We start from the raw sequence: 57671 nt of genomic DNA on the forward strand, positions 1-57671 counted from the left end.
GGCCATGGAAGCCGCCGGCATCAAGGTCTCCGCCTCGCCCTCGCTGCTGGGCGAGACGCTGGCCGAGGTGCTGAAGGAAAGGGTGTAAACCCAACGCCTTGTGGCAAGAACATCAGAGCCCCTGCGAAAGCGGGGGCTCTTTTTCTTGTGCGTCAGGCCCGCCGCCGTGCCGCAGCCTCAGTGGCATCTGCGCGAAAAGGCAGTTCTTCGTAGGCCGGGGTAAAACCAAGCCGGCGATAGAGTTCGGGACGGAGGTAAGGAAAGGCGTCGCCGGCGTCTTCGTGGACGCGGGCGCATTCCCCCAGGAATGTGTCGATCGTGCGAAAAAGGCCGCGTTTCATGGTTTGCCAATTGTTAGCGGGAATGCGCCGTAGACTTTTGCGGCAGGCCTGCTGAGTCGCGCCAACGCATTCCAATCTCGTCAAGATTCCGCAACGTGGTCGCCATCCGGAGAGCTTTCCAACTCTTTCGGACTCTCGGGCAACTCTACCCCAACTCTCCGGGGCAGAGCCCCAACTCTCCCCGGAGATTGAAGGGCAAAGCCTATTCGCCGACCTTCACAGCAGGGACCTGTGCATCGGGCAGTTTCGCCCCCATGGCATTGGCCAAGGTCGGAGCGATCGCGCGCATATCGATCTCGCCCAGACTGCGCCCCCTGGCCACGCCCTTGCCCATCACGAGGAAGGTCGATCGCATCTCGGGCATTGCCGGAAAATAGCCGTGCATCCCCTTGTAGCGCGAGGGTTTCGAGAGCGGCGCGTCGACCGCAAAGTTCCCTGCCAGTGCGCCCGGCTTCAGATCGACGAAGAAGCTGGCCTGCGGATTGCCACCCAGTCTGGCAATCTCCGCCCTGTCGATGACCTTTGCGATCTTCGCCTGTGGATCGGCGGCAAGCTTTTCCAACAGTGCTCCGACCAGACCGCTGAGCGCGGCGTCATCGGGGCGGGCGAGGACGATGGCGATCGAGCCGCCCGACGGCCACGGCATGGCGTCCCACGATGCAACCTTGCCGTCGGCGCCGAGCTTGATTAGGCCGGCGTCGATGAACGGGCGGAACAGGTTCACTTCGGTGTCGGTGGCGACGAAGCCGTGGTCGCTGACCAGTGCGATTGTCGCGTCGGGGCGCGCGGCGAGTTCGGCGGCGACGAGCTTGCCGACAGCGGCATCCAGACGTTCGAGCACGGCGTTCGCCTCTGCGCTCCCCGGGCCAAAAAGGTGTTCCTCATGGTCGAGCGCCGCGAGGTAGACCGTCAGGAACTCCGGCTTCTTCGTCTCGATCAGGCGCGCGGCGAACTTCGTGCGGTTCTCGTCCGCCTCGACACCTTCGTCGATCCCGTCGGCATAGGCGCCGCAATCGTGTTCGAGCGCTTCGTAGAGGCCGTCCGTCGCCAGCGCGCGGATCAGCTTGCGGTCATCGCCATGGCCCGAACGCCAGATCTGCGGCATGTTCCAGGTGAGCGACTTGACCCCGACGCTGACTGGCCAGTGGACGTTGCCGGTGGTGAGGCCCGCCGCCTTGGCGGCGTCCCACAGCGTGGGCGCGGTGATGTCCTGCGCGTACCAGTACCAGCCGCCGTAGTTGATCTGCCTGGGATCGAAGGTGGTGTTGCTGACGATGCCGTGCATCGCCGGGGCGACGCCGGTGAGCAGCGTAGTGTGACTGGGATAGGTGACAGTGGGAAGATTGCCCATCACACCAGTGGCATAGGCCCCTTCCTTGAGGAACCGGCGCAAGTTGGGAATCCTGAGGCCACGCTTGTCGGCTTCAAGCACGTCGCCGGGGCGCAGACCGTCGATCGAGATCAGCATGACGGACTTGCGTGCCTCCTGGGCCTTAACGACGACGGGCGCCGTGCTGCCAAGCAGCACGACGCCCGCAATCAGGGCCCTTGCGGATGAAAGGCCGCGCATCATCAGAAGCTCGCCTTGAGCGTGACGAAGACCTGACGCGGCGCGCCTGCCAGCAGGGTCTGGCTGTCACCGCTGAAGCCGAAGCCGTTGGAGCCGATTGTGGCGACATAGCGCTTGTCGAACAGGTTCACCGCGTTCACCTGCAGTTCGATCCGCTGGCGCTGGCCGATGTTCAGGCGATAGCCGATGGTGGCATCGACGAGCGCGCGACCGGGCACCGACTGGTCGTTGAGGTAGGTGAAGTAGCGCTTCGACATCCAGTTCACGCCGACCCGGCCGAACACGGTGTCACTGTCATACGACAGTTCGGCGCGCAGCAGGTGCTTGGGAGTATCGACCACGGTCTTGCCCTTGGTGGGACGGATGGTGGTGACGCCTCCTGCAGTGATGACGACATCATCGCGGTACGTGGTATCGTTGTAGCTGTAGGACGCGAAGGCGCCGAAGCCACCCGGCAGCTTCACGTCCATCGCCGCTTCGATGCCGAGCGCGCGGACCGAACCAACGTTCTGCAGGGCGTTGGTGGCCCCGACGATGCCGAGCGAAGTCGGGATGACCAGCAGGCGATCCCGGAAATAGACACAATAGCCTGCGAGCGAGGCATTCACGATACCGGTGTTGTACCTCAAGCCCGCTTCATAGGTGTCCGAGCTTTCCGGCTTGATCGTGTCCTTGATCGCATCGAAGCCAGCCTGCGTTGACGAGAACGGGCCGCTGGTGGTGGAAGCTTGATAGGCGCGCGTCACCTGCGTGAAGCCCGCAAAGGCTTCGAGACCGTTGCCGAACTTGTAGTTCAGGCCGACATGCGGCTGGAACCAGTCCTCGACCTTTAGGTCACCGGTGGCGCGGCTGTTGGTATTGACCAGCGCGAAGGCGTTGGTGTCGACCGAATAGCCCTTCCAGCCCAGATTCACCTTGAGATCGCCAAGGTCGATATCGTCCGAAACGTAGTATTGCAGCGTGTCGGTTTCGAACGCGATGGACCACTGCGTGAAGAACGGGTTGCGCTGGAAATCAAGGTGATCGCGGCCCGGATTGGTTCGGCTTTCGTATCCATAGAAGCGGCGCGACTGGATGAAGTCGTTCTTTTCATACCAACCGCCGACGAGCAGCCTGTTGAAGCCGAATTCGCCCGTCCACGAGGCGAACACACCCTTGCGCTTGATGTCGTATTCGGTCGTGCGGATCGACATCGGCACGCCCGACGGGCTGGCCAGATACGGCGTGCCCCAAGTGCCCTGTCCGTCGTTCTCGTGGTAATAGCCCTTGATGGCGAACTTGCCGGTATCGCCGGTCTGGATGGTCAGACCCAGCGCGGCAAGTGTATCCTTGCGCAGGCCCGAAGCATCATAATAGGCGTCATCGGCAATGACGATCGGCGACGGATAGGTGGTGCCTGCAGCGGGGTTGGTCGGCGTGACGCCGCTGTAGCCGGTATTCGCGGCAACATCGGCAATGTTGATGGCTTCGGCATAGCGCGAGGGACCGAAGTTGTCCCAGTCATAGCCGAGACGATCGATCATCTCGAGGCTGAGATCCTGGTAGTCCTGCTCTGCACGGTCGGAATAGCTGATGTAGCCATCGAGATCGACGGTTTCGCCCAGCGGCAGCACGGCCTTGGCATTGGCCATGAACGTGCGCTGCTTGCCATCGCCCTTCCACTTCTTGCCATCCTGATACTGTACCGAGGCATAGCCGCGCGCGCCGTCAGCCGTGCCGAGCGCGACACGGGCGAAACCACGGTAAGTCTCCGCCGAACCATAGGAGGCTGACACGTCGGCCCCGAGCACGTCCTTGGGATCGATCGAGAAGAACTCGAGCGTACCGCCGAGGTTGTTGGTCGACTGTGCCGCGATCGAGCCCGAACCCTGGCTGACGCGGGTCACGCCGATGTTCTCGGGGCTGATCGCGCGGCTGATGTGGAGGCCGTTGGCATTGCCGTAGGACATGTCGCCCAGCGGAATGCCATCGAGATTGAAGCCAAGCTGGTTCTGGCTGAAACCGCGGATCGTGACGCGGGTGGACCATTCGTAGTTGCCGAAAGCGTCGGCCGACTGGAAATTGACCGAGGGCAGCTTTTCGATGGCCTTCAAGGGGCTGGTGCCCGAGGCGAGGATGGTCAGCTCCTGCGTGGAAAGCTCCTGCACCTGGCGGGTCTGGCCCGAACCCAGGACGACGATTTCGGCGTTGGCGGAATCCGCAGCGGCAGCCGCGTCAGCAGCTGGGGCGACGTCTTCTGCGGCAAAAGCCGGGGCAGCCACTGCAAAGGCAGCAATGGGCGAAGCGCTGGCGAGCAGCACGGCGACGATACGCATGGTGTTATCCCTCATAGACCACATCGGTGTGGCGAGGGCCTGCTAGGCGCGGGCTGTTGCAGGATGATGGAGATTCGGCGTCAGATCAGCGACATCGGCGTGACGATGAGTTGACAGCAATCATCCGGAACAGGACTGTCACGCGACTGTAACGCGAGATGCGCAATGGCCTTTAAGATGTCAGCGGGGGAATGCAGCGTGCAGATTGAAGACTTGCCGCCGGTTCAGGAGCGGTTCTTCAATCGCGAGCTGAGCTGGCTGGCCTTCAACCGGCGCGTCCTGGCCGAGGCAGTCAACCCCGACTATCCCTTGCTGGAGCGGCTGCGCTTTCTTTCGATCAGCGGCAGCAATCTCGACGAATTCATGATGGTGCGCGTGGCAGGGATCGCCGCGCAGGTCCGCCGCCAGATCGACGAGCTTTCTATCGACGGAAAGACCCCGCAGCAGCAGCTGGGTGCGCTGCTCGACGCGGTGAAGGACCTGATCGATTCCCAGCAGGACGTGCTGGCCGATCTGAAGGACGAACTGGCGGAGGCCGGCATTCGCATCATCGACAACGATGCCCTGAACAAGGGCGAGGCCGAGTGGCTGCGCGACTACTTCGAAGAGCACGTCGTCCCGGTGCTGACGCCGCAGGCCATCGACCCGGCACACCCCTTCCCGTTCATCGCCAACCAGGGCACCGGCATCCTGTTTCAGCTGCAGCGCACCGCCGATGGTGCAGCAGTGACGGAAATGATCCTGATCCCCCCTGCCCTGCCGCGCTTCGTGCGTCTGCCCGGGCCCAAGGCTTCGTGGGTGGGGATCGAGGAACTGGTTCGGCGCCATGCGACACTGCTTTTTCCGGGGTTCAAGATCCTGGGTGACGGCACCTTCCGCGTGCTGCGCGACAGTGACATCGAGATCGAGGAAGATGCCGAGGATCTAGTGCGCTACTTCCGCACCGCCATCCAGCGGCGGCGGCGTGGCAAGGTGATCCTCCTGCACCTGCAGGAAAACTTCGACGCCGACGCCGAGAAGCTGCTGCGCCAGCAGCTCAGGCTTGATCATGCGCTGGTCATCAAGAGTCGGGGACTGCTGGCGATCAGCGGGCTGTCTGCCGTGATCGAAGAGGACCGCCAGGATCTGAAATTCGATCCATACAACCCCCGCTATCCCGAACGCATTCTCGAGCATGACGGCGACTGCTTTTCCGCCATCCGCGAGAAGGATCTGGTGATCCATCACCCGTACGAAAGCTTCGAAGTGGTGATCGACTTCCTGCGGCAGGCCGCAGCCGACCCTGACGTGGTGGCGATCAAGCAGACGCTTTATCGCGCCGGCAAGCAGTCAGCCGTGATCGCAGCGCTGATCGCTGCGGCTGAGGCGGGCAAGTCGGTGACGGCCGTGGTCGAACTCAAGGCGCGCTTCGACGAAGAGCAGAACCTGATGTGGGCGGCACAGCTGGAACGCGCGGGCGTTCAGGTGATCTACGGCTTTGTCGACTGGAAGACCCATGCCAAGGTGAGCATGGTGGTGCGGCGTGAAGGTGGCGGATATCGCACATACTGCCACTTCGGCACCGGCAATTATCACCCGGTTACTGCGCGCATCTATACCGACCTGTCGTTCTTCACCGCCGATCCGCGCATGGGGCGCGATGCCGGGCAGCTGTTCAATTTCGTGACTGGCTATGTCGAGCCCAAGCACACCGAACTGCTGGCGATCAGTCCGATCAACCTGCGCGAGAGGCTTTACGAATGCATCGAGCGCGAGGTGATGCTGGCGAAGAAGGGCCGCCCGGCGATGATCTGGGCCAAGCTCAACCAGCTGACCGATCCCGACCTTATCGACCGGCTCTATCTTGCCAGCATGGCAGGCGTGGAGATCCGGCTGGTGGTGCGCGGGATATGCTGCCTGAAGCCCGGCGTGCCGGGGCTTTCGGAGACGATCGAGGTCAAGTCGATCATCGGGCGCTTCCTCGAACACAGCCGCATCTGGGCCTTCGGCAATGGCGCGAACCTGCCGAACAAGCGGGCGCGGGTGTTCATCTCGTCCGCCGACGGGATGAGCCGCAACATGGGTCGGCGGGTGGAAGTGCTGGTGCCGGTCAAGAACCCGACCGTGCATGACCAGATCCTTGACCAGGTGATGTTGGCGAACCTGCTGGATACCGAGCAGAGCTGGGAACTGGGGCCGGATGGCGAATACGAGCGGTTCGAGAAAGGTGACCCCTCGTTCAACCTCCACGGCTATTTCATGACCAACCCGTCGCTTTCAGGGCGCGGTGCGGCGCTTTCCAAGGGAAGAAAGGTTCCAAAGCTTGCGTTGCGGCGCGGGGCGGCTAACCGTGGCTGAGTGAAGGCCAAACCAACCATCTACGACTGGGCGCAATCGCGCGCGATCATCGACATCGGCTCCAACACCGTGCGGCTGGTGGTCTATGGCGGGCCGCCGCGCGCGCCGGTGACGCTGCTGAACGAGAAAGTGACGGCCAAGCTCGGCAAGCACGTGGCCGAAACGGGCAGGCTTTCGGACAAGGCGGTGGACAGCGTGCTGACGGCACTGCGGCGCTACAAGGCTCTGCTTGACCTTGCACGGGTGCCGCGCGTTGACGTGGTGGCGACGGCTGCGGCGCGCGATGCGACAAACGGGCCAGAGTTCCTGGCGCGCATTCGCGAAATCGGCTTTGAGCCGCGACTACTTTCGGGCGTGGAAGAGGCCGAGACGAGCGCGACGGGCGTGCTTGGTGCATTTCCGGGGGCTTCGGGGATCGTTGGAGACCTTGGCGGTGGCAGCCTCGAACTGGTTGACATTGCCGATGGCGGGACGAGCCATGGGGTAAGCCTGCCGCTGGGCTCGCTGCGCCTGCCCGCGTTGCGGGCGCGGGGCGACAGGGTGTTCGTGCGCGAGATCAGCCGGATGCTGGCGGGGGCCGACTGGGTGGCCGAGCCCGAAGCGACGCTCTACCTCGTCGGCGGGTCAATGCGTGCGCTGGGCCGTGCGATGATGGTGCAGCTGGACTGGCCGCTGGATGACACCCACGGCTTCGCGCTCGATGCCGGCAAGGCGCTGGAGCTGGCAAAGCGGTTCGCGCGACGGGGGCAGGCGCTGCAGCAGATCGATGGCGTTTCGGCGAGCCGGGCTGCAAGCATTCCCGACGCCGCGGCGTTGCTGGCGGTGCTGCTGCAGAAGCTGGAGCCGAAGGGTATCGTGTTCTCGTCTTGGGGCCTGCGCGAGGGCGTGCTGTTCGGATCGCTGCCCGACGCGGTACAGCGCGAGGATCCGTTGCTGGCCGGAGTCAGCGCCTTCGTGGAGCCGCTCGGCGTCGACGCAGCACTCGTCGCAGCGACGGTGGCGGCGATGAGGGAGGTTGCGCCGCTGGCGGATTCGGCAGTCGGGCGTGCGGCGGTGATGCTGTGCCTTGCCGCCGGAAGGGTCGAGCCGAACCTGCGGCGCGAGCTGCCGATGGAATGGGGCCTGCAGAAGCGCTGGGTGGGCGTGGACAACGCCGGGCGCGCCGCGCTGGCCAGCGCCTTGCGGGCGAGCCTTGGCAAGGGCGGTGCCGGCCAGGTGCCGTGGAGCGCCCTCGCCCCGGACGACCTGCTGTTCGAGGCGCGGACCCTGGGCCATGCGGCGCGGTTGTGCCGGCGGTTGAGCGCGGGATCGGCGCGGGTGCTGGAGCAGGTGCGGCTGCGGGCCAAGGGCGACACAATCGTGATCGACAGCCCTGACCCTGACCTTGTCGGCGACAGCGCGTTGCGCGACCTGCGCGAGCTGGTGCAGCACTGCAGCTTGCCTGCCGCCTGACTTTTCCGTGACAGCTTGTCGCGTGTGAACAGAACACGCGCCCTTCTTTCCGTAATTGTTACGGCTGTTTGAAACGCATTCTTCGTTCTGCCTTCGAACTGTCGCGTGACCGTCAAACGCAGTGCCTAGGGGGCTCCCCAGCCAAGTCATTCAGGGGGCTTACCATGACATCTGTGTTTTCCGCGGCGAGCAGCCGCACCCTTCTTCGTGCGATGCTGCTGGGTTCAGTTGCCGCACTCGCTTCCACGCCAGCCTTTGGAGAAGACCTTGCAGCCGAGGAAAGTGCCGAGGCGCCGATCGTGGTGACCGGCGAGCGTCCGATTGCCGAATCCGAAGCCGCCGCGCTCGACGTGCAGAAGAAGTCGGATTCGCTGGTCACGGTGCTTTCGTCCGATGGCGTCGGCCGCCTGCCCGACCAGAACATTGCGCAGGCCACCAGCCGCCTGCCGGGCGTCGCCATCGAGCGCGATCAGGGCCAGGCGCGTTACATCTCGCTGCGCGGTGCGCCGAACTACTGGACCACGCTGAGCTTTGACGGGATCAATGTCGTCAGCCCCGAGGGCCGCGATGCACGGTTTGACTCGATTCCCTCGGCCATTGCCAAGCAGGTCATCGTGTCGAAGGCGGTGACGCCGGACATGCCGGGCGAGACGGTTTCTGGCAACGTCAACGTCATCACCCGCTCTGCTTTCGACTTCAATGGCTTGCACGTTCAGGGCAAGGCCGGCGTAGGTTATGCCGAGCTGGGCGACCGCCGCGAATACGAAGGATCGCTGGTCGTATCGGATCGCTTCAAGGCAGGCGACGGTGAAATCGGCGTGCTGCTCTCGGGCAGCTTCTTCGAACGCAACATGATAACCGACAACTTCGAGATCGACTGGGAGCGCGTCAGCCAGGATCAGCGCCCCGGCAACGGAACGCGCTTCTGGGCGCGCGAGACCGAGAACAAGCTCTATCGCCTGCGCCGCCGCAACTGGTCCGTTTCGGGGCGCATGGACTGGAAGCCCGACAGCCAGAACACGATTTCGCTGCGTTCGGTCTACACGATCTTCACCGACGACGAGGCGCGCGACAACTACATCTTCGACATGGATGACAAGCAGAGCGACCTTCCGAACAGCTCGGCCACCTGCCCGACCACGGTCAACACCATGCCGACGACGACTGGCTATGCCGACGTGTGCATCGGCAACACGCCGCTGAAGGGCACAGTCTACGGAATCGACATCAACCAGCGTTCGACCTTGCGCGCGTTCCGGCAGTCGATCTTCACCAACACTTTGGATGGCACGCACGAGTTCGGCGAAGGGTGGAAGATCAACTGGCTCGGCAACTACACCGAGTCCAAGGACGACCGTTCGGTGGTGGGCGAAGCGCGCTGGAACAGCCCTTCCACGCGTTCTGCCCGTCCGACGATAGCTTACGACTTTACCAATCCGGGCCGCAACACGCCGCTGTTGTTCACCACCGTGCAGCTTTCCAGCCCGACGCGCTACACGGCGGGCAATGCGGTTACGGCGATCGACACCTTCGCCAAGCCTCTTGCCGAGTTGCGCCTGCTTGATGCGGTGGACACGACCAAGGCCTATACTGGCCGGCTGATCGTGGCGAAGGACACCAGCTTCCTTGGCAGCGATGCCACATTCAAGCTGGGTTTCCAGTTCGACCAGCGCACCAAGATAGCGGACGAAAGCCAGATCTCGCTGACAGCGGCGGGCGACTTCGCCACGATCGGGATTCCCACCAACTACAACGACTTCTCGCTTGATCAGGCGTTCCTCGGCGCGATCCCGATGGGCTACAACTTCCGGTATTTCGATACCGACAAGATGCGCCAATATGCCGATGCGGCGCGGGCCAATTTCACCTTCACGCCCAACACCGCGAACATCTATGACGTGCGCGAGCAGGTCTTTGCCGGATTTGCCATGGGCACGCTGCGGTACGACTGGGGTTCAATCGTCGGCGGTGTCCGTGTCGAACACGTGAAGAACCGCGGGATTGCCGAGGCCGACATCGCCGGGACCACCGGTCTCGTCACAGCTGAGGCGAGCCAGACCCTCGCCTTCCCCAGCCTCCACGTGAATTACAACCTCGCCGAGGACAAGAAGTTCAGGCTCTCGTTCAACAGCGGCGCGGCGCGTGCGGATTATGACCAGATCCGACCCAACGTGACCGTGAACGATGCAAACCTGACGATCTCGGGCGGCAATCCCGGCGTGAAGCCCGAGCGCGCCTATGGCGTGGACGCCTATTTCGAATGGTACGTGCGTCCGCAGGGCTACCTGATGGCCGGCGTCTTCTACAAGAAGGTCGAAGACGTGCTCTATTCGCAGCGCCGCACCTTCAATTCGGACGTGCTCAACAGCGGTGGCGTGGATCGTTCGCAGTACACCTTCACCGGCATCACCAACGGCGGTGACGGGCGCATCTTCGGCTTCGAGGTGGCGGCGCAGCTGCAGCTGGAACCGTGCACCGAAAGCCTTGGCCTGCCAGACTTCATGGGCGGCTTCGGCGTCAGCGCCAACCTCACGTACAACGACAGCGAGGTGACCAAGCCTGCGGTGGGCGACGTCCCTGCCCGCAAGGTACGGCTGCCCGGCACGTCCGACTGGGTCTACAACCTTGGCGCCTATTACGAGAAGTACGGCCTGTCGCTGCGCCTGCAGTACCAGCGCCGCAGCACCTGGCTTGATGGCTATGCCGACGACCTGACCGATGCTGGCGATACCTATTGGGCCGCCGACGACGAACTCGATTTCTCGGCACGCTATGCGATCACGAAGAACTTCGAGGTCTATTTCGATGCCTCCAACCTGCTGAACAAGCCGGGCCGCCGCTATTCCGAGCCGGGCAACCTGCTCACCGCCACCGGCACGCCAACCCCGCACACTGATATCTACACCATCGAGTACGAACGCTTCGGCCGTCGCTATGCGGCGGGCGTGCGGGTGAACTTCTGATGGCCGCTTTCGCCAAGTTCGTCACGGCAGGATCGGGGGCTTTGCTCCCGGTCCTGTTCCTCTCTTCTTGCGCCAGCGTGGCGGAGTTCCCGCGACCATCCTATCCGGCGGTGGACGTGGCAGCGACGGCTGAGACCGCGCCGGTCGGATCCGCCAATGCCGATGCTGCCGATGACCCGGCGATCTGGCGCAATGCTGCCAATCCCGCGGCCAGCCTGATCGTCGTCACCGACAAGAAGGCGGGGCTTTATGTCTATGGCCTTGACGGCAAGGTGCGCGATTTCGTCGCGACGGGTGCGCTCAACAATGTCGACTTGCGCGAAGTGCGCCCGGGCTTCGTGCTGGTGGCGGCAAGCGACCGCACCGACGTGGCTGAGCCAAAGATCACGCTGTTCCGGCTGGATGGAGTGACGGGCAAGCTGACCAGCCTTGGCGTGAGGAGCTTCCTTGGGGCCGGTCACGCTCCAGCCGAGGCCTATGGCTTCTGCATGGGCAAGGCGCTGGCTGCAGGCGAACTGGCGCGGGCCTATGTCGTGCTCAAGGACGGCACGGTGGCGGAAAGCGCACTGGAAGAGGTTGGCGGCATGATCACCGCGCGGCATCTCCGATCTATCCGCTTCCGCACGCAATCCGAGGGATGCGTGGTGGATGACCGCATTGGCCTGCTCTACGTGGCTGAGGAAGACGTTGGCATCTGGCGGGTCGACTTGCGCGCCGCGGTCCTTCAGGCGGATGCCTTTGCCATGGTCGGCGCGGAAAAGGGGCTGGCAGCCGATGTCGAAGGGCTGGCGCTGGCACCCGAAGGACGGGACGGCGGAATGCTCGTCGCATCAAGCCAGGGTGACAATGCCTATGCGCTGTTCGATCTGACCACAGCGCAACCGCGCGGCCGCTTCCGCATTGCCGCAGGCCAGTTCGGCGCAACCAGCGATACCGACGGGATTGAACTGATGCTTGGGCACTTTGGCCCTGCCTTCCCTACTGGCCTGTTCGTGGCGCAGGATGGCGATAACGCGCCGCGCGCGCAGAACTTCAAGATGGTGCCGTGGCAGGCGGTGCTGGACAACCTCAAGCCATAAGCGGTGCGACGGGGGCGTCTTCGGAAGCCCCCGCGCTCCGCGTCAGTCGTCGATGCTGCGCTTGTAGGTTTCCGGCAGGAAGACCAGGCCGATCACGCAGGTGGCAGCGGCGACGATCACCGGGTACCAGAAGCCGTAATAGATATCCCCGTTGGCCGCGACCATGGCAAAGCCGATCGCGGGCAGCAGGCCGCCGAGCCAGCCGTTGCCGATGTGGTAAGGCAGGCTCATCGAGGTGTAGCGGATACGGCTGGGAAACAGTTCAACCAGCATCGCCGCGATCGGGCCATAGACCATGGTCACCAGCAGCACGAGGTAGAACAGGATCGCCACGACCAGCGGCTTGTTGATCTCGCCGGGATCGGCCTTGGCGGGATAGCCAACCGTCTCCAGGCCAGTCGCAACCTCCTTGGCGAAGGCGGCGATGGCGGCTTTCTTTTCCTCGCCGGCAACCTTGCGCGGATCGGGCGCCGCCAGTGTCGTGGTTCCGATCAGGATCGTGGCCGGCGTTCCCGCAGCAGCGGCGACGTTTTCGTAGTTCACGGCCGCCTTGGCGAGCGCGTTCTTGACGATGTCGCAGCTGGTCGTGTCGAACTTGTTGGCGCCGACCGGGTCGAACTGCGAGGAACATTCCGCCGGATCGGCCATGACCTTGACCGGGGCATTGGCCTGGGCATGGGCGAGCGCCGGGTTCGCCGCTGCGGTCAGTGCCTTGAACGCCGGGAACATGGTGAGCGCAGCCAGCGCACACCCCGTCAAGATGATCTTCTTGCGGCCGATCTTGTCGGACAGCCAGCCGAAGAACAGGAAGAACGGGGTGGCACAGGCCAGCGCGATAATGATCAGGGTATTGGCGGTCAGGCCATCCACCTTGAGCATCTTCTCGAGGAAATACATCGCGTAGAGCTGTCCGGTGTACCAGACCACCGCCTGTCCGGCGATGGCGCCGAAGAACGCGATCAGCACGATCCTGAGGTTCTTCCATTCGCCGAAGGCTTCGGACAGCGGGCGCTTGGAGGAGGTGCCTTCCGCCTTCATCTTCTGGAACACGGGTGATTCATGCAGCTTGAGGCGCAGCCACAGGCCGATGCCCAGGAACAGGCCCGAAAGCAGGTACGGCACGCGCCAGCCCCAGTCCTTGAAGGCCGCTTCGCCAACGCCGGTGACAGGCGAGCGTACGAGGATCACGATCAGCAGCGCCATGGCAAGGCCCGCCGTGGCGGTGATCTGGATCCAGCTGGTATAGAGGCCGCGCTTACCCTCGGGCGCGTGTTCGGCAACGTAAGTCGCCGCGCCGCCATATTCGCCGCCAAGGGCAAGGCCCTGGAACATGCGCAGCACGACCAGCATGATCGGCGCGGCGACGCCGACGCTTTCATAAGTGGGCAGGCAGCCGACGAGGAAGGTCGACAGACCCATGACCAGCAGCGTGACAATGAAGGTGTAGCGACGGCCGACCATGTCGCCGATCCGGCCAAAGACCAGCGCGCCGAACGGGCGGACGATAAAGCCCGCCGCGAAGACCAGCAGCGCCATGATGAACGACGTCGTCTCGTTGAGGCCAGTGAGGAACTTGGCGGCGATGATCGCGGTGAGGAGGCCGTAGAGGTAGAAGTCGTACCACTCGAACACCGTGCCCAGCGATGAGGCCGTGATGATCAGCTTCTCGCTGTGAGTGGCCTGGTGATGCTTCGGCAAGGCCGAGATATCATCGGGAGTTTCCAAGTCGGGCATCCTCGTTCCATGTTCTTGTTGGCTTCTTGATAAGGTCTTTGGCGGCAAATCGGAATTTAATCGACGGCCTGAGCAATGCATTGCACAGTCTTCGAGAGTGCGACGACGCGACAGGCCGCCGATGGTCGTAGGTATGCGACCAAAGTCGAAGGGCAGGACGGGTGCTACAGGGCGGGATGGTGGGGGTTGTCCACGGTGCGGCAGCGGATAAGCTGCATCACGGCACCGCGCTGATGATCCTTTTCGACGCGGCAAGGGCCATGAAGGAGCGACGTGAGCGAAACTGTCCTGGTAGCCGACGACCACCCGCTGTTCCGGCAGGCGCTGGCGCTGGCCGTGGCGAACGTGGCGCCCCGCGCCCGGGTGATCGAGGCGGGAACGCTTACGGCAGCAGCGCGGGCAGCAAGCGAAGCATCCGACCTCGCGCTGGTCACCCTCGACCTGAAGATGCCCGGAGCGATCGGCTACTCCGGCATTGCCCTGCTTCACGCCGAACGCCCCGACGTGCCAATCCTGGTGGTCTCGAGCGCCGAAGGGGCGAAAGTTGCAGACGAAGCGCGCGCATTCGGTGCGGTCGGCTTCCTTCGCAAGGATGCCGACCTGGCGGCGATCGAAGATGCGATCCGCGCAGCCCTGAGCGGACAGGCACCGGCCAGCGCGAACGCCGAGCCGGTTGAAGAGATGCGCCGCGAAGTGGCGGACCTGACACCAACCCAGCTCAAAGTTCTGCTTGCCGTGCTCGACGGCAAGCTCAACAAGCAGATCGCCTATGACTTGGGCATGAGCGAAGCGACAGTGAAGGCGCACATGACCGCGATCATGCGCAAGCTCGACGTGCAGAACCGCACGCAAGCTGCCCTGATTGCCCGCTCACTGGGTCTCGACCTGAAGAGCTGAGGCGCAACGGGCAAGAAAACCTGCGATCTCGTCGGCATCGACAGGCTTGGAAAACAGGGGGATCTTCCGCAGTCTCAGGCGATTGCGCAGCGCCGTGCCGTTCTCGGCTGACACCATGGCCAAGGCCAGCGCGGGATTGCGGAGGCGGGCCTGATCGATCAGGCACAGGCCATCTTCGCCCGCTTCGAGGTGATAGTCCGCCAGGAGCACATCGGCATGCACGACCTGCGCCAGCGCAGCGTCAGCGTTGTTCGCGACCATGACGGTGTGCCCCAAACTCTCGACCAGTGCGACCGAGGCATCAATGATGTCCTGCTCGTTGTCGACGACGAGAACCCGGAGGGGGCGCAACGGCGCCAGCGTCAGCGGCACTGCCGAGGGAGCAGCATCTCTCGGCGGCGCTCCGTCAAAGGCCGGAAGCGTCACACTGAAGCGGCTGCCCCGCCCGACATGCGACACGAGGGCAATGCGCGCACCGACAAGGCGAGCAATGCGTTCGACAATGGCGAGGCCAAGCCCCAGGCCCTCCGCCTCCACTACGCCGAGCCGGGTGAACTCGCTGAAAATCTCGCGCTGGCGTTCGGTGGGGATGCCGACGCCGCTATCGACCACATCGATACGCAGGTCCGCCCCGCGCCGGCGCACGCCCACAAGCACGCCGCCCTTCGGGGTATAGCGAAGGGCATTGGCGAGAAGGTTCTGCAGTATCGAGCGCAGCAGGGCGCGGTCGGTCTCGACGGCACCGGGCAGCGGCCCGAGCCTGATCGCAAGACCTTGTGCCTCGGCCAAAGGACGCAAGGTCTCGGCCAGTTCCTCGACAAGCGGAGCCAGCAGGATCGGCTCGGGATTGGGGTGGATGCCGCCGGCATCGAGCTTCGAGATATCCAGCAGCGTGCGCAGCAAGGCTTCGCCCGAGACAATGGAGCGGTCGATCCTCTCGGCAAGAGCCTTTTGCGAACCCTCGAGGTTGCGCCCCAGCGCGGCCGCGAACAGGCGGGCAGCGTGAAGCGGCTGAATCAGGTCGTGGCTTGCCGCCGCCAGGAAGCGCGTCTTGTCACGGGTGGCAGCGGCGAGACGATCATTCACCTCGCTTAATTCGCGGGTGCGCTCGGCCACGCGCTGTTCAAGTTCGTCAAGCGTGCGTGTGAGCTCTGCACGGACCTGCGCTTCTTCGGTGATGTCGGTGAACGACGTGAGATAGCCTCCGCCCGGCATCGGGCCGCCGACCGACTTGATGATCCGCCCATCCCCATGCTTGCGTTCCGATTGATAGGCACGGCGGGCGCGCAAATGATTGAGGCGCTTGGCGACCTCTACCTCGACCGGATCGGAAAAATCCCCCCGCATGACGTTGAATCGGATGAGATTTGCAATAGGGACGCCAACCCTGACGAGGTCAGCCGGATAGCCGAAAAGTTCGACATATCGCGTGTTCCAAGCCACCAGATTAAGATCGGCGTCAATCACGCTCACGCCGGACTGAAGGTTCTCGAACGTAGCGGCGAGCAATTGGCGCGAGAAGCCGAGGGATTGCCCGCCCTCATCCAGCAGGCGCGCCACATCTGCCGCAGTCATCGTTGCGCCGGCCAGGGCAGAGGCAACCAGCAGCCGCGCGGAGGAATTACCGACCACGCCGGAGATCAGATCCTGCGCCAGGCGGGCTGACAGGCGGTCGACTGGCTGCCCGTGACGTTCGGGCGGGAATGCGGCAATCGCTCGCTCGTTTCCCACGAACCGGGCAGTGAGAGCAGCCAGGTCCGCGAGGTTTCCAGCCGTGCGCCCGGAAGACAGCAAGCGCGGCAGGCGGGGCGCACTGCGCTTGCCCGCCCTGACCAGCGCAAGCACGGCAAGGTTGGCCAGAAGGCTCCACGCGACACCGTGGACCAAGGGGCTGGCATTACCTAGGCCAAGGAGGCGCAAGGGATTGAACAATGAGCCCTCGAGCCATGCCAGCACGGCATCAGGCAGGACCGGCGGCAGGGCGAGCGTGTAGAGCCACAGCGCGAAGCCGGTAAGCAGACTGGCCCGCGCCGCAAGCGGATCGTGCCTTGGCGAGGCAACCGCCATAAGGAGATGGGGCACGAACTGGACCATGGCCGCAAAGGCAACCAGCCCGATCGAGGCAAGCGAGTGCGAGGGGTCGACCAGCATGGCCCAGAGCAAGGCGAGGCCGACGATACCGACGATGGCGGCGCGCCGTACCAGCAGCATCCGGCGTCCGAGATCCCCCGGTGCAGGTCGGCCCTCGTTGCGCAGCAGCGCCGGGAAGATCAGGTCGTTCGAGACCATGATGCCAAGCGCGGCGGCATCGACGATGACCATGGCCGAGCCAGCACTGATCCCGCCAAGAAGCGCTACGAGGCCGATGCCTTGGTACCCGCTGCTTTGTGGCAGGAGCAGCACGTAGCTGTCTGGCGGAACGCCCGGCGGAAGGGCAACCAAGCCGGCCAGCGCGATTGGCAGGACGAGTGCTGCCATTGCCAGCACATAGGCCGCCAGCCCGAGACGCGCGTTGGGCAGATCGCGCGAGGAGTGGGCTTCGGCCAGGCCCATGTAGAACTGGCGCGGCAGCACCACGATCGCGAAAGCCGAAATCACGCATATCACCAGCGTTTCGACGGTAAACTGGCTGGGTGCGAACTGCTGCTCGACGACCAGCCAGGCCCTCTGCCATGCGACCGGCGGCGCCTTGGCAAGCACGAGCACGGCAACGAAGCCGACGAGAGCAAGGGCGACGAGCTTCAGCAGCGATTCAAGCGCAATCGAGAAGACCAGCCCCTCGCTGCGCCCGGCAATCTCGTAGCGTCGCGCACCGAACAGGATGGCGAAGACTGTCAGCACGCAAGCCGCCGCCAGCATCGCCGGAAAAGCAATGGGGCTGCCGGAGGAGATGGCCATCGCCGTCCCGATGGAACGCAATTGCAACGCGATGTAGGGCACCGTGCCGCATAGCGCCATGACCGTGATGATCCGCGCAACGCCTGGATCGTGGCCAAACCGGGCAGCGATGAAATCCGAAATGGTCGAGGCTCTTTCGCGCTGGACCTCTTCGGCCAGGCGAGAAAAGAACGCTGGCGCAAACAGAAGCAGCAGTGCTGGCGCCACATAGATCGGGAGATAATTCCACCCCTCGCTGACCGCGCTGCCGACCGCGCCATAGAACGTCCAGCTGGAGCAATAGACGCCAAGCGCGAGAGTATAGGCGACGTGCCGGATCTTCGGGCTGCGGCGCAGGGACATGTGTCCGCGCTCGGTCAGTGCAGCGACGCCGAATAGCAGGGCGAAGAGCACCAGCGCCAATAATCCTGCGATCTGTCCGCTCATCCGCTGTCAGTGTTCCAATGCGCTGCTGACAGGGTGATCCACGATGCCGGTGTCAGCAAGGAAAGCCATCCGCGTCGCTACTCGATCAGTCCAAAGCCGTAGGTCTCGTCGAAACCCTGCGCCCCCAGATCCTTCGCCGCTTTCCTGAGCTGCAGCCGGCAGGCAGAAGCATCCGCGCCGGTAGCGCGACAGCGGCCGAGCCAGGCTGAAACGACCGGCGTGGCGAACGATGTCCCGGTGAACCTCGCTAGATTACCCCCGGCCTCTGCCGCCAGGACATCGACTCCGTAGCTGGCAACGGCGATATGCCTGCCGCGCTGGGCCAGCCGATAGACCCGGCGATCTTTATCGACCGCGGTTACTGCGATTACGCCCGGAACGGCTGCCGGATAGGACGGCGGTGCCGTGGGGCCACCGTTTCCGGCCGCGGCGACCACCACCTTGCCAGCCTTCACCGCATCACGAATGAGGCGGTCGAGAATAGCGTTGCGCGGTCCGGCCAGGCTCATGTTGATGACCGGAGCGCCCTGGAGCAAAGTCCATTCCAGCGCTGCGGCAATGACTTCGGCAGAGGTATATGGGCGATCCGCCGGGCCCCTGAAGATGTTGGCGCTGTAAATGGTCGGACGACCGGCACTGGCCAGCAAGGAGGCCACTGCAGTGCCATGCCGGGCCTGCGCCTGCGGCGTGGCCCCTTCACTCCACGGAACGATCCGGGCCTTGGCGAGCGCTTGATGCGACACGACTGCGGTATCGATCACGCCAACCGAAAAGCTTTCGTTTTCGCGGGTTGGCATTGTTCTTTCACGTGTCTTGTGCGGTTTGCTGCCAGCTGTCAGGTCCATGCCGTAATAATGGACGACGTCGACTGTGGCGCCTGGGGCAAGTTCACGCAGCCGATCCCTGGCGAGAGTTGCGCTGGTTCCGCTAGGGGCCGCAAGGCGCAGCAGGTCGCGGTCGAGCGCTTCGAGACGGGTCCGCTCGATGATCCGGTAACCGGAGCGCTGTATCTGCACCAAGACGCCTTCGGGCACATCCAGAGCAAAGACTTCGCCGCGCCGGACCGGAAATCCGCGCTCGTCATGTTCGGCGCGTTCGCCATCGGCGATGTCCCGGATTTCGGCGCTGCTTCCCCGTTCAAGGCTGTCGTCGTCTGACTGCTCGGCAAGCTCGGCGGCATCCTCAAGCTCGTCCTCGGCTTCGTCTGCCAGTTCCTTTTCGTAGTCCGCTTCGGCCTTTTCGGCATCCTCGGCAGCCTTGGCTTCATCCTCGGCGCGATCGGCTTCCAGCTTGGCGAGATCCTCGGCGGCCTTTGCCGGTTCGCGCACCTCCCGTTCTTCAATGCGACTGCGATCACGTTCGAAGCGGGCGGCGCGCTCTTCCGCACGCTGGGCCGCGCGATCCTGCTCGCGCTCCAACCGTTCCTGTGCACGCTGGGTTTCGGGCGGATCGCGGTCATGCGGGAACACGGGCACTGCAAGCAACCCGATGGCAATTCCTGACAGGATGGCGCGCATGTCCATGGATGAAATCCTGCTTGATACGCGCCGACAACGACTGCAAGTGCCTGCTATTCCGATGGTCGGCAACTTTTTTGTAGCGCGACCGAGAGCGGGTTGGAATAGCCGGACGCACAAGACGTTGTGGGGGCATGGATGGAGCAGGCAGATCACGATGCAGGAGCAATGCGCGCGGCTATAGTCGCCACATTGCCGCGCCTGCGGCGGTTCTGCCAGGCCATGGCCGGCAATGCTGCCGATGGAGACGATCTCATGCAGGCCACGGTTGAAAGGGCGCTGCGGCGTGCCGACCAGTTCGAGCCAGGCACGCGGCTCGACAGCTGGATGTATCGCATCGCGCAGAACATTCACATCGATGGTGCGCGCGCTGCCCGGCGGCGCGGCACGGCAATCGATGTCGATGCCCTCCACGGTATTGCCGGCAGCGATGGGCGCGAGACCGTCGAGAACCGGTCGCAACTGTCCGCTGCCCAGCGCGCGCTGCAGGCGCTGCCCGATGATCAGCGTGCGGTCTTTGCCCTCGTGGTGATCGAAGGCCGCAGCTATCGCGATACCGCCGAAACACTGGAGGTGCCGGTGGGCACGGTCATGAGCCGACTTGCCCGGGGCAGGGCAAGGATCGCCTTATGCCTTGGCGAAACGCAATTCACGCAGAAGGATGCCCAACCATGACCCCTTCGCGCGAAGAACGGCTTGCCGCATGGCTTGACGGCGAGCTTACCGGCGCAGACCTTGACGCATTCGAGGCTGAACTTGCTTCCGACCCCGAGCTCAAGGCCCTTGCCGACGAATGGGGCGCAAACGACGCCCTGATCGCCGGGGCTTTTGCGCCGGTGGCAGAGGCGCCAATCGATCCGGCAATGCTCGAACGGCTCGGCCTTGGCGAACCGGCTCCGCTTGCGGTTCTGCCCCCACCCTCATCCTTGGCCGCCAACGACAATCCGCTATGGTGGAGACGCCATGCCCTGCCACTGGGCGGAGCGATTGCTGCGAGCCTCGTGGCCGCTGTGGTGCTTGCCCCTCGCGGTGGCTCGCCTGATCGCGATCCGTTCTCGCTCGCTCTGGATCGGACGCCTTCGCTGGCTTCGGCAGAGCTGCCCGATGGCCGCAGGATCACCCCTGCGCTGACCGCGCGGGCAGCCGATGGGCGCTGGTGCCGCGAATTTGGCGAAGGTGGCAAGGTGGCCGTGGCCTGTCGCGACACGAAAGGCGTCTGGACGATCGAAGCGCAGGGGGCTGGCGGAACCTCTTCCAACACCGGGGACTACGCGGTGGCAGCCGGGGCCGACGATGCCGTGCTGGACGCAGCCCATCGCCGCCTGAAGTTGGCCGATCCGCTTGATGCGGCTGCAGAACAGGCGCTGATCGCAAACGAATGGGGCGGCCACCCCAGCAGGTGACCGCCCCGGCGGAAGCCAACCCGAAAGGCTCCGCTTTAGAAGTTCACCTGAGCACGCAGGACACCCACGCGATTCTTGACCGGCGCGTCCCCGCTGGGGAAGCGGACGCGGTTGTCGGTGTATGTGGCCAGCAGGCGCAGATTGGTGCTGATCGTCCAGATTGCGCTGGCACTGAGCGCGCGGCCGATGCCCCTGTCGAAAGTGCCATCGACCAGGTCGAGGCGGCTGTAGCGCGCGGCCAACTCAAGCGCACCTCCGCCCTTGCGACGTTCCGGACCGCCAAATATTCCACTCGACGCACTGTAAGCATGGCGCTGACCTGTCACGATCCAGCCAACCTGGACGGTCTGGCCATTGAAGCTGCGATCTTCCCGCAAGGTGCGATGCAACTTGAGCGACAGGGCCTGCGCCTGAACCAGCACCGGGCCAAGCGAGACGGCTGCTTCGACGTTCAAGGCCCTGAGCGTTTCGAGCGATCCGAGCGTACCGCTGGACATGATGTTAGGAGCGAAGACGGAGCCAGGGTCGGCGGTAAAGCGTACGCGCTCGATCGCTGAGAATGTCCTGCGTTCTCCTCCGACGCCCAGATGCACGATTGCCTTGCGTGAGCGAACCGGCGCAAACGTGAGCCTGCCCACCACACCCTTTCCGCGCTCGGTGGTGCGGCCTTCATCGTTGGCGAGAGCATCGGTGAAATACCCCACGCTGGCGCTCCAGTTCCGGCCGCCGGAGGAGATCGCGCTGCCAAGGCCGAAGCCGCCGGTTAGGGCAGATGCCATCGAGCGTTCGGCAAATGGCGTGGCATTCGAACTTTGCATATCCTCCATCGAGAACGGCACGATCATGTTGCCGCCCTTGATCTCGAGGTTTTTCACCGGCTCGATAGAGGCCCAGAGATTGCGCCAGCCTCTGGCCCCGGCGAATTCACGGTCAACGCGAAAGCGCAGGATCTCGCCAACCTTGCCGGACAGCTCGATGCGGGCGCGGCGGACGTCGGCGCTGGTCACTCCTGTACGTTGCAAGGCGGGATCGTCGAAGACGCTGGCGTCAAGATGCAGGCGTCCGCCGAGGTTCAGTTGCAGCGGGCCTGCATCAAGCGTGAGGCCTTTCTCATCCGCTTTGACCTCTTGCGCATGGGCAGGCAGAGCACAAAGGGCGATTGCGGGGGCGATAGCCCTTGCAAAGGTGTTCATGTTTCGGGTTCCTCGGGTTTGGCCCGGCCCGCGCCGAGCTGGTGTAGGACAAGCGGGACGAGGCCGAGCTGGACGGCATCGCCGAAGGCGTGGCTCAGGCCTGGAATGATCGTCAGGCCGCATGAAAAGCCCGCCTTGCGCATGGCCCGGTCCCAGCGTCGGGCGCGCTGGAGGCGATGGACGCCCTGCACGGCGTCAATGGCATCGGAGCGCCGCAAGGCTTTGTCCTGCCGCCGGTCAAGCGAGCCGACCAGCACGTCGAAACGGACATCTGCGAGCGCGGCGTGATCGATCGGGCCAGGAGCGTCCTGAAGGCCGAGTGGCCACGGGAGGCAGCAATCGGGCATGGTGTACCATCCGGCGGCGGCAGCGATGCAATGACGCACCTTGTGAGGGTGGAGCATGGCGAACCGGTGGGCGAACTGAGCCCCGCCGGAAAAGCCGAACAGGTTGCACTGCGCGCCATGCATGCCGAACCGGACAGCCGCATCTGCAAGGATGTCGAAAAGGGCATCGTCGCAATGCAGAGCGCCATCCGGATCGCGCACTTGCTGATATCTGCCGAAGCTCCCGCGCTCGAACAGAGGGGCGATCACCGGGATGCCGTGCAGCGCAGCAAGTTCGCCAAAGCGCAGCGCCAATTCTGCGGCGTTACGTGAAATCCCATGGACCACCACGAGCGGGACGGCATCGCTTGCGCAGTTCTCGGGGATCACCGCGTAATAGCGGCGGGCTGGCGTCGCCGGCACGGTAACGAACTGCGGCAGGGTCATTGTGATTGCAGCCGTTTGCGGGATCGGGAACAGAGCGGTCATGCGCAGTCCTGTCTGTTTGCAGGTCGAAAGCGGTGCCTGGGCTCGGCAAGGTCGACCAGCACTAAGGAATCCGGTTGCGGAGGCGCCTTGGGAAGGCGCATCAGGCGCCGGATGCGGAGCGCCGAAATACGCGCCGAGATCCATAGCTCTGCCGCGCGGGCAAGGTCGTTCAGGGCAAGGCCAGCTGTGCCGATCACCACGACCGTTCCTGAAATCGCGCCACCATCGAGCAGCACGACCAGCACGATCAGGCTGGTCAGCAGGTGCGGCAGGCCACGCAGGGTTCCGGTCCACCAGGCACGCCGCAAGGCGGCACGGTTCAGGGCATCGCTGCGCCGCCGAAGGCGCCGCAGCCGGGCTCGCTGCCGTGGGGGAACGGCACCGTCCGCCATTTCTGCAATCGTGTCAGAAGCAAAGGCGGACAGGCGCCCACGGGTGCGCCGCACCTCGCGGACCGCGCGCGACATCGGGCCCAGCAGGGCGGCTCCTGCCGCCATGCCAAGCAACAGAAGGGTGGCGATCCTTGCGCAAAGCCATGGTGATTGCGCCGCGGCCCAGGCCAGAAGGGCAGCCACGAGGATTGGCGCTGTGGCGGCACGCGGCAACCCGTCGCTCAACCACTGGCGCCGGGCGGACAGGTCGCCAACAAAGACCTGCAGCAGGGCCCCATGGCGCTGGCGGGCGATCTGCGACGGATCGGCCCGCAAGATGCGCCGGAACAGCCCGGCGCGCACTTGCGCCACTTCGTGCCAGCCAATCGCCTCGCACAGCCTTCGGCGCGCCACCTCCAGCCCGAAAGCGCAGAGCAGCGCGACCACCGCTAGCGCAACTATGGGCGAGGCGGCCGGCTGCTGCGCTGCGCGGTGCACAAGCGCGGCGCCGACGAGCGTTGCGCAGGCTTGCGCAACGGCCACCGAAACCGGAGGCAGCATGCGCCGCGCGATGGATGGGGAAATCAGGCGAGGCACGATTTCGCATCGCCAGCGAAGCAGATCTTCGGCGCAGTAAGGGGATCGCGCAAATCGGCCAGCGACAGGACCGGCCAACCGAGCGCCGCTTCGGCTTCTCGCACGGCAAGCGGTGACGCACTGAGCAGACCGGACACGCCAAGCACCCGATGCCCCGCCCTCACCAGCCAGTCATGGCCAGCCACCGCGCCCATTGCATCGCCTGCCGCGAACAGCACGCCGTGCAGCGCCTCACGCAGGCGGCCACACTTGAGGAGGGCGCCGGTTTCGCGCTGCAGCAAGCCGTCGGCCACTTCGATGACGATGATGTCCGATTTCGATACCGCGCTGTGGGCGATGAGCGAAAGGGCGACACTTTCGATGCGGTCAAGCGTCAGGCCAGCGGTCGAAGTATGACCATGATCGGTGAAATCGAGAACAGAGCGCGCACCAGCATCAAGCATGGTCCACAGATCGCCACCGGAGCCCGTCCCCGTGACCTTGCTCGCAGCGACATTGAGGCCGGCCCGCGACAATCCATGGATCAATCCGGCCGCAGCGGTCGTCTTGCCCGCGTTCATCGACGTACCGACCACCGCGACGACGGGAGGCAGGACAGGTGGCACGGTAAGGCGTGGCAGTCCGAACCAACCGAGGTTGAGTACCTTGCCATCGTCATCGGCCAGCAGGCCAACCGGCTCGATCCGCGTGGCCGGCCGCATCTTCGCGTGGCGGCTGAGGACAAGACCGGCGACGCCACCACCGGCGACCAGATCACAGGCCGAAAGGTCCTGAGGTACGATGGCCTCGAACTGGTCGGGTGCGTAGCGTTCGCCATAGGCGACGATGATTTCGTCGCCGACATAGAGCTGGGCGCGGCGACCATGGGGGGATTCAAGCTTCTGGTGCTGGCCGAGCTGCGCCACCCGCGCCAGCACCAGATCCCCCGCACGCGGCCTTACGTCGCTGCGCAGCCGCGTCGCCAGATCAAGGTCGACACGGCGCGTGGTGAAGGCCCGCTTTGCAGCCATGCGGCGATCCTCGCGCAAGGGCCGCCCCTTGCGCGCGATGGTCCCTGTTACGTCCTGGCTTGGTGCAACCAGGCTTCCCTGGGCTTGCAGGTCCTGCAGCATGTCCAATCACCCCTTCTTTCCAATCGGGGCGACAACGACAGCAATTCAGGCTTATTCCATCGGCTGCAGAATTTTCTTCAACCCCTCAGTTCAGGCGCCAACTGAGCGACAGCCCACCGGCGAAATCGGTGCTGCGTGCGTTGAAGCCGGTGCTGGCAAAGACCTGCAGGCGCAGCTTTCGCGAAAGACCGAAGTTGATCCAGCCGGTAGCTTCACTGCTGGCAATGCGACCCGGCGTGGCCGATTCCTGCCAGTCATAATCAGCACCGACGATCGTGCCGCCAGGAAGCCGGTAGCTCACCCCACCGCTTGCCCCCCAGGTGTCCTGCAACGCCGATCCCGCCGGTTTGCCGAGAAAGCGATAGCGCGCACCGGCAAACAGGCTGAAGCTTCCGATGTCCTGCACGATATCACCGCTCACGGTGACGTCGGCCTTGCCGGTACCAAGGCGCTTCGCCCTGGATGCGGTGGGCAGCTTCACGCGCGTGCCAAGGTCGAGCCAGGTCGACCGGCCGAGTTCCAGCGAGTAGCCCAGTGCAACCGAGACATCGCCCAGCCCGCCCCGGCTGTTGGATATGGGCGCACCGGGCACTGGCGGCGTGATGATGCCTCCGCTGCCGCTGTCATCATCGCCGCCCGATGAACCCGAACCGCCGCTGCCAGAGCCTCCAGAGCCGGAATCGTCAGATCCCGAACCTGAACTTCCCGAACCGGAACCCGATGAGTCATCGCTTCCGGACCCACCGCTGCTGCTATCGTCGCCCGAACTGAGGTCTCCGAATCCGGCATCGCGCCCCTGCGGCGTGTCGAGAATGCTTCCCGGGCCATCGATATGGACCCAGGGAACGGAAAGGCGGATCGAAAACCCGCCCTTGCGGTACTTGATGGCGACAGGCGCGGAGACGACTTTGGTCGTCGCGGTATCGCCATATTTGCCTTCGGAGTAATTGGCTCCGGCACTTGCGCGCCAGACCGCCGGCTCATCATCCTGCTGCGTCTGCGCTGCCGCCTCTTGCGCTGCCGCTGCCTGCACAGAGGCTATGCCCGCCAGCAGGATAGCGCCCGCACGCAATGTATTCTTCATCGTACCCCCCTCGTCTGGCCGTGTGGTGATCCATCACAGCCCCCCATAACGACACGACTTGCAGCATTATTCCGGGCAGAAAAGCAATTTTCGCACGGCCGGAGCATCCGGCACCCAGACAGATGCGCGAAATTCGATCGCTGCGTGCAGGTTCGCCAGAGCTTGAGGGACTCGACGCAGTCGTCATGGTAGCAGGCACGTCATCTTTGCGATGAAAAGCATGGGGCACCTCGGCTCTCTGCCGGGTGGCCTGGAAAGCAGCTGTACGCCCTTCAGATTCTTTCCATTGTGCCGCAAGTCGGCTGCTGGCAATCCTGAAGGGCGTCGGTGAATCGCTTCGACCACCACATCACGTCCTGCTCTTCCACGCCGTTCATGAGCGCTCGCCAGCGGCGGATCCTTTCCTCGCGCGGCATCCTGATGGCGCGGCCCAAGGCGTCCGATATCTCTTCGGCGCTATGCGGATTGACCAGCAGAGCCTCGGGCATCTGCTCGGCGGCACCGGCAAAGCGTGACAGGATCAGCACGCCCGGATCCTCGGGATCCTGCGCGGCGACATATTCCTTGGCGACAAGGTTCATGCCATCGCGCAGGGGCGTGACGAGGCCCACCTTGCTGGCGCGATAGACCCCGGCGAGCATGTCGCGTGTGTAGCCCTGATTGACGTAACGGATCGGCACCCAGTCAAGCCCGGCATGCGCCCCATTGATGCGCCCGGCCAGCCCTTCAAGATTGCTGCGGATGCGCTGGTAGCTGTCGACCGTCCCGCGCGATGGCGGTGCGATCTGCAGGAGGGTCACCTCCTTGCGCTCCTCCGGGTGCTCGGTAAGGAACCGCTCATAGCCGAGGAAGCGCTCCTCGAGGCCCTTGGAATAATCGAGCCGGTCCACACCGACGATCAGCGTGCGGCCAACGGCGCTGACGCGGACACGTTCGAAAGTTTCCCTCGCCTTCTCGCTCGCGGCAAGGGCGGCGAATTCCTTCGCATCGATGCCGACCGGGCAGGCGATAAGGCGCAGGCGACGCTCGCCCACTGTCAGCCAGCCATCGTCATCGATCGTGCCGCCCAGCTCATGTGACACGTAATCGCCGAAAGATTGCAGCCATTCATCGGTGTGGAAGCCGATGAGGTCGTATGCCAGCAGGCTTTCGGTCAGCGCGCGCGCCTCGGGCAATGTCGCCAGCAGACGACGAGGCGGCCAGGGAATGTGCAGGAAGAAGCCGATGCGGTTCTCAACGCCGCGTGCCCGCAGTTCCCTGCCCAGCGGGAACATGTGATAATCCTGCACCCAGACAAGATCGTCCGGCTCGATCAGCGGTAGCGCGGTCTCGGCAAAGCGTTCGTTGGCGCGCCGGTAGCCATCGGCAAAGCTGCGTTCGTATTCGGCAAGATCGATACGGTAGTGAAACAGCGGCCACAGCGTGCGATTGGCGTAGCCGTCGTAGTACTCCTCGATGTCCTGCTCTTCCAGATCCACCGTGGCCGTGGTCACGCCGTCGATGCGCTCCATGTTGATATGGCCGGTGAACTCGCTGGTCTCGTTGCCCGACCAGCCGAACCAGATGCCGCCATGTTCGCGCAGCGCAGCGGAGAGAGCGACTGCAAGCCCGCCCTGCGCACCGCCGCCGGCACTCACCCGGTTCGAAATGACTATCAGCCTGCTCATCGTACGGTGTTCCAGGGTTTGCTCAGCAGGACGGCGCAATTGATGAGCCCGACCAGGGAGTAGGTTTGGGGATAGTTGCCCCAGAGTTCGCCGCTTGCCGGATCGATATCTTCGGAAAGGAGGCCCGATTGCGTCCGGCGCCCGAGCATCTCTTCGTAAAGCGCGCGCGCCTCGGCGCTGCGTCCGGTCAGGTGCAGGGCCTCGATCAGCCAGAACGTGCAGACGTTGAAGGCTGTTTCCGGCAAACCGAAATCGTCCTCGGTGGCATAGCGCAGCATGTGCGATCCCCGCCGAAGGCCCTCTTCGATGGCCGCCAGTGTCGAGACAAAGCGCGGATCATCCGGCGCCAGGAAACGCAGGTCGAGCAACTGGATCACGCTGGCATCGAGATCGTCGCCCGAGAACGTGGCCGACATCCGCTCGGTGTCGGGCCGCCATGCGGCGCGCTCTATCCGCTCGCGGATCGTGGCCGCGCGCTGGCCCCAGAACGTGGCCCGGTCATCAAGGCCGATGGCTTGCGCGGCGTTGCCCAGCCGGTCGCAGGCCGCCCAGCACATCGCCGCCGAATAGGTATGGACCGACTGCCGCGTGCGCAGTTCCCACAAGCCTGCATCGGGCTTGTCGAACAGGTCCCATGCCCTCTCACCCACTTTCTCCAGCGCTTCGAAATCGGCAAGGCCCGACATGCGCAACAGGCGCTGGTCGAGGAACGCCTGCGTGTTTGACAGGACGATCTGGCCATAGGCGTCGTGCTGGACCTGGGAATAGGCAGCGTTACCCACCCGTACCGGACCCATGCCGCGATATCCGGGGAGCTTTTCGGCCACCCCCTCGTCTATCCGCGCCTCGCCCAGCACGCCGTACAGCGGCTGGATATGGCCGCCGCGGGCATTGTCGACGATGTTGCGCAAGTAGGCGAGATAACCTTCGAGCACGTCCAGCGCGCCAAGCCGGTTGAGCGCCTGCACGGTGTAATAGGCATCGCGGATCCAGCAGTAGCGATAGTCCCAGTTGCGTTGCGATCCCGCATGTTCGGGGACCGAAGTGGTCAGCGCGGCGACGATGGCGCCGGTCTCTTCGTGCTGGCACAGCTTGAGCGTAATGGCCGAGCGGATGACCACGTCCTGCCATTCGACCGGCGTGGCCAGCCCGCGTACCCAGTGGCGCCACTCGGTAACGGTCGCATCCAGCATCTGTTCGAGCGTTTCGGCGAGATTGCCGGAGAAGCTCTCGTCCGGTCCCAGAAAGAAGTACTGTGCCTGCTCGACCCGGAAGACACGTTCCTCCGCCACAAGGCCGACCGGTGCAGAAGTGGTCAAGCGCATCGTCATGGCTTGCGAAAGGAAGCGGATGTGGTTCGATCCGCCGATGGTCACGGCGCAGGCGTTACCCCAGTTACAGGTCGGCCGAAGGTGCATGCGGATGCGCGGGCTGCCGGCCACCGGACGCACGATCCGCGCATAGGCGACCGGACGATAGGTGCGGCCATTGCGCCGGAAATAGGGGCAGAAGTCGATGACCTCTATCTCGCCGCCATTCGCATCGCGGTGGCGCGTGACGAGCACCGGCGTGTTGCGCAGATAGCGCTGGGTGATTTCCACACGATCTTCAAGATCGATGGACCACAGGCCTGTTTCCGGCTCTGCCCCACCCACCAGCGCAGAAAAGAACGGATCGCCATCGACTCGCGGAATGCAACCCCAGACAAATGCGCCGGAGGTATCGATCAGCGCCGAGACCTGGCAGTTTCCGATTGGCCAGAGATCGAGCGATGCCGTCATGCCAGCGCCTCCCACAGCCATTCGCGCAAGTCGCCCGGAGACCGCAGGCCATAGGTTGCAGCAGTAGGTCGCGGCTCGCCCACAAGGATGGCGTGTCCGCCAAGGTCTCGAACCGCTGCAAAGCCCGGTTCGTCAGTCAGGTCGTCGCCTGCGAAAACCGGCGTCGTGCCTGCGAGGTCAGGATGCGCCATCATCGCCCGGATGGCACTGCCCTTGTCCGAACCTGCATCGCGCAGTTCCGCCATCATCTTCCCTTGCTGAAGAAACAGACCGTGGCTTTCAGCCAGTTCATGAGCGAGGGCGACAGCGTCCGCCTCGGCCTGCGGCATCATGCGATAATGCAGGGCAACGCCAAGGCTCTTCTCCTCGACAAGCACGCCGGGGTGTTCGTCTGCGAATGCACAGAACCGCGCTGCCACGTCATCCAGCTGGCCGGGCCGTGGAGGACTTATCGTCACGCCACCCCAGCGATGCTCGCCACCGTGGCTGCCTGAAATCCAGATGTCCCGGCTGACTGCACCCAGCATCCCGTCGATCTGTGCCAGGGAGCGCCCACTCACCACCGCAAGCCTGCCGTCCAACCGGTCGAGCAGTGTATCAAGCAGAAGCCGGGTCTGCGCGTCGGCACAAACAGCTCCGGGACAGTCATCAAGCTCGAACAGCGTTCCGTCGAGATCCAGGAAAAGCGTGCTGTCTTCAAAAGCCAAGCCGGCCGGAGGCGATAGGGGCATTGCCGCAACCTTGATTGGGTCTCTCCTGAAAAGTCCCGGCCGCAAAGGGCTGCGCCCGCCTCTTCCGAACCCGGGCACAGCAGGTTTTGTTCCTGCGATCAGCCAATTAGAACGGGAAGTAGTGGGGTATCGCCATAACCGCCACGGCCCATGTCAGCAGATTGAGCGGCAGGCCCACCTTCACGAAATCCATGTAGCGGTAACCACCCATCTGGTAGACGAGGACGTTGGTCTGGTAGCCGAAGGGCGTGGCGAATGCGGCGCTTGCCGCCATCATGATCGTAACCAGAAACGGGCGCGGGCTGACCGAAAGGCTCTCGGCCAGTGCCACGGCCACCGGCGTCAGCAGGACCGCAACAGTCGCATTCGACAGAAGTTCGGTAAGCAGCAGCGTCGCGCCATACAGCAGGATCAACGCCGTCAGCGGTCCGACCCCGTTGACCGAGCCGATCATCCACTGCGTGACTTCGGCGGCGAGGCCGGTCTGTTCCATGGCAATGCCGATGACCACCATCCCTGCGATCAGCAGCAGGATCTCCGGCCGCAATCCGGCATAGGCCTGATCGGGTGAAATCACGCGCAGCACTATGAGCAGGACCGCGCCGGCAAAGGCCGCTGCGGCAATCGGCACGAGGTTGATCGCCGCCACGGCAATCACCCCGATGAACACCGCCACGGAAATGAGCGCCATCCTCGGCTGGAACTCGTGGGCCTCGGCATAGACCCTCGTGTCTTCGAGCGAGTCTCCCGTGAGATCCACATGGCTGACGGAATGGCGCTCGAAATCGGCCCGGGACGATGTCCCTTCAGGCTCCCCGACGGGTGCCGGCGCGCCTTTGACGAGCTTGCCGGTAAACAGCACGAGATAAAGGCCTCCCACTGCCGCCATGGCCAGCCCGACCGGGGTGATCTCGAATATGCCGAACGGCGCTTGTCCGGACGACCGTGCCATGTCGTCGACCAGCAGGTTGGTGGATGTGCCGATCAGCGTGCAACTGCCCCCCAACACCGCGACATAGGACAGGGGCATCAGGAAGCGTCGCGGATCGAGCCCGATGGATTTCGCCACATCCCTGATGACAGGCGCCGCAACCACCACGATCGGCGTGTTGTTGAGGAAGGCCGACCCGAAGCCGGACATGCCGATAAGCCCCCACAAACCCGCCGCGCCGGTCCTGCGGCAAAGCACGACGGCTTTCTCGATGGCCTTGTCGAGCAGCCCCGAAAGCTCCATCGCATAGGCAATCACGAACAGCGATGCGAGCGTGAGAATGGCGGGGCTGGCAAAGGCGCCCTGGACTTCGCTGGGGCGCACGGCGCCTGTCACCAGCAGGATGGCAGCGCCGCTCAGGGCAATGACATCGGCCCGCATTCGATCGGCAATCAGCGCGACGACAACGCTGACAAGGACCACAAGGGTCAGAATTTGCTCGATCGTCATGATTATCGAGCTCTTACAGACACATGACCTTTCCGACAATCGGTGCTAGGTCTTGGCGATGATAAGGGCATGTCGCAGTAGGGAATGGTCGGCCAGTCGATCAGCCAACTGGTCGTTGGGCCGAATGTTGGTGCTGACAGCCTTGTTCGCCACCACCCTCTTCGCCCTCGCCGGTTGCCAGCAATCCGATCCGGAACCGCAGGCATCCTCTGCCCCAAAGGTCGCCATCGAGGCTTTGCCGACCACGACGCCCAAGGCGCTCTCGGCATTGGGCCGTGCCGATATCCTGGCCGCGGTTGCCGCGGCAGCAGACGAGGTCGCCGCTGGCAACCCCCTGCCGCAATCGAACCTCGAACTCGCGAACAGAAGCTTCGAACTGACCATGCCGATCGCCTGCGCGGACGGCGTGACCGGCGCCTGGGGTTCCTGGCGCCTGGATCCTTCATCGCGTGTCCTGCGGGTTAGCTTCAGTCGGCAAAACTGGGCCGCCGAGCCGCTATTTGCGGACCTTGCAAACGGCCAGCCGTTCGAGGCGGCCGAGGGCTTCTGGGTCGAACGCCCCTGGACACGCTCGGAACAGTGCCCCCGGCCGGTTGTCAGTGCGGCCGCGCCGGGAATTCCTGAGAAGGCGCCGCCGAAGATCGCTGAAGCTGCGCCACGGGACCAAGCCGCGCCGGACAACAGGCTCGCGCTCGTGCAGTATTTCTCGTCCGACGCGCCGCGTACGCTACTTCGGGGCAAACGGCCTTATGCCTATACGGCGAAGGTGCCAAAAGATGCAGAGCCAACGGTGCGTGCTTTCGGGGTCAGGATCGAAGGACGGATCTCCGCCTTTGGCGATGGCCAGCCGGTGCATTGCGTGAATCGGCAGACAAGCAAACCGCCAGTTTGCGCGGTGGCGGTCGAATTCGGCAAGATAACCCTTGAGGATGCCGCGACCGGCGAGACATTGGCAGACTGGGACAGCTAGGCCCTCGCACCAGGCGGGGTGTACCTGTAGGCAATCGGGCGTTGCATCACCATCGCGGGTCGCCCGGCGCTCAGGATTGGGGAATATCACGGCCTCGGCATTGCCGGCATGGGGCATCGAGACAGTCATGCGCTTGATCGGCCTCTAGAGCGATGCATGGCAGCACCAATCGGCCTTACCCCGGCAATGTACGAAGCAGCGATCCCATCCTCATCGAACGGCACCAGCGTCTACGGCGCAATGACCTCGACGGACATGCCCTTTCTCCTCAATGCTTCAAACACTCGTCATTAATATCGGGGCTGCACATCCACTGCGTCGAAATCGGAACCGCCCTTGTCATCGTCGCTGGCCTTGTGCCGAACGTAGTTGACGAAAGTCACGCTCAAGTTCCATCGACCGACGTTTCGGCGAAGAATCGAAGCGTTGGGCAGTTCAGTGGAAACTTTCAGGCTAATGGCTGGCGGAGAGGGTGGGATTCGAATATGTCTCGTAGAACCTTGTAAATACTGGCATAGCCAGACGAACTTTACCAAGTGTGCCCCCTGCTCTGCCCCCAAAAAAATTGGACGCATCCGCATTATCTCGGACGAGGCGCCTCAATCCGAGGCTGTGCCATCAACCATGCATAAAATTGCGATCTGCCTCTTAATCAGCGGGTCCTAGGTTCGAGCCCTAGTGCGTCCACCAAAATCTCATTATATATCAGAAACTTAGGCAAGTCTAAGATCCTCGCGAGAACCGGCGCGGCTCCGCTAGGTAGCTCTCTAGTTAGCAGGGGAACCAGTTCATATCTGGCAGAAGAATCGTACGCATGGGCAAGCCCCCTTGCGAAACGTCCGGCGGAATGGACTGATTTGCGTTGCAGCTCGGAGTGAGGCCGGCCCGGTCGGGTCTTGTAGCTTTGCCCCGCCCTGTATCTGTGTAACCACGGTACTATGATGCGCGATACCGCCACCGCAGCGCCCGCTTGCCACCTGCCGATGCCATTTTGCGGCAGCCCAGTGATCCGTTGCCTCATTTCCCGGCGATACCGCGCATAGGTCGCTAGTCCTGCACCGAAGACGACTGCCGATGCGATCTTAAGCGGCATCGCGAGTCGCATGTTGCTTCTCCGTCAGGCCGAGGCGAACCTCCACGCGCGGGCTGCAGCCGATCATCCCCAATTCTCCGGAACCGGCAAGCTTCGTTTCTGGTACAAGCCTGAAATCCGGACGTTCGGCCAAAGCAGGATGTTCTCACGATGGCATCTCGCGCAAACGACCAGCTGTTGCTACGCGCACCCCTGACGTGTGGGGCGCTCTCCTCACTCGCCTAGAGCGGTTTCCATTCATTCCGGCTCATATCCGCAAGATTTGAAGTAATTGGCACATTCGGCAGGCTGGAAGATGTCGACGAGCCTGCCGATCAAGTCCCACAACCCGCTGACGGTTCGCTCACCTGCCTTGCGGAGCATGACCTTGAGCCGGGAGAAGGCCTTCTCGATTTGGTTGAAGTCCGGGCTGTATGCTGTCGCCCGTCGAGTTCGAACGGCAGCAGATTTTGAAAGCGGAAGGCGTCTAGAAAACTAGGGGCTACTCACCCGCCAGACGCATCTTCACTTCCGTCAGCCGCACTGAATCAAATCAAACAGCCATTGGCGAGGGGTTTTTGTAGTGCCCAGATACCGCCTGAGGCGTAGGATATTATCTCTGCACCCCCCGTTCGGGGGGTGTGCGGCGGTGAGCGGACAGCTCATTATGAAGGGGCGACCCGGCCTCCAAGGCGCTTCAGCGATGGAGCTTCTTGAAGGTAGCTCTGGCGGTGCGATTCCGTCGCATCGCCAGTTTTTTATTTATGAGTGGTTTATTTCGTTTCGGGAAGTGCTGTCTGATTATCTCTAAGGACCACCGCACATTCCTGATTGGGAGAACTTTAATGCGCATCCTACTGACCGCCGCCACCCTCGCGATGGCGCTCACGGCAACCCCCGCCCATGCCCGGTCGGGCTACGGCGCCTGCGTAGCGATCCAGCCGAGTAAGAACCGCCTTTTGTGGACCAATCCGGTTGCCGCCGAAGAGTCGTCGATGGCGGCGCTTGCCGCGAAATTCGCCGCGACGCTGCGCGACAAGAGCTATGCATCCGACCCCGAATTGTCCGAATATTGCAAATTCTTTGTGCAGCAGAAGGACGCGATGGAGTTCATCATGAGCATTCGTCAGAACCACAACGGCCCGGTAGGCCCAGGGGTGCCCTTCAGTGGCTAGCAGTCGATTTTTGCATGCGCTGCTGACAGTCGGCCTACTCGCCGTGTCGCAGGCCACGCAAGCGCAGTGGAGCGCCGCCAACGACGAGGCCAACCGCCAGCGCATGATGGCATCGATGCGGGCGCAAGACGCCGCCAATGATCGCGCTGCAGCCGACCGGGCCTTCCAGGCCGGGCTGGAGCAGCAGCGTTCGCTGCGCAGCGGCTCGTCCCCCTCGTCTTCCTCGTCCGGATCGGGTGGCATGGGCACGCCGTTGGACGGGCTGGCGGCTGCGCTTGGCCGCGGCAATCAGTCAAGCGGGGGACCGCAGTCCGTGGTCGATCGCCGCACGTACATCATCCATCAGCAGGAAACGTCCAAACAGGTCGTGGCTCGGCTGTTCGCCGAGGCAGAAGGCGGCAATCCCGAAAGTGCGTGGAACCTCGGCCGGCTCTATTACACCGGATATGCCGGCGTCCCACGGGACGATGCCCAGGCGCGCCGCTGGTTTGCCACCGCGGGCGAACGCGGCCATGCCGAGGCGCTGGCCAACCTAGGCTATTTTGCGCACGAGGGGATCGGAGGTCCGCAGGACCCGGCGCTGGCACTTGACGCCACGGCCCGGGCGGCGGCTGTAGGCAGCACTTACGGCGCAGGGCTGAACGGGATCTATCGGCTGAGCGGCCTGGCCGACGAGCAGCTCGATCCTGTTGCCGTGGCCAACCTGGAGCGAGCAGCCGATGCGGGCGAACTGTTTGCCCAGGCAGCTCTCGGTACCATTGTCTACGCACTGGGAGTGGGGACCGCGGAGAACTGGGAACGCGCGGCACACTACGCCCGCCTCGCCGCTGAACAGGGCCACGGTGCATCGATGACCGAACTGGCGCGGATGATGTTCGTCGGCCGGGGCGTGGCGCAGGACCAGCGGGGGGCCGTTGCCATGTTCCGTCGTGCGGCCGAAGCCGGCGATCCGGGAGGCATGTCCTTCCTTGGGCAACTGTACATGACCGGCCAAGGAGTGCCCAACGACGTAGCAGCGGGCCTCGAATTATTTCGCCGCGCGGCCGATCTGGGCCATCCCGGAGCGCAGGGCGTCTATGGCCTCTCCCTGATGCTGGGTCAGGGCGTCGCAAAAAACGTCCCCGAAGGTCTGCGTTACATCCGCTTGGGAGCCGCGCGGAACGATCCGCAAGCCTTGACCGTGCTGGGCAAGATGACCTTCGTCGGCGAAGGCGGCATTACCAGCGATGAGCGGCGAGGGATCGAGCTGCTCCAGGCGGCCGCGGCTCTGGGCGGCCAGGACGCCATCGAAACTTTAGCCATGGACGAGGTACAGCAGGCCATGCGCCGTCTGGGCATCGCGCAGACGGTGACGCCAACGTCCGGACCTAAAGTGCGCATGGTCAGCAAGCCCAAGAGGTGACGAACCGATTAGTTGACAATATGGCTGCGGGGGCATCACCCACCCCAAAAACAGACGCGTGTTTAAGGCGATGACGAATTCAATGGTCTTAGGCGTACCGGGAAGGGTTGTGTTCGCAGGCCTCTGGCTTGCCCTGACCCCGGTCTGCGTTCTTTCGCAAGAACCCCCCACCCGGCCTCGTTTGGTATGTTCTGGACGAACTGAACCATACCGGCTTCGATATCGAGGACCCCACCAACCGTCCCATCCCGTTGTCGGAACCGCCTGCCGGGGTGCTCCTGCCAGTTGACGTCAGCCGGGACGGGGTCGTGGACTGGCTGATTCGCTGGCCGGAAGACCAGCGGCTCTGCGGAACCGGAGGTTGTCGTCTCAGCCTGTACGTCAGCGACGACAATCGCTACCTGCGCGTGTTCGACCGTCAGGCTTGGGATCCGGACATCCGAACAGTCGGCGACGAGATCCGACTGGAGGCTTCGTTTCACCACCTGAACTGCTTGCCCCCCCGGGAAGTTTGTCGCCTCGCCTGGGCCTGGGACCCGACAACCCGCAGCCTTTCCGAGCGCCCGAGTTCCGATGGCGAAGCTGTCGTAAGCGGCTTTGGCGAGGGGACCGTGGATCTCGGCGAGGTCGATGGAAGACCGAAGTTGCCGGATGATATTCCGGCGGCTGTCTTTGACAGGTATCTCGCCGGGCGTCGCGCCTGTGGCAACCCGGATGACGCCGATGCATTCACCGTCTCCTACCCAGCCGTCGCTTCGACACCGGATTTGAACGGCGACGGCCAGCGGGACTGGGTTATCGAGGCTCCCAGCTTCTGCGCGGAGCAGGCGGCTGCCGATTATGGCTACGAAGTCTGGATCTCCGACGAGACGGACGGTGCTTCCCGCGCTTTCGTCGCGGCGCCCGGTCGCTGGCCGGCATTTCAGGTAGAACGCACTCCTGCAGGGATGCTCGACGCTCGGCCCTGTCTTACTGGCGTGATCTGCGAAACCATCCCCCTCGAATGGAACCGCGCCGCCCGCGTATTCAGGCCGGCCTCATCGGAGAGCTTGTCGTCCCGCCCTTGACGCCTGTGAAACATGGTTACAGCCGCCCTCGGCGGTCCCGGAGCCGCAGCGTGGAGTGATTTATGATTCCGGCGGTAGTCCTTGCGACGACCCTCCTGATTTCCCCCGGGCTGCAGTCGGCGCCGCTTGACGAGCGGGTATACGTTCTCAGCCAGGATGACCGCTGGGGAGCTTATCTCTCGGCGCCAGACCAGACCGCGTCGAACGGCAAAACGGCTTGGTCATGGTCTGTCTGGTTGACGCTGGACAGTTCCCTGCTGATCGACGCCTTTCTCAATGAGTATGATTGCGATAGGTCGCAATTCCGGAGGCTTCGGCAGGAGCGCTTTCGGGAGGGCGACCTATTCGACACGCGGGACTCTGAAGCAGGGATCCGGTCCCCACACTGGCTCGAGATGGAGGGCCTGGTAATGGAAGAGGTCTGTCGAGATACCTACCTCACCCTGTCCCAGGCGGAAAACTTTCCCGCTGCTGCGGATGAATTGACCTCCGGACGTACTTCATCATGAAGTGTTTGCTCGGAATACTGTCCGTCATTATCGGACTGGAAGGTTTTTGGTCGGCGCTCCGGAACAGGCACCTGCGCGATAAGTCGGGATGGATATACGTCCGAGCGGAAAGACAGCCCCTCTACTTCTGGGTGATGACAGGGGTGTTTGCCTTGATGGTCGTGACGGGCGGTTTTCTCCTGTACTTGGCCATAACGGAAATCTGGTGATTGTTTGGGAGGGTGCCGTCAGTCAAGTCGAGCAAATCGTCGCAGGTTGGATAACCTTCATGCGTAGGCAGCGGCATCAGCCAGGCCGATAGCGCGCTGTAACCCGCAGATAAAAACAGGCGCAGTGAATTCCAACTGTGCCGCCACACACCTCTGGCCCGTCTTCGGCATCGAGGATCAGGAAATCGGCCTAGGCGCGGTGGAGGTAGTAGCCCAGCAAAAGCCCCATCTGGCCGCCGCCGATAATGACAATGTCCTGGGTCTCCATGCCCTTAGAGGCCGTTTCGACAGGGGTTGAGCGGCCGAGGTTCATGTGATTCCGGGAGTTTGCAGACATCTCGGAGGCAGGCCCGACGTGATCGGCTACTGCCAGTCAAGCATAAGGTCCCTCGCGTTGCCAATAGGTCATGACCACCTTTTCGCCTTGAACAACGGGCAGTCCAGCATGAAGGCTGGCGGGATCTCGGCGGCCCGTTACGTCCACGTTGCGGAAAATCACCGCTGATCCAGGCTGAGGACACACGGCGATCCCGCAAGACGGAAAAGCGGTGCCGCCGCCCCCTTCCGGGCTTTGCAGATAGACCAGCACCGTATTCACCCGCTGCCCGCCACGCGCGGTGTGAACTGCGCCGCCCGCGCCACCAGGAAATGAATCGAAGTGCGCCCGGTATTCCTGCCCCTCACGATAGTGCAGGATCTGCAGACCCTCGCCATTGGCAACGGGCCAGTTGGTGAGCGCCGCCAGCCGGTGTTCGAGCCGGTCGATTAGGGCGGTTTCAGCGCGCTTCAACATAACACCTGAGCTGGTCCGTTCCGGATGGGGTAAATTCTCGCCGCTGACCTCATCCACAACCGTGGAGGGACGCAGACCCCGATCGTGGGCAAAAGCGAGCAACTCGGCACATTCGACCGATGACAACACGTTTTCGCAAAGAGCAACGGCAGGGCTGGCCAGGCGCAGGGTCACTTTCATCTCGCGTCCCTCGCACCAGATCATCCCCGTGTCCGGGACAACTGGCAGAGCCACGACCGGCGCCGTCAGGCTGGGAAATACCTGCGCGATGCCAGAAGCAAGGGCTGCGCGTGCATCCGCCTCATTCCATCCGGCGGCAATCATCCGGACTTGCATGTCCGCCGGAACGCAGCCAGCGGAGAGGTTGCTGGTGATCCATTCCTGCCAGCTTGGCTCAGATCCTTGCATCTCCTCCCTTTCGATCGGACTGGTTCCTGCGCGCTAGGCGTATAGCCCCGCGCGCAGGAACAGCCGGTTCAAAACCCGAAATGGAGCGAGGCGCTCACCGAGAACGGATTGCCTCCGGCGTTGCCCACGGTCTTGTGAGCCGAGAGAGAGAGCACGCCATTGCGTCCGATCCGCTGGTCGATGTCCGCGCCCAGGCGGGCATGGTCGCGGTCCACCGCATAAATGCCGCCCGTGCCACCCATGCCCGTGCCGATGATCTGGAATGCCGGACCGCCGTCGAACCGGTCGAAGCGGTGGATATATTCCCCGCGCAGACGCAGCGTCGTTGGCTCGGCCAGGGTGAAGCGACCGGTCAGGCCAAGGCGCCCTTCCGAAGCCTCGTCAACCGAGCGGCCGACAGTGACCGGGAAGCCGCCGCCAGTTTCAGTATAGCCATCAACCGTCACCTGGCTCCAGGAATAGCTGATCGTCGGGGTCAGTCCGAAGCTGTCGCTTCCCATCATGTCGAACCAGTCAAGCCGAGCGCGCAGGGCAATCCCGCGGGCATCGGTAGAGCCGGTGCTGGTGTCGGTGTTTGCACCATTGAGGTAGTTCCGACGCAGGTTGACGTTCCAGTCACCATAGATCGCCGTCGCGCTCAGCACGGCACCGCTCTGGCCGAGCCGCAGGTCGGCCTCGGCCACGCCGTGCCAGCCTTCCAATTTCTGCTTGCCGCCGAGCGTCAGGTCGGAATCCGACCGGTCATAGCCGATCCCCGCCCCCAGCCGCAGCGGGCCGGCATCGACGCAGGCGCCAGCTTCGGCCAACACGGAGTCGGTGTCGTTGCGGCCATCGCGGCGATAGTCCAGCACGCTCCACGCGCAGCCGCGGCCCGGCTGTACATAGTCGGTCAGGATGCGGTGATGTGCACCCCACATCATCAGCCCGAGGCCACCTTGCAGCGCGCGGTTGGGCGCCGCCTGCATCACTGTTGCGCTGAAATCGTCCAGACCGATGACGCCCGTGCCCGGTGTCGGCGTCGGTGTCGGCGTCGGAGTGGGCGTCGGAGTCGGCGTCGGGGTCGGGGTCGGGGTCGGAGCGGGTGATCCGGCTGCGACTCTCGCCAGATAGGCCTGGCTGGTGCCGTTGATGTCCCCCTGCCCAATCACCATCGTTCCGTCAGCGCTCACATCGGCGGCACTGGTATAGGTATTCGCGCCATTGTTCGCACCCGCAGCGGCGAGCCAATCGGCGATCGACTGGGCGCCAGCGGACGTCCAGCGGACTGCCGAGTCGGTGAAACCCGCAGACGAAGTGCCGACGGTGACCGTGCCATCGGCGCTGACAGCGTTAGCGACCGATCTCGTCTCTCCGGGCAGGGACGCAAGCGCGACCATCCCGCCTGCCTGAGTCCATCGGAATGCGACGAAACCGGTAGGAGCGGTGGAGCTTCCGACGATGACCGATCCATCTGCGGAAATGTCGTTGCCCGAGGAACTGAACGATTCGCCGTAGCGGCCGATCGCACCCAGTGACACCATTTGGCCGGCTTGGGTCCAGCGGAAGGCCGAAAACTCGCCGTCAAAGCCGCCTCCCGAAGCCTCTCCGGTGACGACCGATCCATCCGACGAGACCGCCCGCGCCAGCGAATAGGTGAATCCGCTCGACGTGATCGCCCTGGCGCGACCGCCGTCGATCCAGATCGCCGCGCGCGTGCTTGCGCTGGCGCTGGAATCCGGAGAGCTGAAGCCCACCGCCACGCGCCCATCCGCCGAAACGCCGAGCGCCTGGACGTTGACCGCGCCGTCGAAGCCCGGCAGCCTGACCGAGGTACCCGTGCCATCGACATTGCGGAACAGGAAGGCGGCAGTGCTATGGGAGGTGGCAGCATAGGATCCGACTGCGACCGTTCCGTCGTTGGAAAGCCCGCTTATCGTCATCTGGTTGGTTGAAAAACCGTCTGGCAGAGGAACTCTGTAACGGCCCGAGCCAGTTATGATGAACCCGTCCGAAGTCCCGATAGCGCGTCCATCTCCGGAAATGCTGTTGTAATGGACATTGCCGCCGCCCGGACCACCCGGAAGCAGATTATCGCCAGTGACCGAGGGAACGACCATCGCAAAGGGAGCCGGGACGGGGGTGTTGACACTCACCGGTCCTGGCGTCGGCGCAGGGGTGGGCGTCGGCGTTGGGCTCGGGGCAGGCGTTGGCGTCGGAGCGGGTGTTGGCGTCGGAGTAGGTGCGGCCCCGGCTACGCGGGCAATATAGCCTTGCTTATGTCCGTTGATGATACCGTAGCCCGCGACGACATTGCCATCGTCACTGACTCCCAATGCCTCCTGGTACATGTTCGTGCCGTTGGCCACGCCATTGGCGGCAAGCCATGCCGCAACCGTTTGCGCATTTCCGCTGGTCCAGCGCACGGCATGGGATTCGTTGACCACGAAGGTGCCGATAGTCTGTCCGGGAACGATTGCCTCGCCTACGATCACGCTGCCGTCGGCATTCACGCCAGTGGCAACGGATGCGAGCTGGTTTGTCAGCTTTGGCAGGGCGACCATGCCGCCCGCCTCGGTCCACTTGATGGCAATCAGGTTGTCGTCTTTGTACAGATCGTTGCCCATGACGCCGCCCTGCTGCGACGAGCCCACGATCGTTCCGCCATCGGCTGAAATGCCGTTCGCGAGGCTGGTCGCGAGGGCGGCGGAATGGCTGGCAAGAACGCCCAGTTCGACAAATCCGCTGGCGCGGGTCCAGCGCAGAGCCTGGACATTGGGGCCAACCGGAGTGGCGCCCGAATATTGCTGGCCCCGCCCACCGATGGCGGCGATTGCCGAGCCGTCTCGTGAGATGCCGGTAATCTCGGCGTTGAAGGTCAGGCCATTCTGCACGGGGTTGCTCGTACCGACTTGCAGCAGTTGTTCGGGGGCGGCGGTGCCCGTCCACAGGATCGGGATGTTGAAGCCCGATATGCTTGCCAGACCACCGATCACATTGCCGTCACCGCTGACCGCAACCGCCCTGTAGTTTCCCGCGCCGGTGGGTTGGGCCAGGATTGTGGGCGTGCCGTCCAGCCACTTTACGCCAACCATGCCGCTGAAATTCGTGCGCGCGGTCGGCTTGGCCTCCCCGACGATCACCGAGGCATCGTCGGAAATACCGGCCGGCGTGAAGTGAAGGTAACCCGTGGGCGCCGTCAGGACGGTGGCACCAGTTGGGGTGAAGACCCAGGCCTCGCTTACCGGCAGATTGTTGACCAGCTTGTTGTGAAAACCGATGACCGTCGTTCCGTCTCCGGAGATGTCCACGAACTCCACGGTATTGCTGTCGCCGTTCGACCCGTTTTCGGCCGAATCCGGACTGCCGGGAATCTGCTCTGAGCCAATCACCTGTCCGAACGCAGGCGCAGGCAAACCCGCCAGCAGGGCAACAGACCCCAGCGTACCAACAATTGCGGTTGTGGTTTTCAAGAGAGCATTGCTCCCAAACTTGCCGGTCATCTCTGAAAGTGCCTCCGTTGAGCGCCCGCGCGTGCAGTGCCGCGAGTACATTTGCGCCTAACTGGTCTTTGAGAGAGGATACACCCCCTGTTCAGGGGGACTAACGCGGCGGACGCAATTCACGCAAAAGAAACAACACTTCCAATCCCCGGCACAGTCATTTGTCGGCTTTTCCGCCATAAGACAGGCCAAGTTGGGCCGCATGCCAAGACGCTTCAGCCCGGCTGGAAATCCCCAGCTTGCGGTAGATCACCTTGATATAGCCCGAGACGGTATTCTCGCTGAGCATGAGCTGCGCGGCGACTTCGGCATTGCGCATGCCGCGTCCGATAAGGGTCAGCACTTCCAATTCGCGCGACGTCAGGTTTCCGGTTTCGCCTGCTGCCGGCCCGGTCCGCCGAAAATGCTCCATGATCCGCCGGGCAATAGAGGGAGAAAGCGCGGGCACCCCTTCCTTGATCTGCTGCAATTGGCGGATGATGCCTTCGCGTATCTGCTCCTTCAGCAGATAGCCGGAGGCGCCAGCCGAAAGCGCGCCGACGATAGAGCTGTCATCGGCCATCGCTGTGGTGACGATGCAGATAGTATCGGGAGAATTCACCCGTAGCCGGCGCAGCACATCCAGCCCCGATCCGTCGGGCAGGCGCAGGTCGATCAAGGCCAGGTCAAACACGTGCTGGTCCATTGCGGCCAGCGCATCGCGCACGGTGGAGGTACCCGTAACCCCGCAGCCCGGAAACGCCTCGACCGCGATCGCGCCCAGCCACTGCAGCGTTTCCGATACATCTTCGAGGATCAGCACGGATTTCACGCCGCGACGCCTTCGCGCGGAAAGCGAACCTCGATTACCGTTCCGCGCATCCCCATGGCCGCGCCGCGCGAAACCGTCATCGCGCCGTTAAGCGCGGTCGCGCGCGAGCGCATGTTGCGCAGTCCATTGCCCGCAGTGGCGGTTTCTGGGTCGAAGCCCTTGCCGTCATCGGCAACCATCAGGACAAGGCCGCCCGCCCCATCAGCCAACCGTATGCCAACCGTGGTGGCCTCCGCATGGCGCAGGGCATTGCCCACGGCCTCGCGCAGGATCGAGCGCATGGCGGCTACCGATTGCGGCAGAAGTTCGGCCTGGGTGTCCACCTGCCAGACCAGCCCAATACCGACCGATGACAGCAGGTCGGCGATCTCCACCCTGAGATCAGCCATCAGTTCGGCCAGGGTCAGCCGCTCGCCAGCGCTGTTGTTGATGATCTCGCGCAAGTCGGCGAGCGTGTCGCGGATCAGCTCGTCCTTGCGGACCGGGTCGCGGCTGTGCAGCGCGCCGAGCAGTTGCACCCCGATATTGTCGTGCATGTCGCTGGTGATGCGCTGGCGCTCTTCGGCCGCGCCTTGTTCGTGGGCGAAGCGGCTGGCGAGGGCTTGGGACAGTATCGCACACAACTCGCTCGCCCTGGCCTGTTCGCGCGAACCGAACAGGCGCCGGCCGTGCATGGCATGTTCCAGGCGCAGCGGTGGCAGCGGTCCGGTAGCGGGGATCGCCAGGGCTGCGCCCTCTTCAATCACCGTAGATGCTTCAACCGCTTGACCGGCTACGATCTTCAGCGGCTGGAACACCCGCTCGAGCAAGCCGCGCCAGCGGTCCATGCGCTCGACCTCGCCCTCTGCAAGCGCAATGGCGAGTATGTCCTGAAAACTTGCCTCGATCTCTCCGTCACGCCGGAACAGCTTGCGCGCGATGATGTCGCGCAGCGGCAGGTACAGGAAGCCGACCATTACAAGCGCCAGCCCGAAAGCCGGCGCACGCTCAAGCGCGATCCACCAAATCAGCGCCGCGTCCACCGCGATCAGCAGTGCGGCGCCGGTCATGTAGAACAGGATGCGGAAGGCCCAGCGATCGAGATCGAACAGCCGGTAACGCGCGACCCCGATGGCCATGCCGATGTGGATCAGGAGGAAGAAGGCAAAGGCATAACCCTGCGGCAAGCCCGGCGTCAGCCCGACCAGGCTGGGCGCAATGACCGTGAAGACGAATGCCCCTGCTCCGACCGCGACCGACAGGCCGAACCAGCGCACTACCGCCCGCGCCGCCGGATCACCGCGCGAGCGCCAATATTGCACCGCCGCTGCCAAAAGGATGCCGAGCATCTCCAGCATCGTCGGCAGGTGCGAGCCGGCAGGAGGTCCATTGAACACCTGCATGCTGTCCGCGAACCACCAGGCCCCGAACAGTACGAACGGAACCCATAGCCAGCGGGCCGGAACCAGGGGCGTCGGATAACGCAGCAGCAGCGCGATCATGGCCGCGCCAAATAGCAGCGCGCCGCCATGGTTCATCACCGACAGGCCACGGAACAGGCCGCCATCGATGGCGAGTTCGCGGGTGCTGTAAAGTGCGGCAGGAAAGGTGAAAAACAGCATGCCAAGGCTGGCCAGGGCGAACAGGCGCGCGGCTGGATCGTAACGTCGCAGCGCCCAGACCCAGCCGCCGATCAGAAAGCTCGACAGCCCGACCAGCATCTGCACCCAGAAGGCGGGGGGAAGATCGCTGATTGGCCGCATTCTTGCGGGTGAAACCCTCGTCTGTCGCAGTGCGTTGCCGTCCATTGTCTCGATCGAGACACTCTGGCCGCTCACTAGCCCGGCAAGCGCGGACTGGCGGGCAAAGAAGCGCCCCATGTCGGCATAGGTTGCCAGCGTGTCCGGCTCTTCGATCAGGTCGCCGGCCTCGATCACAACTCTATGTTCGTCATTTCCGAGAAGGGCCGTAACCTGCGCCGGGCCGGTCAGGGATCGATCAAGGCCCGGCGCAGGCGCCGCGTGGATGGCGCCGGTTTCATCGGCGGCGAACGTCACGCTCAGCCATGGACGGCTGATCGTCAACTGAACCAGGAGAGCGCTGGCCATCAATCCGGCCAGAACCAGCCCGATCATTACAGTTGCCAGCGTGGGTCGTGCTCTCATGAAAGTTATTCGCCCCCCCAGGTATTACTGCCTCGGTTGCCAAACTTAACGGCGGCGGGGATTCGCGCCACCCCCTGAATAGGGCATTCGCACAAGACGCTATCCCCTGAACCGGGGGGTGACGGTTACAGCAATCGGTGCAAAGTATGCGCCGCCCTTGCAGAGGAGAATGACATGAAGCTCATCGGCGCCTGCCTTGCCGCCGCCCTGTTGCTGGCGCCAGGGATCGCGAGGGCTGATGAAGCCTCGGCTTGGAGCAAGTATGAACGACGTGTCGACGGGATTCTGGACGCTCTTCATGCCGCATGGCGAACGGGCGAAACCTCCGATGGCAGCCGCCAGCGGGTAAAAGCCTTGTGCCAAGGCGTGACCCGGGACAGCACTGGGGGCGAAGGCATGATGCTTCCAGGCTGGGCGCGCAGCCTGATCACGGCATGCAGCTATGTTGACGAGCTTGCCGGAATGAATGCCGACACGATCTGGTCGGCCAACGACCTCAGGGCCAACTGCAAGCAGATGAAGAAGGACGCCGGCGACATGCTACGAGCCAGACCGGTTGCTGTTGCACCGCAAGCGCACGAAAAGGCCTTGCATCTCGGCACCGACCTCATGTTCTTTTTCGAAGGCGGATGCAAACGGCGGCGGGACGCCCGCTCCGTCTATCACCTTTGATAACGGGCAAAGATACCGTGGCTTGAGGGTACTTGGATGGTAGCTAGGTGTTTAGTCCCGGCATTTGATGGTGCATTATTCAGCCAGAAATGGAAGGATGTGCTATGGGACAGATTTTACACGGGAGCGCCCGCAAGCAGCGGCTCAAAATCGCTGTCGCGCTCGCGCGTCGCCTAGACGAAATGCTGCTCATAGACTTCCGGCTAGGGACTCGCTGGGTCGATCTAGAACAGGACCGCGCTCCGGTTCCGGAGTAGCGTTTGTGCGATCGCGCGCATCTTGCCAGAGCGCGTGGGATAGGCAAGGAGCACCTTCGAGCGCTTCATGCGGTCCGTTCCCCCGTTCTCTGCTGTGCTCATTGATGGCTCATGTCGCCTTACTCCTCGCGATTATAGCGTATCAGTGTTAGATGAAGACTTTGGGCTTTAGTTGAGGATCGCAATTTAGCACGACGCGCGTTCAATCGGCATGGCCGACAATCGCCAAGGGGGACTGTGATTGATACGATTCGGCGTCCTCACAAGAATCCTGCTTGCTCGGCCCGTGCCTTGGTGGGGCACGGTGCTGTATGTCAATGCGGCAATAGCCATCCCCACCATTTTGCGCATCGCTGTCGATCCATTATTGCAGGGTCGGCTTCCCTACGTGGCCTATTTCCCTTTTGTAATGCTCGTTTCGGTTTTCCTTGGATGGAAACCCGGCCTTATCACCATGTTGGGATCGGCGGTCGTCGCCAATTTACTCTTCAGCATCGCGCGCATGCCCATATGGTCCAATGCTGAAATACTCGTGGGTGCTCTTCTTTTTGTCAGTTCGGCATCGCTTATCGTGTGGACTGGACAGACGCTTCGCCGAATCGTCAGGGAACTAGACGAGGCCGGCGCGCGAGAAGCTTTCCTGGCCCGGGAGCTTGGCCACAGAGCGAAGAACTACCTGACAATGATCGAAGCGCTAGCGCGTCAAAGTCAACAAGCCGGGCGGACATCCGAGCAGTTTTTCGACGCTTTGGTGCCGCGCATACAAACGCTAGCCAGAGCACAGGATCTGCTTACCCGCACGGGTTGGTCACAATGCGATCTTGACAGTCTTGTCCGCGAAGCGCTCGAGCCTTTCGCTGATCATGACGGGCTGACAGTAAACGGCCCCGAGGTTCAGGTCATGGGCAATGCGTGCTTGCCGTTGGTCATGGCGCTACACGAACTGGCTACCAACGCCGCAAAGTATGGTTCCCTTTCGGTTCCCCAGGGACGACTCTGTGTAGAATGGGCGACTGGACCTGATGGGGCGTGCACCTTCGATTGGACAGAAACCAACGGACCTGTCGTGATCCCACCTACGCGTACCGGCCTCGGCACGCGCCTATTGAAGCGGCAGCCTGCATTCCGCGAGGTGACGATGGATTTCCGACCCGAAGGATTGCATTGCGCCATCACCCTCGATGCGGCGATGGTTGTCTCACGTCAGCAATAACGGCCCATCCCCCAGCCCTTCGCGTCCGGCAGCCATCCGCGAACCGACCAAGTAATCGCTTGAGAGGTTATACCCTGTCTGGTCGGATCCGCGCCGAGGATACGGCCGCGGGCGAAGCGTGTGAAGCCTGCTTGCCATCGTCCGGAAGAATCCGCGCGGCCGCTGGTGCAGGTCCATTCGGGCACTTTCCAACTGCCTGGCGTGCGGCGATCCGGCAGGCGCGAATTCCTGGTTCCGGCCCGCCGTTCCCTGCGCCTGACCTGGTAGCAACGGAGGTCAGCGGCCGCGCCGTGGTCCTTGTCGCGCAGCCCTCACGCCAGCTTTGACGCGTCACTCGACCTACCGTGCGCACATGAGGCCCAGAAGGTGTGCGAGCAGCTCGCGCGCGAGGAAGCCGATTGGGCCCATTTGCTCGGCGCATCGCCGTCCCGCCTCACCGTGCAGCCAGACTGCCCAGACCGTGGCATCGAGTGGTTCAGCGCCGCGGGCGCAGAGGCCGGCCACGATCCCGGCGACAACATCGCCAGAGCCGCCGGTTGCGAGTCCCGCCCATCCCGCGGCATAGGCGAACACTTCAGCCCCGGGCGCTGCAATGAGGCTTGTCGGACCTTTGAGTACACAGACGGCGCCAAATCGGTCGCTGGCGGCTTGCACGGCGCCGAGGCGATCTTGCTCAATTTTGGCGGCATCGCAGGCCAGCATAGCCGCAAGTTCACCGATATGCGGCGTCAAGACTGCCGGACGCGCCAGGGAACGCAGCCGATCCGCGTGGCTGGAAAGATCCATGAGGACCGCTGCATCCAGCACCAGCTGCGCCTCGCACAGAGCCAGCAGGTGCCTGGTGATCAGGGAGGAGGCTTTGGCGCCAGACATAGCCGGACCAGCCACGACAGCATCGCGCCGTCCCAGCAGCCCGCTAAGCGGTCTTGCACTTCTCAGCGCACTCTCGCCGGCGCCCGCCTCGGGCAACGCGAACACGACGACTTCGGGCATGGCGATCCCCAGAGCAAGCGCCGCGCTTGCAACGGTCGCGACCTGGATCTTGCCCGCCCCGGCGCGCAGTGCCGCCTCGGCGGTGAGTTGGATACCGCCGGGAACCGTCGTGCAACCGCCAATCGCAAGTACCCGACCGCGACTGTTTTTGTCAGCCACATTGTCGGGTACGGGGAGCGGATACGCCCGGAGCCAGTCGCTGTCGAGGGGGCGGACCTTCCTAGCCACGCGCGGCAACAATTTGGTCGGGCGCGGATGTGACCCGAGTTGCCTGCTCGGTCAGCGGCGCGGTGACATCGTAGCGAGCCAGCACAAGCTTGCCGTCACGGCCCTGCGCAGCATCGAGACGATATTCGGTAACTGCACAGTTGGCGACATCGCCCTCGCGGTCGATCGCCAGGACCTGCTCTTCGGAAAGATTCTCGATTACATAACGCAGGCACAGTACGACGACCTGGTGCGCCACAATCATCACCAGCCGCCCGCCGTAGTGCAGCGACACGGTGTCCATCAGTGCGCGCAGGCGGAAGATTACGTCGACCCGGGATTCGCCGCCCGGCGGACGGTGGTAGAACTTGCCGAGCAATTTGCGAAACGCCGCCTGCTCGGGTTGCAATTCGCCGACGCCTGCTGTGGTCAATCCGTCGAGGATGCCGAATTCCTTCTCGCACAGCCGCTCGTCGATTCAGATGGGCTCGTGCGGATCGTAGCCGCCAGCGGCGCCGAACAGCTTGGCGGTCTGGACCGCGCGTATATAGGGCGACGCGAGCAGGATTTCCGGTTGAGCGTCTGGTTCAAACGACGCGAACCAGCGTCCGAGCGCTGCCGCCTGTTCGCGGCCTAGGTCGGAAAGCGGCACATCGACATCGCGGTGGGTGAGAGCGATCCGCGGGATACCCTCGGCATGGGCCGCGTCGCGCGCCACATTGCCTGCACTCTGGCCATGACGGACTACCCACTAGTTCGATGGCCAACGACGGGTCATTTGTCTTTCTCCGAACTGGCAGTACCTCGCGTTACAGCGTCGAGCTGGGCGTTGAGTTCCGCTCCAAGGAGGAGAATAAACGCGCAAAGATAGAGCCAGGTCAGAAGGACGATGATGCCCGCCAGTGCTCCCCAGGTTGCGCCATAATTACCGAAGTTCGCGGCATACCAGGCAAAGCCAGAAGTCACGGCAAACCAGCCCAGCGCGGCAAACATGGCACCGGGACTGAGCCAGCAAAATTGCCGAATGGGAGGCGGCGGCGCAAAGCGGAACAAGGCCGCCGCGGCAAGTGTACCTGTTGCCAGCAGCAGCGCGCTGCCCGCAATGGCCAGATGCCAAGCGGTGTCGAACGCGACTGGAAGCAGCGCTGCCGGAAGGCTGAGCGCGCTGACGGCCGCGAGCGAGACGACGACAAAAATGACAGCGCCAGAGGTCAATGCCAGTATGGTCGCGGTCCGGTGGAGCCAGTTTCTGGATTCCTGAAGGTCATAGGCAATGGTCAAAGCGGTCACCAGACCATCTACACCCTTAGTCGCCCCATATATCGCAAGACCAAGTGCCATAGCGGCACCCCAGCTTTTGCCAGCAGACGGCGCGGCAACAAGCGAAGCGATCTGGTCGCCAACGACTTTGGCAGCCTCTGCAGGCAGGTGCTTGCTGAGTGACAGCAATGCGTCACCAAGCATCTCCGGAGACGCGAACAGCCCATAAAGCAACAGCGTCGCACTAAGCGCGGGCACCAGCGAGAGGAAGCCATAGAAGGCAACGCCGGCCGCAATCAAACCAAGGTTATCCTCGCCGCTGTCCCGCCATGCATCCTTGAGCACCCGCGACCAGACGGGCCAGCCCAGGCGCCACGGGGCGCCGGAACTCCCTGCACTAGCCATGCGCTGTGTTGCCCCCATCCAGATCCAGCACCGCTTCCACCGTGTCGCCATCGGAGGCCCGCAGCCAGTTGTGCGCCTTGGTGGCGGCGATCGCTCCGTGGCCCATCGCGACGCTGATCTGGTCGAGGCCATCGACCACATCGCCTGCACAGAACAGGCCCGGTATTTCGGTGTCCAAGGGGGCGGTGGCGGCGACCTTGCCGGACTCCTCGATCGCCAGACCGAGCTGACGGGCAAGGCCACTGCGGGGTCTGCAACCCAGTGCGGGATAAAGGACGTCAAAGGCGAGCGGCTCAGGTTGATCTTCGAAATGAAGACGCATCTCGCATTTTGTGGGTTCGAAACGGGATAACGCCTCCGAAACGACTTTGATGCCGGCCTGTCCAAGATCGCGTTGCTCCTCCCGGGTCAGTTCAACTTCGCGCCGCGGAAGCAGCGTTACGTCGTCCGAATAAGCCGACAGGAATATAGCCTCAGCAGCGCCTGATATGTCGCAGCCGAGCACCGCAATCCGGGCACCCTTATGCTCGAAGCCATCGCAGACCGGGCAGTAACGCAGCACGCCATTGGCGATGGCAGTTTCGTGCATCTCGTCATCGAGCGGGATCTGGTTCAGCTAAAGTGCGGTGGCAAGGATCACGGCCCGAGCCGACCAGATCGCACCCTTTTCGTCCTCCAGTAGGAACTGGCTCTCGGGCGCTGTGAGCTTCAACACCCGCGCCTTGACCAGCTGTGCACCGAACTTTTGGGCGTGACGCGTCATTGGCTCGAGCAGATCGGTTCCGGCAATACCGGCATCAAATCCGGGCGCATTGTGTGTAAGAGGAATTCGTGAGGCTCGCGCGGTGCCGTCGTGCAGGACGAGCGTCCTGCGGCAATAACGGGCGGAATAGAGCGCAGCGCTGAGCCCGGCAGGTCCGGCTCCGACAATCGCGATGTCATAAGTTTCGATGTTAGGGCCCCCGACTGTGCGCAGAGACGTCTGCGTAAAACCACATTGGCAGGTCTTTGGTTCCGCCAAGCCGCGAACGAGTTCTATTCACGCATGAAGAAATCGTCGGAACTGGCGCTCTTGGGAGCCGTTAAAGAGGGCATGTCCCAAAACGCAAAATCTCATCCCCGCGACGACGCCCCCGTGGTCACGTCCAAGGACGCCAAGGGTTCCCGCCAGCTTCTCGCGAGCAGCGTCACCATCAATCGCCCGGCCAGCGAGGTCTACGCTTTCTTCCGGGACTTCGCACAGCTGCCGCAATTCATGGAGAATATCGAGCGTATCGATGTGCTCGACGACGAGCGCTCGCACTGGGTTGTAAAGGGACCGGCTGACAGCCGCTACGAATGGGATTCCCGGATTACCGATGAGGTCGAAGGACAATCCCTCACTTGGCAATCCGAAGACGGCGGAGATGTCACCAACAGTGGGCGGGTAACTTTTGCGGAAGCCGGCGCGCGCGGCACCGTCGTAACTGCAACAATCGCGTATGAGCCGCCTGGCGGCATCCTGGGAAAGCTGGTCGCCAAACTCTTTCAGCGCGAACCGGCGATCCAGACCCGGCGCGACCTGCGGCGCCTTAAACAATTGCTCGAAACCGGCGAAATCGCGACGGCGGCGCGCAATCCGGCGATCTTTGCCGAGCAGGAAGGATAAGCCGATGCGCGCACTCACCTGGCATGGCAAGCATGATGTCCGCGTCGAAACGGTTGACGATCCCGGCATCGTCAACCCGCGCGACGCGATTATCAAGGTCACGTCTACAGCGATCTGCGGTTCGGACCTGCACCTATACGATCACTATATCCCGACGATGCAGGTCGGGGACATTCTGGGCCACGAGTTTATGGGTGAGGTGGTCGAGATCGGCCCGAAAAGCACGCTGAAGATCGGCCAGCGGGTGGTTGTGCCGTTCACTATCGCTTGCGGCAGCTGCTACCACTGCGGCAAGGCACAGTTCTCGGCGTGTGAAAATGGCATGCCCGCCGACAACCAGGACATCGCGCGCGAAGCCTACGGACAGCCGATGTCCGGGCTGTTCGGCTACAGCCATATGACGGGCGGCTACTCGGGCGGCCAGGCCGAATATGTGCGTGTGCCATTCTCCGACGTTGGCCCCATCGTGATCCCCGAAGGGATCGAGGACGACAAGGTGCTGTTCCTGTCGGACATCCTGCCAACCGGGTGGATGGCGGCGGAAAACTGCGACATCGAGCCAGGCGATACCGTGGCGGTATGGGGTTGCGGCCCGGTCGGACTGTTTGCGGTCCAGTCGGCGTTCCTGCTCGGCGCCGAGCGGGTGATCGCGATAGACCACTTCCCCAAGCGGCTCGAACTGGCGCGCCGTTTCGGGGCAGAGACGATCGATTTCGAAGAGAGCGATACCTATGAGGCGCTGATGCTGATGACCGGCGGGATCGGCCCCGATGCGGTGATCGATGCGGTGGGCCTCGAAGCGCACGGGTTGTTCGTCGATAACGTGGTCGACCAGATCAAGGCCTCGACCTTCCTCGGCACCGACCGCACCCATGCGATCCGCCAGGCCATCATCGCCTGTCGCAAGGGCGGCCGGGTGTCGATGCCTGCAGTCTATGGCGGGTTCGTCGACAAGTTTCCGCTCGGAGCTCTTATGGAAAAGGGCCTGACGCTTCGCACCGGGCAGACCCACGTTCAGAAGTATCTACCCGCGCTGCTTGCTGCGGTGCTTGAGGACAAGATCGACACCACCTTCCTGATAAGCCACCGCTTGCCGCTCGAAGATGCTGCTGAAGGGTACAAGCTGTTCCACGATCAGCAGAACGAGGCGACCAAGGTCGTGCTCAAGCCTGGCTTGTCGACAGCGACGTAAGTCCGCCCATTTGATCGTTCCCGTGCCCTACCTTGGGCGAAACTAGGGAGTTGTACCGCAATGCCTGATTTCGCCGCCTGGATTGCTTCAGCTGCGACCATGATTGCGGCGATGATGACAGCCGCCAATCTGGGGACAAAAATCACGGGGTGGGGATTTGTCGTCTTTACCGTCGGATCGGTTGCCTGGGCTGCAGTGGGCCTGACCACCGGGCAACCAAGCCTGGCGATCACCAACGGTTTTCTGTTGCTTGTTAACCTCTTCGGCGTGTGGCGCTGGCTCGGGCGGCAGGCCCGGCACGAAACGGGTAGCGAATCGGCGGAGCAGCGCAGCCGGGCGCACGCGCACGTGCCCTCGCTTTATTCAGGTGCGTCCGCGATCGGCGCGAATGTCTTTGACGGAAGGGGTGAGAAGGTCGGGACGGTAGTCGATACCATGCACGACTGCGAAAGCCGGACACTGAGTTATATCGTCATATCCCAAGGCGGGGTGGGCGGTGCCGGCGAAACCCTGCGGGCGATAGCGCCCGACCATCTCGCGTTCGAAAGTGATGGCATCCACTGTGATCTGAGTGCCGAGCAAATCACTGCCATTGCGCCAATCGACGAGAAAGCCTGGCCTGCCGTTGCGCCTCCAGCGCTCGCCTCAAACTCCCATGATCTCTCGTTTGCCTCCAATTCCAAAGGATTGTTCCATGCCCAAGCCTGATAAAGCCCAGCGTTCCGACAAATCGAAACAGAAGGGCGAGACGCCGAAGAAGGCACCCAAACTGCCGCCCCAGTCGGACCTGCCGACCAGTTATGCTGAGCCCCAGGGCAACGGCGGAGAAACCCACCAGACCACCAGCGATCCTGCCGCAACCATGACTTCGCAGCAGGGTATCCCGATCAGCGACGGGCAGAATAGCCTGCGCGCGGGGCCACGCGGCCCGACTTTGCTGGAGGACTTTCAGCTCCGCGAGAAAATCTTCCATTTCGACCACGAACGCATTCCCGAGCGAGTCGTCCACGCGCGCGGCACAGGTGCCCACGGCGTGTTTGAACTCACCGACAGCTTGGCTGACTATACCACAGCCGACGTGCTCTCAAGGGTCGGTCAGCAGACCGAGACCTTTGTGCGCTTCTCGACCGTCGCCGGCCGGGCCGGTTCGTTCGACCTCGCGCGCGATGTGCGAGGCTTCGCGGTCAAGCTCTACACGGCGGAGGGCAACTGGGATCTTGTGGGCAACAACATCCCGGTGTTCTTCATCCAGGATGCGATCAAATTTCCTGATCTGGTCCACGCAGTCAAGGAGGAGCCCGACCGCGGCTTCCCGCAGGCGCAGTCGGCGCATGACAACTTTTGGGATTTCGCCAGCTTGATGCCCGAAGCCTGGCACATGGTGATGTGGCAGATGTCCGACCGCACCATTCCGCGCTCTTACCGCACGATCGAAGGCTTCGGCGTCCACACATTCCGCCTGATCAATGCCGAGGGCAAGTCCACCTTCGTCAAATTCCACTGGAAGCCCCGACAGGGCCTGCAATCGGTGGTGTGGAACGAAGCCGTCAAGATCAATGGCGCCGATCCCGACTTCCATCGCCGCGACCTGTGGGAAGCAATCGACAGCGGCGACTTCCCGCAATGGGACCTCGGCGTCCAGCTCTTCGACCAGGCGACCGCCGATGGGCTACCGTTCGATCATCTCGACGCGACCAAACTGATCCCCGAGGAAGACGTGCCCGTCCGGCTGATCGGTACGCTGACCCTCAATCGCAACGTCGACAACTTCTTCGCCGAGACCGAACAGGTCGCGTTCTGCACAGCCAACGTGCCGCCTGGAATCGACTTCAGCGACGATCCGCTGCTGCACGGGCGCAATTTCTCGTACCTCGACACCCAGCTCAAGCGTCTTGGCGGGCCGAACTTCACCCACATACCGGTCAACGCTCCGCGCTGCCCGGTGATGCATTTCCAGCAGGACGGCCATATGGCCATGGTCAATCCCAAGGGACGGGCCAACTACGAGCCAAACTCGTGGGGCCCTGAAGGCGGTCCGCGTGAGAATCCGGAACTGGGATTCAAGAGTTTCGCCGCTGACGTCGAAGGCCCGAAAGCCCGTCTCCGGTCGGAGACCTTTGCCGATCACTATAGCCAGGCGCGAATGTTCTATCTCAGCCAGCATCCGATCGAACAGAAGCACCTTGGCGATGCGCTGGTGTTCGAATTGAGCAAGGTCACACGCGTCGACATTCGTGCGCGCGCTGTATCGCACCTGCGCAACATTGACGAGGATCTTGCGGCCACGGTGGCCAATGGCCTCGGAATGGCGCTGCCCGATCCCGCAAAAGCTGCAAAGCCTACGCTCGACCTGCCCACTTCGGACAAGCTCAGCATCCTTGCCAATGGTCCGGACAGTTTCAAGGGCCGCAAGCTTGGCATCCTGCTGACCGATGGGTCGGACGGAGTTCTGTTCGCGGCGCTCACTGGCGCAGTCGAAGCCGCAGGCGCGGTATGGGAAGTGATCGCGCCCAAGATCGGCGGTGTCGTCCTCGACAACGGCGATGCTGTCGCGGCCAAGCAGAAGATCGATGGCGGTCCATCGGTGCTCTACGATGCGGTGGCGGTGCTGCCTTCGGCGGAGGGTGCGGTCCTGTTGGCGCAGGATGCTCCGGCCAAGGATTTCGTGTCCGACGCCTTTGCGCACTGCAAGTTCATTGGAGTCGGCGCGGATGCCGAGCCGCTGTTTGCCGCCGCACGCATTCCACCCGAGCTCGACGAAGGCTGTGTCGCGCTGGGATCGGGCAAGGATGCCAAGGCTTTTGTTGCAGCTTGCGCAGCCCTGCGGTTCTGGCCGCGAGAAGTGACCGTCGATCTGGATGCAATGGCCTGAGTGCCGTGAGCCAGGCAGCGGTTGCCACACGGATCGCCGAGCATTTGCAGCACGGCGATCTGGTTTACATTGCCGATAGCGAACAGACGGCGGTGGCTTTGGCCGCCGCCGTCAGCGCGGCTGCCCCCCAAGCTGCGGTCGTGCTGGTCCCCGCCAGTGACGCCTTGCCCGGTGAAGAGGCTCCGGCATCTCCAGGGAATGCTGGCGCGCGCGTCGCGGCGCTGCGGCAAATCCGCGGCAAGGTTCAAGGTACGTGCCAGAAGCCGTGCGTCGTACTGGCAAGTGCCGAAGCCATTGCGCGACGTTACGCTCCGCCCAACGCGTTCGACCCCGCTCCACCAGTCCTTGGTGTAGGAGATCTGCTCGATCTCGAAAGCTTTGAAAGGGATTGCGAAGCACTGGGGTATGTTATCGATGATCGGGTCGATGAACCGGGTGAAGTTGCGGTGCGGGGTAATGTGGCCGATGTCTTCCCGGCCGATCGTACGCTGCCGGTTCGCATCGAAGCGGGCGATGGACGGATTGTCAGCCTGCGTAGCTTCGATCCGGTTGACCAGCGCAGCCTGGACGATCTGACTGCCGTCGAAATCGGCCTTGTGGCTGAGCCAAGCGCGGTGGGCGGGGTAACGCTCCTCGCTCATTGCCCTGCGGGCGCGGCCCTGGTCCTCGAAAACAAGGTTGCGTCGCGCCATCGCGGGCTGCTGGCCCTTGCCGCGGATGTGACACGGCATGGCCGAGTCCCCGCCGACATGATCGGCGAGGAAGAATGGCGTGCGGCAACGACCGGCCACGACCGGCTCGACTGGGCCACCGACGACATTGGGGCCATTTCGCGGTTCGTCGAGGAGCGGGCTCCCCTGGGTGCCCTGTCCCGGTTCGTAGTGCCCCTGCTGGAGAGGGATGCCCGCCTCATCTTGCTGGGCAGCGACCGCGATCTGCGGTTCCTGCGTCCGCGTATTGCCAAAAAATTGAAGCGCGACTGCATCATGCTCGCCAGTTGGGCAGACGTCGCAGCGCTCCCATCAGGTGCGTTCGCGGCACTTGAAATGACGTGCGACAGAGGCTTTGTACGTGACAAGATCATCGCCGTTACCGCCGCTGATTTGCTCGGTAGCCGTGCGGAAGCTGAAGCTGGGTCGGTAGATCAAGAAAACGGGTTCGATGGATTGGGCGACCTTCGCTGCGGCGA

42 protein-coding genes and 3 pseudogenes (1 of these 45 running past the window's edge) are annotated in these 57671 nt (G+C 63.3%); 20 read left to right on the forward strand and 25 right to left on the reverse strand.

The genetic code is table 11. The annotated features are described in order from the left end of the window. Positions 1-152 precede the first annotated feature (152 nt). The 3 genes from NJ75_RS19775 to NJ75_RS19785 all read right to left on the reverse strand — a co-directional run bounded on the left by NJ75_RS19775 (position 153) and on the right by NJ75_RS19785 (position 4226). Positions 153-341: a hypothetical protein gene (locus NJ75_RS19775; protein ID WP_039337629.1), complete on the reverse strand. Its 189-nt coding sequence runs from the start codon at positions 339-341 to the stop codon at positions 153-155. A gap of 202 nt (positions 342-543) precedes the next feature. Next, entirely contained in the window at positions 544-1911 is a 1368-nt protein-coding gene (locus NJ75_RS19780) for an alkaline phosphatase family protein (RefSeq protein WP_039337665.1), read from the reverse strand. A gap of 2 nt (positions 1912-1913) precedes the next feature. Next, on the reverse strand, positions 1914-4226 hold the full coding sequence (locus tag NJ75_RS19785; RefSeq protein ID WP_039337630.1) for a TonB-dependent receptor domain-containing protein: 2313 nt from the start codon (positions 4224-4226) through the stop codon (positions 1914-1916). Between the two features lie 198 nt (positions 4227-4424). On the opposite strand from NJ75_RS19785, the gene NJ75_RS19790 reads away from it, so the two are divergent. The 4 genes from NJ75_RS19790 (at position 4425) to NJ75_RS19805 (ending at position 12057) form a co-directional block, all read left to right on the forward strand. Beyond that, positions 4425-6563 (forward strand): RNA degradosome polyphosphate kinase, encoded by a 2139-nt coding sequence (locus NJ75_RS19790; RefSeq protein ID WP_236727206.1) that lies wholly within the window; start codon positions 4425-4427, stop codon positions 6561-6563. Then, entirely contained in the window at positions 6564-8015 is a 1452-nt protein-coding gene (locus tag NJ75_RS19795; protein ID WP_156135879.1) for a Ppx/GppA family phosphatase, read from the forward strand. Positions 8016-8179: 164 nt separating this feature from the next. Then, positions 8180-10978 (forward strand): TonB-dependent receptor, encoded by a 2799-nt coding sequence (locus tag NJ75_RS19800; protein WP_052242675.1) that lies wholly within the window; start codon positions 8180-8182, stop codon positions 10976-10978. After that, positions 10978-12057, forward strand: a complete 1080-nt coding sequence (locus NJ75_RS19805; RefSeq protein WP_052242676.1) for a phytase — start codon at positions 10978-10980, stop codon at positions 12055-12057. The genes NJ75_RS19800 and NJ75_RS19805 overlap by 1 nt, the downstream gene beginning before the upstream one ends. A gap of 42 nt (positions 12058-12099) precedes the next feature. On the opposite strand, the gene NJ75_RS19810 is transcribed toward NJ75_RS19805, so the two are convergent. Next, positions 12100-13791 carry an MFS transporter gene (locus NJ75_RS19810; protein WP_039337633.1) on the reverse strand — a complete coding sequence of 564 codons (1692 nt, stop codon included), beginning with the start codon at positions 13789-13791 and terminating at the stop codon, positions 12100-12102. A gap of 273 nt (positions 13792-14064) precedes the next feature. Here NJ75_RS19810 and NJ75_RS19815 point away from each other — a divergent pair, with 273 nt between their 5' ends. Continuing rightward, positions 14065-14688 carry a response regulator transcription factor gene (locus tag NJ75_RS19815; RefSeq protein WP_039337634.1) on the forward strand — a complete coding sequence of 208 codons (624 nt, stop codon included), beginning with the start codon at positions 14065-14067 and terminating at the stop codon, positions 14686-14688. Here NJ75_RS19815 and NJ75_RS19820 read toward each other — a convergent pair. Together NJ75_RS19820 and NJ75_RS19825 are read right to left on the reverse strand one after the other, a co-directional pair. Continuing rightward, positions 14662-18012, reverse strand: a complete 3351-nt coding sequence (locus tag NJ75_RS19820) for a hybrid sensor histidine kinase/response regulator (RefSeq protein ID WP_039337635.1) — start codon at positions 18010-18012, stop codon at positions 14662-14664. The two genes, NJ75_RS19815 and NJ75_RS19820, sit on opposite strands and share 27 nt — an antisense overlap. Before the next feature lie 77 nt (positions 18013-18089). Further along, a complete protein-coding gene (locus NJ75_RS19825) occupies positions 18090-19535 on the reverse strand; it encodes a S8 family serine peptidase (RefSeq protein ID WP_236727207.1) in 1446 nt (481 codons plus the stop codon). A 132-nt stretch (positions 19536-19667) separates the two neighbouring features. Here NJ75_RS19825 and NJ75_RS19830 point away from each other — a divergent pair, with 132 nt between their 5' ends. Next, positions 19668-20204, forward strand: coding sequence for an RNA polymerase sigma factor (locus NJ75_RS19830; RefSeq protein WP_052242677.1), 537 nt, complete (start codon positions 19668-19670; stop codon positions 20202-20204). Continuing rightward, a complete protein-coding gene (locus tag NJ75_RS19835) occupies positions 20201-20932 on the forward strand; it encodes an anti-sigma factor family protein (protein WP_039337636.1) in 732 nt (243 codons plus the stop codon). Before NJ75_RS19830 ends, NJ75_RS19835 begins: the two co-directional genes overlap by 4 nt. A 35-nt stretch (positions 20933-20967) precedes the next feature. On the opposite strand, the gene NJ75_RS19840 is transcribed toward NJ75_RS19835, so the two are convergent. From NJ75_RS19840 to NJ75_RS19880, 9 genes are all read right to left on the reverse strand, one after another. Continuing rightward, positions 20968-22125, reverse strand: a complete 1158-nt coding sequence (locus tag NJ75_RS19840) for an OprO/OprP family phosphate-selective porin (RefSeq protein ID WP_039337637.1) — start codon at positions 22123-22125, stop codon at positions 20968-20970. After that, on the reverse strand, positions 22122-22940 hold the full coding sequence (locus tag NJ75_RS24815) for an alpha/beta hydrolase (RefSeq protein WP_039337638.1): 819 nt from the start codon (positions 22938-22940) through the stop codon (positions 22122-22124). The genes NJ75_RS19840 and NJ75_RS24815 overlap by 4 nt, the downstream gene beginning before the upstream one ends. Continuing rightward, complete coding sequence (locus NJ75_RS19850) at positions 22937-23872, reverse strand: ABC transporter transmembrane domain-containing protein (RefSeq protein WP_039337639.1); 936 nt, start codon at positions 23870-23872, stop codon at positions 22937-22939. The genes NJ75_RS24815 and NJ75_RS19850 overlap by 4 nt, the downstream gene beginning before the upstream one ends. Before the next feature lie 23 nt (positions 23873-23895). After that, on the reverse strand, positions 23896-25020 hold the full coding sequence (locus tag NJ75_RS19855; protein WP_236727208.1) for a P-loop NTPase family protein: 1125 nt from the start codon (positions 25018-25020) through the stop codon (positions 23896-23898). A gap of 85 nt (positions 25021-25105) precedes the next feature. Further along, positions 25106-26104: a hypothetical protein gene (locus tag NJ75_RS19860; protein WP_156135880.1), complete on the reverse strand. Its 999-nt coding sequence runs from the start codon at positions 26102-26104 to the stop codon at positions 25106-25108. Between the two features lie 272 nt (positions 26105-26376). After that, the gene (locus NJ75_RS19865) at positions 26377-27771 is read right to left on the reverse strand and encodes an alpha,alpha-trehalose-phosphate synthase (UDP-forming) (RefSeq protein ID WP_039337641.1); all 1395 of its coding nucleotides are present in this window, start codon (positions 27769-27771) and stop codon (positions 26377-26379) included. After that, on the reverse strand, positions 27768-29552 hold the full coding sequence (locus tag NJ75_RS19870; RefSeq protein ID WP_039337643.1) for a glycoside hydrolase family 15 protein: 1785 nt from the start codon (positions 29550-29552) through the stop codon (positions 27768-27770). Before NJ75_RS19870 ends, NJ75_RS19865 begins: the two co-directional genes overlap by 4 nt. After that, positions 29549-30259, reverse strand: coding sequence for a trehalose-phosphatase (otsB, locus tag NJ75_RS19875; RefSeq protein WP_039337644.1), 711 nt, complete (start codon positions 30257-30259; stop codon positions 29549-29551). The genes NJ75_RS19870 and otsB overlap by 4 nt, the downstream gene beginning before the upstream one ends. Positions 30260-30389: 130 nt before the next feature. After that, positions 30390-31724, reverse strand: coding sequence for an SLC13 family permease (locus tag NJ75_RS19880; protein WP_039337646.1), 1335 nt, complete (start codon positions 31722-31724; stop codon positions 30390-30392). A gap of 124 nt (positions 31725-31848) precedes the next feature. Here NJ75_RS19880 and NJ75_RS19885 point away from each other — a divergent pair, with 124 nt between their 5' ends. Next, positions 31849-32694 (forward strand): hypothetical protein, encoded by an 846-nt coding sequence (locus tag NJ75_RS19885; RefSeq protein ID WP_052242679.1) that lies wholly within the window; start codon positions 31849-31851, stop codon positions 32692-32694. 1330 nt (positions 32695-34024) lie between these two features. Here the strand turns inward: NJ75_RS19885 and NJ75_RS23920 are convergent. Beyond that, a pseudogene (locus tag NJ75_RS23920) lies at positions 34025-34237 on the reverse strand (IS630 family transposase); the annotation flags it as partial. A 178-nt stretch (positions 34238-34415) separates the two neighbouring features. On the opposite strand from NJ75_RS23920, the gene NJ75_RS24500 reads away from it, so the two are divergent. The 5 genes from NJ75_RS24500 (at position 34416) to NJ75_RS19905 (ending at position 37919) form a co-directional block, all read left to right on the forward strand. Continuing rightward, positions 34416-34577, forward strand: coding sequence for a hypothetical protein (locus NJ75_RS24500; RefSeq protein WP_156135881.1), 162 nt, complete (start codon positions 34416-34418; stop codon positions 34575-34577). Positions 34578-34611: 34 nt separating this feature from the next. Next, complete coding sequence (locus NJ75_RS19890; protein ID WP_039337648.1) at positions 34612-34941, forward strand: hypothetical protein; 330 nt, start codon at positions 34612-34614, stop codon at positions 34939-34941. Between the two features lie 43 nt (positions 34942-34984). After that, on the forward strand, positions 34985-36343 hold the full coding sequence (locus NJ75_RS19895) for an SEL1-like repeat protein (RefSeq protein ID WP_156135882.1): 1359 nt from the start codon (positions 34985-34987) through the stop codon (positions 36341-36343). A 308-nt stretch (positions 36344-36651) separates the two neighbouring features. Further along, positions 36652-37410, forward strand: coding sequence for a hypothetical protein (locus NJ75_RS19900; RefSeq protein ID WP_156135883.1), 759 nt, complete (start codon positions 36652-36654; stop codon positions 37408-37410). A 62-nt stretch (positions 37411-37472) separates the two neighbouring features. Next, a complete protein-coding gene (locus tag NJ75_RS19905) occupies positions 37473-37919 on the forward strand; it encodes a hypothetical protein (RefSeq protein ID WP_039337651.1) in 447 nt (148 codons plus the stop codon). A 399-nt stretch (positions 37920-38318) separates the two neighbouring features. Here NJ75_RS19905 and NJ75_RS24915 read toward each other — a convergent pair whose 3' ends face one another. The 5 genes from NJ75_RS24915 to NJ75_RS19930 form a co-directional block, all read right to left on the reverse strand. Continuing rightward, the gene (locus tag NJ75_RS24915; protein ID WP_174544618.1) at positions 38319-38465 is read right to left on the reverse strand and encodes a hypothetical protein; all 147 of its coding nucleotides are present in this window, start codon (positions 38463-38465) and stop codon (positions 38319-38321) included. A gap of 36 nt (positions 38466-38501) precedes the next feature. Then, entirely contained in the window at positions 38502-39329 is an 828-nt protein-coding gene (locus NJ75_RS19915; RefSeq protein WP_039337653.1) for a 2OG-Fe(II) oxygenase, read from the reverse strand. Between the two features lie 68 nt (positions 39330-39397). Beyond that, positions 39398-42778, reverse strand: a complete 3381-nt coding sequence (locus tag NJ75_RS24505; RefSeq protein WP_156135884.1) for an autotransporter domain-containing protein — start codon at positions 42776-42778, stop codon at positions 39398-39400. A 187-nt stretch (positions 42779-42965) separates the two neighbouring features. After that, positions 42966-43619, reverse strand: coding sequence for a response regulator (locus tag NJ75_RS19925; RefSeq protein WP_039337654.1), 654 nt, complete (start codon positions 43617-43619; stop codon positions 42966-42968). Beyond that, on the reverse strand, positions 43616-45763 hold the full coding sequence (locus tag NJ75_RS19930; RefSeq protein ID WP_156135885.1) for a sensor histidine kinase: 2148 nt from the start codon (positions 45761-45763) through the stop codon (positions 43616-43618). The genes NJ75_RS19925 and NJ75_RS19930 overlap by 4 nt, the downstream gene beginning before the upstream one ends. 174 nt (positions 45764-45937) lie before the next feature. Between NJ75_RS19930 and NJ75_RS19935 the strand changes: the two genes are divergently transcribed. Continuing rightward, complete coding sequence (locus NJ75_RS19935) at positions 45938-46435, forward strand: hypothetical protein (RefSeq protein WP_039337657.1); 498 nt, start codon at positions 45938-45940, stop codon at positions 46433-46435. A gap of 561 nt (positions 46436-46996) precedes the next feature. After that, positions 46997-47905, forward strand: a complete 909-nt coding sequence (locus NJ75_RS23515) for an HWE histidine kinase domain-containing protein (RefSeq protein WP_062780526.1) — start codon at positions 46997-46999, stop codon at positions 47903-47905. 339 nt (positions 47906-48244) lie between these two features. Here the strand turns inward: NJ75_RS23515 and NJ75_RS19945 are convergent, their stop codons facing one another. The 4 genes and pseudogenes from NJ75_RS19945 to NJ75_RS25210 all read right to left on the reverse strand — a co-directional run bounded on the left by NJ75_RS19945 (position 48245) and on the right by NJ75_RS25210 (position 51791). Beyond that, on the reverse strand, positions 48245-49057 hold the full coding sequence (locus NJ75_RS19945) for an NAD(P)H-hydrate dehydratase (protein WP_236727209.1): 813 nt from the start codon (positions 49055-49057) through the stop codon (positions 48245-48247). A gap of 61 nt (positions 49058-49118) precedes the next feature. Further along, positions 49119-49844 (reverse strand): annotated as a pseudogene (locus NJ75_RS19950) (histidine phosphatase family protein); the annotation flags it as partial. Positions 49845-49879: 35 nt separating this feature from the next. Next, positions 49880-50710: a YihY/virulence factor BrkB family protein gene (locus NJ75_RS19955; RefSeq protein WP_052242682.1), complete on the reverse strand. Its 831-nt coding sequence runs from the start codon at positions 50708-50710 to the stop codon at positions 49880-49882. 52 nt (positions 50711-50762) lie between these two features. Next, positions 50763-51791 (reverse strand): annotated as a pseudogene (locus NJ75_RS25210) (NAD(P)/FAD-dependent oxidoreductase). Between the two features lie 72 nt (positions 51792-51863). Here NJ75_RS25210 and NJ75_RS19965 point away from each other — a divergent pair. The 5 genes in view from NJ75_RS19965 to NJ75_RS19985 are tightly spaced (at most 60 nt apart) and all read left to right on the forward strand, a layout consistent with a single transcriptional unit that may run on beyond the window. Next, positions 51864-52418, forward strand: a complete 555-nt coding sequence (locus tag NJ75_RS19965; RefSeq protein ID WP_039337678.1) for an SRPBCC family protein — start codon at positions 51864-51866, stop codon at positions 52416-52418. Positions 52419-52422: 4 nt separating this feature from the next. After that, the gene (locus NJ75_RS19970) at positions 52423-53610 is read left to right on the forward strand and encodes a zinc-dependent alcohol dehydrogenase (RefSeq protein WP_039337658.1); all 1188 of its coding nucleotides are present in this window, start codon (positions 52423-52425) and stop codon (positions 53608-53610) included. Positions 53611-53670: 60 nt separating this feature from the next. Next, a complete protein-coding gene (locus NJ75_RS19975) occupies positions 53671-54318 on the forward strand; it encodes a PRC-barrel domain-containing protein (RefSeq protein ID WP_082013494.1) in 648 nt (215 codons plus the stop codon). Then, positions 54305-56482 (forward strand): catalase, encoded by a 2178-nt coding sequence (locus NJ75_RS19980; protein WP_039337659.1) that lies wholly within the window; start codon positions 54305-54307, stop codon positions 56480-56482. The genes NJ75_RS19975 and NJ75_RS19980 overlap by 14 nt, the downstream gene beginning before the upstream one ends. 5 nt (positions 56483-56487) lie before the next feature. Continuing rightward, positions 56488-57671: the 5' portion of a helicase-related protein gene (locus NJ75_RS19985; RefSeq protein ID WP_052242685.1), read on the forward strand. 1978 nt of this gene lie beyond the right edge of the window; the window shows 1184 of its 3162 coding nt (coding positions 1-1184); the start codon lies at positions 56488-56490; its stop codon lies off the right edge, out of view.

The sequence above is a fragment of the Novosphingobium subterraneum genome, assembly GCF_000807925.1.
Lineage (GTDB): Bacteria > Pseudomonadota > Alphaproteobacteria > Sphingomonadales > Sphingomonadaceae > Novosphingobium > Novosphingobium subterraneum.

Excerpts from the sequence above, each read along its gene's own strand:
- NJ75_RS19775 (WP_039337629.1), bottom strand. The coding sequence starts at position 341 with ATGAAACGCGGCCTTTTTCGCACGATCGACACATTCCTGGGGGAATGC.
- NJ75_RS19780 (WP_039337665.1), bottom strand. The coding sequence starts at position 1,911 with ATGCGCGGCCTTTCATCCGCAAGGGCCCTGATTGCGGGCGTCGTGCTG.
- NJ75_RS19785 (WP_039337630.1), bottom strand. The coding sequence starts at position 4,226 with ATGCGTATCGTCGCCGTGCTGCTCGCCAGCGCTTCGCCCATTGCTGCC.
- NJ75_RS19800 (WP_052242675.1), top strand. The coding sequence starts at position 8,180 with ATGACATCTGTGTTTTCCGCGGCGAGCAGCCGCACCCTTCTTCGTGCG.
- NJ75_RS19805 (WP_052242676.1), top strand. The coding sequence starts at position 10,978 with ATGGCCGCTTTCGCCAAGTTCGTCACGGCAGGATCGGGGGCTTTGCTC.
- NJ75_RS19810 (WP_039337633.1), bottom strand. The coding sequence starts at position 13,791 with ATGCCCGACTTGGAAACTCCCGATGATATCTCGGCCTTGCCGAAGCAT.
- NJ75_RS19820 (WP_039337635.1), bottom strand. The coding sequence starts at position 18,012 with ATGAGCGGACAGATCGCAGGATTATTGGCGCTGGTGCTCTTCGCCCTG.
- NJ75_RS19825 (WP_236727207.1), bottom strand. The coding sequence starts at position 19,535 with ATGGACATGCGCGCCATCCTGTCAGGAATTGCCATCGGGTTGCTTGCA.
- NJ75_RS19830 (WP_052242677.1), top strand. The coding sequence starts at position 19,668 with ATGGAGCAGGCAGATCACGATGCAGGAGCAATGCGCGCGGCTATAGTC.
- NJ75_RS19835 (WP_039337636.1), top strand. The coding sequence starts at position 20,201 with ATGACCCCTTCGCGCGAAGAACGGCTTGCCGCATGGCTTGACGGCGAG.
- NJ75_RS19840 (WP_039337637.1), bottom strand. The coding sequence starts at position 22,125 with ATGAACACCTTTGCAAGGGCTATCGCCCCCGCAATCGCCCTTTGTGCT.
- NJ75_RS24815 (WP_039337638.1), bottom strand. The coding sequence starts at position 22,940 with ATGACCGCTCTGTTCCCGATCCCGCAAACGGCTGCAATCACAATGACC.
- NJ75_RS19850 (WP_039337639.1), bottom strand. The coding sequence starts at position 23,872 with ATGCTGCCTCCGGTTTCGGTGGCCGTTGCGCAAGCCTGCGCAACGCTC.
- NJ75_RS19855 (WP_236727208.1), bottom strand. The coding sequence starts at position 25,020 with ATGCTGCAGGACCTGCAAGCCCAGGGAAGCCTGGTTGCACCAAGCCAG.
- NJ75_RS19860 (WP_156135880.1), bottom strand. The coding sequence starts at position 26,104 with ATGAAGAATACATTGCGTGCGGGCGCTATCCTGCTGGCGGGCATAGCC.
- NJ75_RS19865 (WP_039337641.1), bottom strand. The coding sequence starts at position 27,771 with ATGAGCAGGCTGATAGTCATTTCGAACCGGGTGAGTGCCGGCGGCGGT.
- NJ75_RS19870 (WP_039337643.1), bottom strand. The coding sequence starts at position 29,552 with ATGACGGCATCGCTCGATCTCTGGCCAATCGGAAACTGCCAGGTCTCG.
- NJ75_RS19880 (WP_039337646.1), bottom strand. The coding sequence starts at position 31,724 with ATGACGATCGAGCAAATTCTGACCCTTGTGGTCCTTGTCAGCGTTGTC.
- NJ75_RS19885 (WP_052242679.1), top strand. The coding sequence starts at position 31,849 with ATGTTGGTGCTGACAGCCTTGTTCGCCACCACCCTCTTCGCCCTCGCC.
- NJ75_RS19890 (WP_039337648.1), top strand. The coding sequence starts at position 34,612 with ATGCGCATCCTACTGACCGCCGCCACCCTCGCGATGGCGCTCACGGCA.
- NJ75_RS19905 (WP_039337651.1), top strand. The coding sequence starts at position 37,473 with ATGATTCCGGCGGTAGTCCTTGCGACGACCCTCCTGATTTCCCCCGGG.
- NJ75_RS24915 (WP_174544618.1), bottom strand. The coding sequence starts at position 38,465 with ATGTCTGCAAACTCCCGGAATCACATGAACCTCGGCCGCTCAACCCCT.
- NJ75_RS19915 (WP_039337653.1), bottom strand. The coding sequence starts at position 39,329 with ATGCAAGGATCTGAGCCAAGCTGGCAGGAATGGATCACCAGCAACCTC.
- NJ75_RS19930 (WP_156135885.1), bottom strand. The coding sequence starts at position 45,763 with ATGAGAGCACGACCCACGCTGGCAACTGTAATGATCGGGCTGGTTCTG.
- NJ75_RS19935 (WP_039337657.1), top strand. The coding sequence starts at position 45,938 with ATGAAGCTCATCGGCGCCTGCCTTGCCGCCGCCCTGTTGCTGGCGCCA.
- NJ75_RS19965 (WP_039337678.1), top strand. The coding sequence starts at position 51,864 with ATGTCCCAAAACGCAAAATCTCATCCCCGCGACGACGCCCCCGTGGTC.
- NJ75_RS19970 (WP_039337658.1), top strand. The coding sequence starts at position 52,423 with ATGCGCGCACTCACCTGGCATGGCAAGCATGATGTCCGCGTCGAAACG.
- NJ75_RS19975 (WP_082013494.1), top strand. The coding sequence starts at position 53,671 with ATGCCTGATTTCGCCGCCTGGATTGCTTCAGCTGCGACCATGATTGCG.
- NJ75_RS19980 (WP_039337659.1), top strand. The coding sequence starts at position 54,305 with ATGCCCAAGCCTGATAAAGCCCAGCGTTCCGACAAATCGAAACAGAAG.